The organism is Rhizobium sp. T1470, assembly GCF_042140505.1.
Classification (GTDB): Bacteria; Pseudomonadota; Alphaproteobacteria; order Rhizobiales; family Rhizobiaceae; genus Rhizobium; species Rhizobium favelukesii.
On the sequence record NZ_CP148091.1, the window covers coordinates 2,701,756 to 2,758,507 of the forward strand.

Genomic DNA, 56,752 nt, shown 5'->3' on the forward strand with positions numbered 1-56,752 from the left:
ATCGCCGTCGGCGGATCGGCCAAGGCGTTCGGCGCGACATAAGCGGACAGCATGGTGACATCGCCCAGCATGTCGACCATATGCACAAGACCCGCGGGTATCCACAGGGCATGCTGCGGCGGCACCATCCAACGCCCCTGCACGGACGACACCATGACGACGCCGGCTCGGGCATAGACGAACTGCGCGCGGCTATGGCGGTGCGGCTTCACGTGATAGCCGGCCGGATATTCCGAGGGGATGGCGTAGACCGGCTCGGAGGCAGCCTCGATGGCGGCAAGACGCTCCACATGAAGCTTGGCCAGCTCGCTCACCGCCAACCGCTGTCCGGATTTTGTCATCTTTGGCCCACTCGCGAAACAACAAGACCAAAACACGAAAGCGGGACAACGGCAAGTCGGCTATCTCCGGATCGTCAATTGACGGAGTGGAATCGTGACAAACAGCGCAATGACGGCAGAGAGGCACTCTGCGGAACAGACGGTTTTCGGCATCATCATGGCGGTGAGCTTCTGCCACCTGCTCAACGACACCATGCAGTCGCTGATTCCCGCTCTTTATCCGATGATCAAGGAAGGCTACGGCCTCGATTTTACGCAGATCGGCTTCCTTGGCCTGGTGTTCCAGGTCACGGCATCGCTTCTACAGCCGCTGATCGGCTTCTACACAGACAAACGCCCGTTACCATATTCGCTGGCAGTCGGCATGGGCTTCACGCTGATCGGCCTGGTGCTCCTGGCCTATGCACATGCCTATTGGGTGTTGCTCGTCGGCGCCGGCGTCGTCGGCCTCGGCTCGGCCGTGTTCCATCCGGAATCCTCACGGGTTGCCCGCCTGGCATCAGGCGGTCGCCACGGCCTTGCCCAGTCTCTGTTCCAGGTTGGCGGTAATTTCGGCTCGGCGATCGGTCCGTTGCTGGCGGCATTCATCGTGCTGCCGCGCGGCCAGCATAGCGTAGCATGGTTCTCGCTCGCGGCGCTGACTGGGATGATCATCCTGTGGCGCGTCGGCGCCTGGTATGCCGACCACCGCAAAAGCAACGCCGGCCGCAAGGTCGCCGTGCCCGCCGTACACCTGCCACGCAAGAAAGTCATCGCAGCGATCGGTGTGCTGGCACTTCTGGTGTTCTCGAAGTACGTCTACATGACAAGCCTGTCGAGCTACTACACCTTCTATATGATCGAGCGCTTCGGGGTATCTGTGCAGCACGCGCAGATTCTGCTGTTCGTATTCCTCGGCGCCGTCGCCATCGGCACCGTCGCCGGCGGCCCTGTCGTCGACTGGTTCGGCACCAAGTTCGTGATCTGGTTCTCGATCCTCGGCGCCCTGCCCTTCACGCTTGCCCTGCCTTACGCCGACTACAACTGGACGGTCTTCCTGACGTTCCTGATCGGCGTGATCCTCGCCTCCGCCTTCTCGGCCATTGTCGTCTTCGCGCAGGAGTTGGTTCCGGGTCGCGTCGGCATGATCGCCGGCCTGTTCTTCGGCTTTGCCTTCGGCATTGGCGGCATCGGCGCTGCCGGCCTCGGTATGGTGGCAGACCACATGGGCATCGAGTTTGTCTATCGTATCTGCTCATATCTGCCACTGCTTGGCCTGCTGACCGTCTTCCTGCCCGATATCGGCAAGGGCCGCCGCCACACCGCGAAAGCGGGCAGGTAAGAGAGTACCCGCAGGATACGAAACGACAAGGGCCGAGATCATAATCTCGGCCCTTTCGATTTTACCCTCGATGAGCTGACCGGACCTAGATGGCGGTGAAGCCGTTGTCGACGAAGAGATGCGCGCCATTGACGAACATCGATTCGTCGCTGGCAAGGTAGAGCGCAGCACGCGCCACGTCGTCGGGCTCGCCGATACGGCCCTGTTGAGCGGCGATGGCGGCATCTGAGACATCCACGCCAAGCGCCTGCAATTCGCTGACCTCGCGCAACCCATGCGGTGTGCGGATGAAACCGGGGCAGACAGCATTGCAGCGAATATTGCGATCTCTGAACTCAACCCCGATCGCCCGCGCAAACATATGCACTGCGCCCTTCGTCGTGTCGTACAGCACCTCCATCGGCGTTGCCGCGACAGCGGAGATCGACGACGTGCAGACGATGGAACCGCCGCCTGCAGCGATCATCCCAGGCAGCACGGCTCGGGTCATCAAGAACATGGATCGAACGTTGACCGCATGCAGCCATTCCCACTCGTCGAGTGTCGTTTCCAGGAACGGCTTTATCACGATGGTCCCCGCGTGGTTGAAGAGCACGGTGACGGCACCGAACTTGCCTTCCACACCCTTGACGGCCTGGATGACCGCCGTCTCTTCGGACACATCGGCGACCCAGTACTCCGCCACATGACCGGCAGCGCGGATCTCCTCCGCCGTTTGGCGAGCCGCCGTTTCATTTCGGTCAATGATCGCTACCTTGGCGCCCTCGGCAGCAAAGAGACGCGAGGCTGCCCCGCCCATGCCCGTCGCGCCACCTGAAACGATTGCAACTTTTCCCTTCAGCCGGTCCACCATGACACAGTCCCCTTTGTTCCGCCGTCGCGCACTCTCGTTCAAGAGAACGCTGCCGATACCAGTGTTGAAGAGAATCCCGTCCGATGTCCAGACGCACGGCGCGCCGGCCGGTAACCTTACCAAATAACCAACAAAACAGCTTTCGGTTGTCTCAACGCGCGACAACGGCCATTTGTATTTCCAGCGGCTCACCATCAGCCGCGGTCCGGAAGGGGTCCGGATCGATAGAGCCCGCCCCGAGGGGCCCGGGGCGGGCTTCCAATATCAGAACAAAGACATACGCGCCGGTGGCAATGCCATCCGGCGTCTTGCGGCACGCTGAACCTGACGCTCCGGCGACTGCTGGGAACAATTCGGGTCGATGCACGCGAAAGCTGATCAGACTCTCGTCGTCACACTACAAAAAAAGCTCGGAAATCATTGACATTCGTACCAGTGGGCCCCGGCACGAAGAGATCGCCCGTGAGGTTGAAGGCCGACCACGCGTCGTGGCCTGCGAGGAACGTGCGCGCATCGCCGCCTGCGCTCCTGATGCGCGCCACCGTCCCGCCGTCACAGAACGCGCCCGCATTGTCTTCCGAGCCGTCGATTCCGTCGGTGTCCGCGGCCATTGCCACGACGCCGTCGACACCTTGAAGATCGATCGCTGCCGAGAGAAGAAACTCGGAGTTTCGGCCCCCCTTGCCGTACGTTCCAGCTCCGATACTGACTGTGGTCTCTCCGCCGGAAAGCAGCACGAGAGGCTTTGGAGCCGGGGGGCTCGCTTCGAACTCACGAGCGAGCGCCGCATGCATCCGGCCGATATCCTTCGCCTCCCCTTCGATCGAATCCGAAAGAATGAGGGGTTGCACACCAAGAGATCTCGCCCGATCGGCAGCTGCCTCCAGGGACACCCGCGCGGAGGCAATCACATGAATTTCGTTGTTCGCGAACACGCTGTCGCCGGCGGTTGGTGCTCTGGCATTGCGGATACAGTCGATCATGCGCGCCGGGAGATCTATCCGGTAGTCCCGGATCACCCGTAGCGCCTCCTCCGCATCGCTGCCGTCGGGAACCGTTGGTCCGGAGGCAACGAAGGCCGGATTGTCCCCCGGAACATCCGACACGACCAGGCTGACAACCCTTGCCGGGTGGGCAAGGGCGGCAAGTCGTCCTCCTTTGATGCGAGAGAAATGCTTCCTCACAACATTCATTCCGGAAATCGGAGCGCCCGACGCCAGCAATGCCTCGTTCAGGGCGCTCTCGTCAGCGAGAGTAAAGCCGGTCGGGGGCGCCGGCAAGAGCGCCGACCCGCCACCGGATATCAGCGCGATGACCAGATCGTCGGAGGTCAACCCATGCAGATGGTTCATCAGCGCCTCCGCTGCGACGAGACCCGCTCTGTCGGGGACGGGATGGGCCGCCTGGAGAACTTTGGTCGATCGGCAATCGGCAATCGGCCCATGCCTGGCAACAACGAGCCCTTCGAAGGGATGAGACCACGCGCGTTCGAACGCGGCAGCCATTTGGCTCGCTGCTTTGCCGGCCCCGACAACGATTGTCCTTCCCTTCGGCGGATCTGGCAGATGGCGGACCAACGCCTCGTACGGGTCCGCCGCCCTGACTGCCTCGTGAAATAGGGTTTGCAGGAAAGCTCGTGGATCAGAAATCAAACCCTTCTCCATTCTAAAAGTTCGCAGTCCGGACACTCGGTCTAGCTGACGATTGCCCTCGCCCTTGGTCGCGTTTCGTTGCGCTCGTGAGCAAAGATCGCTGCGGGCAACGGCGGCAGTCCCCGGATCAGGTCGGAGCCTCGTTCGCCAACCATAATGGTCGGTGCGTTGGTATTGCAGGATGGAACTCGCGGCATGACCGACGAATCGCACACGCGAAGCCCCTCGAGACCATGGACCTTGAGATCGAGACCGACAACAGCTTCTGGCCCCGTCCCCATCTTGCACGTGCCGACAGGGTGGTGGTCGGTCTTGGCATTCGCGCAGCCGTAGTCGAAGAGCTGCTCGTCGGTCATTGCCTTCGGGCCCGGCAAACGCTCGGCCAGAACGTAGGGCTTGAGCGCTGCCTGCTGCATGATCTCGCGTGCGATCTTCAATCCTTCGAGTGACATGACCTTGTCATGCGGGTCGGACCAATAGTTCGGATCGATCAGAGGCGCGGCACTCGGGTCAGCCGAGGAAAGCCGCACCGTTCCTCGTGAGCGTGGATGCAGGTAGGCCGAGTTCAGCGTCACGCCGGCGTTCTTCAGACGCTCGACCCCTGCCTCGATCCCCGATCCCAAGCCGAGATGGAACTGAATATCCGGCGACCGCGCCTCCGGGTCGGCATACCAGAAACCGCCGGTCTCAAAGAGAGAGGAGGCAACCGGGCCTGTTTTGAACAGGACATACTGAACGCCTGCCCAGATCGTCCTGTGGAGCTTCGCGACGCCGTCGTAGGTGTGGTCGCCGGTGCATTCGGAGATGACGAAGAGATCGAGATGATCCTGAAGGTTCCCTCCGACGCCGGGGAGATCGTGGCGCACCTTGACCCCTACCGATCGGAGATGGTCAGCGGGACCGATCCCTGACTGAAGGAGAAGCTTGGGGGATCCGATCGCGCCGGACGAAACAAGCACCTCGCGTTCGGCGTGAACGATCTCGGCGCCACGTTCGGTTGCGATCTCGACGCCGGCGGCGCGGTTGCCCTCCAGGACAATGCGAGCAACCCGCGCGCCCGTGCGGACCTCTAGGTTCTTCCGCGCCTTGATCGGAGAGAGATATGCCAGCGACGCCGACGACCGGCGGCGGTCGCGCTGCGTCAGCTGATAGAAACCGACACCCGCCTGTTGTCGGCCATTGAAGTCATGATTGTAGGGAATGCCAAGTTCCTGGCCCGCCCGGATATAGGCATCGCAGATCGGCAAGGGCGACACGGGCATCGATACGCCCAAGGGGCCGCCGTAGGAGTGATAGTCGTCGGCAAAGCGCTGATTGTCCTCTGCGCGCTTGAAGTACGGCAATATGGAGCGATAGTCCCAGCCTTCGCATCCATCCTCGCTTGCCCAGAGGTCATAGTCTGCCGCGTTCCCACGGGTATAAAGCTGGGCGTTGATCGACGAGCCGCCGCCGATCACCTTGGCTTGCGTATAGCGCAGCACCCTGCCCTTCATGTGCTTCTGCGGGACTGTTTCCCAGCCCCAACTCGCAACACCCTTTGTCATCTTCGCGAAACCCGCCGGCATATGGAAGAGTGGGTTCCAGTCGCCCCCACCAGCCTCCAGCAGCAGCACATTGATGTCGGGATCTTCGCTCAGTCGGTTGGCCAACACGCATCCCGCTGGGCCTGCGCCGGTGATGATGTAGTCAAAACGCATTTTTCTATCCTGTTACAAGCGAGGAATGGACAGGCCGCCATCGGCGTCGATCACCGTTCCGGTCGCAAAACCGAAATCACCGGAAGCAAGCGCGGCGCAGATTTTCCCAAGGTCTTCGGCTTCGCCCCATCGTCTCATCGGCACCAAGCCGTTTTCGATGAGGGCGTCATATTTTGATGTCACGCCTGCGGTCATGTCGGTTCGGATGATGCCGGGCCGCACTTCAAAAACCGCGATTCCGGAATCCGCCAGCCGCAGCGCAAGCCCCTGCGAAAAGGCGGCAAGGCCGGCCTTGCTGATGCAGTAATCCAGTCGCTCCGGCGAACTTGCCTCGGCGGAGACCGATGTGATGTTGATGATCGATCTTGGATGGGGAGCCGCGCCGGTGACAAGCATGGCCTTCACGACAGCCTGCGTGAAGAACACCGTGCCCTTGAGGTTCGTCGCCATGACGGTGTCGAAATTCTCGGCAAGCAGTCCCAGGAAATCTCCCCGGACCACCGCCGCCATGCCGGCATTGTTAACGAGGCAATCAATGCGACCGAAGTTCGAGAGAACGGCGCGCACGGTCTCGTCATGCCTCGAAACATCGGAAACATCAGCCTGCAGATAGACTGCATCCACCCCGAAGGACCGAAGTTCGTCAACGGCGTCCTGGCTACCTTCCTGAGCACCCACGCCAGTGATGGCGATGTTGTAACCGGCTTTCGCCAGCGCGGTCGCGATCCCGAGACCGATGCCGCGACGTCCGCCGGTCACGATGCCGACTGGCCTTTCAACGTGGTCTGTCATACGTGCAGATCCTTCAATGCGATGTGGTCGGCGACCCGCAGCGCCTGACTGGCGATCGTCAGAGCTGGATTCACCGCCGCCGAGGTCGGCAGGAAGCTGGCATCCACCACGAAAAGGTTCGCGTGGTCGTAGGAGCGGCAGTATGGGTCGAGAGGAGCACTTGCCGGATCGTTTCCGATTCGAACGGTGCCGCATTGGTGAGATGGCGTGCGCTTGTCGAAGGGCCTAGCGAGGACGATCGGGAATCCGATCGACTTGAGTATTGATTTCAGCTTCGCCACCAGTGCGAGATGCGCATTCCAATTCGTCCGCTGCCATTGCAGAACGATGCGGTCTCCATCCACCCTCACGCGGCTTTCGGGGTTGGGCACGTCCTCGCTCATGGCATAGAAGTCGATCGCGTGAGCGGTGATGTTCTGCAGCAGCCATTCCGGCGCCCAAGGCAGCGATCCCTTCAGCACCTTCGCCGAGATCCGACCCAGCAACTGAACGTTCCCGAGTGGCGGACCGCCGTTTCCGTCGGACAGATAGAAATCGTTGAAGCCGAACGTCTTCTGATAGATCGAGCTGTTTCGATAGGTTGGCGATACCGCAATCACCGCCGAAGAGTTGTGGTTCATGAAATTGCGCCCGACCTGATCGGAAGAATTCGCCAGTCCAGTTGGATGGCGCGTGTCCGCCGAACGCAGCAACAGAACAGCGGATTGAACCGCACCTGCCGACAGGATGACAAGCTTTGGAGTGACAACAATGTCCTCACCGTTCTTGCGGTAGCGGAGACGCTCGATCGTGCCGCCCGGGCCTGACTCCAGCTTCGTGGCCTTGGCGTTCGTTTCGAGACGGACATTCGGATATTCCAAGGCCTTAAGGAGAGCAGCAGTTTCCGCATCCATCTTTCCATCGCGAGAATTCGGGTGCGCGTCCCAAGGCGTCTTGGCCTTCGAAAGCCATGCCTCAACGTTCACGCCCAATGGCAGCGAGAACGGGTGCAGACCTTTCGCCTTCAGCCGCGCTCTGACATCGGCGATCGGCGGCTCGTCGGGAACAGCGGGGTATTCGTAGTTGCCGGAGTGGGTTGGTTCAGTGGGGTCTTCGTTCAGGCTTCCCCGGACCTGATACATCTGTTCCGCCCGGTTGTACCAAGGTTCTAGGGCCTCATAGGGAAACGGCCATGCGGGCGAGATCCCTTCCGCGTGGCGGATCTCCTCGAAATCCTCCCTGCGATAGCGCGACAGCACCGCGCCATAGAATTTCGAGTTGCCGCCGACATTGTAGTAGTTGCCCGGGTTAAAGCCGGTCCCGTCAGCCTCGTACCAGGTTTCCTTCGGTCGAAAATGCCCGCGCTGGAAAATGGCCCGTTGGTCACGGTTTTCGGGGCGATCGGCAATGAAGTCGCCAGCCTCGAGGATTAGGATCTCGGCGCCGGTCGCCGCCAGTCCGGCGGCAACGGTGGAACCGCCCACGCCCGACCCTATGATGACGATATCAGGAGTGCTGCTCATTTCGAAAATCCAGCGCTAGACTAAGCGATGCGCATCTGGCTTTGCGGATCGAAGAACACCGCCTTGTCGAGATTGAATGCCAGGCGAGCGCTCTGTCCCGGCTGAATCCGGGCGTCTGCGCGCAGACGTGCCACGACTTCCTTCCCGCCGAGCTTCGTCACCGCGAACGTATCCGATCCCGCAGGCTCCACCACCTCGATCAGGCAATCGCTCTCTGCCAGGGCCTTGGCGTTGCGGTCTGCACCGTCAGGATCGGTCAGCGCCTCCGGCCGAATGCCGAAGACGATCTCTCGGCCTGTATGCGCTTCAAGGGCGCCGTTGCCCGATGTCACGGGAAGTCGGATTGGCTCCCCATGCGGACGCGCCAGCGATACGGTCAGTCCCGCAGCACCCTTCTCTATCGTACCCGAGAGAAGATTCATGGCTGGCGATCCCATGAAATCGGCGACGAACATGTTGGCGGGGTTGTTATAGATTTCCGCAGGCGTTCCGAATTGCTGAACCTCTCCGTCCCGCATGACGGCGATTTTGGTGGCGAGCGTCATCGCCTCGATCTGGTCGTGGGTCACGTAGACGATCGTCGTGCCGGTTGCTTGATGAAGCCGCTTGATCTCGATGCGCATGTCGACGCGCAGCTTGGCGTCGAGGTTTGACAGCGGCTCGTCGAACAGGAACAGTTTGGGATCGCGCACAAGTGCACGGCCCATGGCAACACGCTGCCGCTGACCACCCGACAGCTGACTCGGCTTGCGATCGAGCAGATGACCGATCTGCAGCACCTTGGCGACCTTGTCGATCGCCTTGTTGCGCTCCTTAACCGGCACGCCGCGCATCTCCATGCCAAAGGATATATTTCCGGCGACTGTCATGTTCGGATAAAGCGCGTAGCTCTGGAACACCATCGCGATATCACGCTTCGACGGATGCAGGTCGGCGATGCTCCGACCATCGACGCGAATATCGCCCGCGGTGATCGACTCAAGGCCGGCAATCGTGTTTAGCAATGTCGACTTGCCGCAACCGGAGGGGCCGACCAGCACGAGGAAGCCGCCCTTCTCCAGTTCAAGGTCGATGCCCTTGAGGATTTCCAATGCACCGAAGCGCTTCTTGAGACCTGAAATTTCGAGGAAAGCCATTGGATTATCCTTTGACAGCGCCCGCCATCAGACCACGCACGAAGTAGCGGCCGGCGAGAATGTAGACGAGGAGTGTGGGCAGGGCTGCGATCATCGCCGCCGCCATGTTGACGTTGTATTCAACGACACCGGTGGAGGTGTTCACGACGTTGTTGAGCGCCACGGTCATCGGCATGGAATCACCGGTTCCCGCATAGGCTGACGCGAACAGGAAGTCGTTCCAGATGTTGGTGAACTGATAGATCACGGTGACGACGATGATCGGCAGCGAATTGGGAAGCATGATGCGGCGGAAAATCTGGAAGAAGCTCGCACCGTCCACCTGCGCCGCCTTCACCAACTCGGTCGGGAAGGCCTCGTAGTAGTTGCGGAAGAAAAGCGTCGTGAAGCCGAGACCGTAGATGACGTGAACCGTGACGAGATTGACGGTCGGATTGCCGAAGCCCAGCGATACGCCAATCTCGTTGCGCAACATCGCTCCGAACCGGCCGAGGCTGCCAAGGATGGTCGCCATGGGCAGGAGGACTGACTGGAACGGAATGAAGCAGGCAAACAGCATCAAGCCGAAAACCAGCGTGTGCCCCGGAAAGCGCCACTTCGTCAGCACGTAGCCGTTCAGCGCACCCATGATCGTGGAGATCGCCACGGCCGGAACGACCATCTTGATCGAGTTCCAGAAGTAACCCTTGATGCCGGCGCAGGTCAGACCGACGCAGGCCTCGCCCCATGCCTTGAACCAGGGATCGGTGGTCGGCGACTTCGGCAAGGCCAGCATATTGCCATTCTGGATCTCGTCCATGGTCTTGAACGAGGTGACGAGCATGACGAACAGCGGCATCAGGTAGATGATCGCGAATATGACCAGCAGGCCGTAGATGAAGATCCGGCTGAACATTCTTGAGCGTGCCGCATTGGCCGCGTCGGAAAGGGTAGTGGAGGTTACGGCGCTCATCGCGATTTCTCCCGAAGTTCGGAATAAAGATACGGAACGATGATTGCCGAGATCGTCATCAGCATGATCACCGCGCTGGCCGAACCGACCGCCATCTCATTTCGCTTGAAGGTGTATTCGTACATGAAGTTGGACGGCAGCCAGGCCGAGCCGCCAGGTCCGCCCGATGTCAGCGCCACGACGAGGTCGTAAGACTTGATCGCCATGTGCGCGAGCACGATGAACGCCGACAGAAAGATCGGCCGCAGCAGCGGAATAATGATGCGTCGATAGAGCTGCACCGTCGTTGCGCCGTCAATCTGTGCCGCCTTCATGATCTCGCTGTCAATGCCGCGAAGGCCTGCGAGGAACATCGCCATCACAAAGCCGGAAGCTTGCCAAACGCCGGCGATCACCACGGTATAGATCACGAAATCCTTGTTCTTGATCCAGTCGAAATGGAAACTCGTCCAGCCGAACTGATGCAGTGTCTGCTCAAGGCCAAGCCCCGGATCGAGGAACCATTTCCAGGCAACGCCCGTGACGATGAAGGAAAGTGCCATCGGGTACAGGAAGATGGGTCGCAGCAAGCCTTCCCCGCGGATCTTCTGATCCAGCAAGATCGCCAGAAACAGGCCGAGGGCGAGGCAGATACCGATGTAGAGAAAACCGAAAATGCCCATGTTGGTGATCGAGGTGTACCAACTGGACGGCGGATCGCTTTCAAACGTCCAGCGCCACAGCCGTTGATAGGCGCGTGGCCCCGTCAGGGCATAGGACGGAAAGGTCTTGGAATTGGTGAAGGACAGATAGACCGTCCAGATGATGAAGCCGTACACGAAGACGAGCGTGATGACGAAACTCGGCGCGAGCACGATCTTCGGCAGCGCGTCCTGCAGGCGCGCGCGGATTGAAATGGGCGTTCCCCGATGTGGTGCGAGAACAGATTTATCTGTAGCGATGGTGCTCATGGGTTCATCCCCTCCGACGATGTCGTCCATTACGAAATCTTCCCCGCCACAAAGGCGGGGAAGACCGTAGGAGGCCGTGATTACTTGGCGTCTTCAATTGCCTTGACGAGCTCTTCGACCGCCTGATCGGAGGTCTTGATCTGGCCATGCACGAACTTGGAGACGACGTCCTTGTAAGCATTGGCGACTGCTGGAGGAGCGCCATAGCCCTGTGCCAGCGAGCCGAACAGCGTGCCACCTTCGTTGGCAGCCTTCAGGTCGGCGATCCCCTTCTTGCCGCAAGCGTCGAAGTCGGTATCCGGAACGTCGGTACGAGCCGGAACCGAGCCCTTGACGACGTTGAATGCAGACTGGAAGCTCTTGGAAAGAGTTGCCGTTGCAAGCGCGACCTGGGCCGCCTTGCGATCGTCCGGCACATTGAACATGCCGAACATGTCGGAGTTGTAGATGACGCTGCCGTCAGTGCCCGGGAAGCGGTAGCACAGGAAATCCGTATTCGGCGTCTTCTTGGCCGCTACGAATTCGCCCTTTGCCCAATCGCCCATAACCTGAACGAGGGCATCGCCCTTGATGACCATGGCCGTTGCAAGGTTCCAATCACGTCCGGAGAAGTTCGGATCGACGTAGGTAACGATCTTCTGGAGGTTGTCGAACGACTTCTTCATCGTGTCCGACTTGAGCGACTCCTCGTCGAGATCGTTCATGGCCTTCTTGTAGAACTCGGGGCCGCCTGTCGACAGAACGATCGAGTCGAACATCGTCGCTTCCTGCCAGTTCTGGCCGCCGAGCGCGAGCGGAGTGACACCTGCCGCCTTGGCCTTGTCGAGCAGCGCGATCAGATCGTCGAAGGTCTTCGGCTCGGTGCCGCCGATCTTCTCCATGACAGCCTTGTTGATCCACAGCCAGTTGACGGAGTGAACGTTGACCGGAGCAGCAACCCACTTGCCGTCATAAACGGAGAACTTCTGCAGCGCTGCCGGAACGGATTTGTCCCAGCCTTCCTTCTTTGCCGTCTCGGTGAGGTCGCCCATGACGCCCGCCTGCGCGTAGTCGAGGACGGTGTAGCCGAGCATCTGGGATGCCGTCGGATAGGTGCCCGCTGCGACCATGGCCTTCAGCGCGGTCATTGCCGCATCACCGCCACCGCCGGCAACCGGCACGTCCTTCCAGGCAAACCCTTCCTTGGAAAGGTCCTCCTTGAGGACGTTGAGAGCCGCAGCTTCGCCGCCCGACGTCCACCAATGCAGCATCTGGACTTCTTTCACGTCGGCAGCGCGCGCCAAGCCGCCCGCCGGGCCCATTGCCAATGCGACCGCTGCGGTCGCCGTAAGAAACCTGCGCATGTTAAACCTCCCAGTTTAAAGTGTGGAACGGAACCCATTCCCGCTCCAATTACCCGCCCTCCTCGAGCGTGGTCTCCCTCAAGCCAGCTACGCCAGCTTTTCCCTCTGCGGCATCCACCAGTTGGTCCGGCTGCCAATATGCATGTTGAGCGTCTTCGTCTCGGTATAGTCCTCCACCGCATGGCGGCCGAGTTCGCGGCCCAGGCCAGACTGCTTGTAGCCACCGAACGGGAGCTCGGAAGCCCCGTCCATGAAAGTGTTCATCCAGACCGTACCGGCGCGCACCCTGCGCCCGACGGTCAGGCAGGTATCGAAGTCTCGGCTCCAGACGCCCGCCGAAAGGCCGTAGTCGATCGCGTTTGCGATCTCGATCGCTTCCGCAGTGGTTTCGAACGTGAGTACGGACAAGACAGGACCGAAGACCTCCTCGCGCGCAACCGCCATGCTAGGCGTAACAGCTTCGAGGATGGTTGGTGCCATGTATTGCCCCATGCCCAAGTCGAGTTTTTCACCGCCATGCGCGACCTGTGCACCGCTGCTTGTCGCGCCAGCCACGTAACCAGCAATCTTCTCCAGATGCTGCGGTGTGATGATAGCACCAACTTGCGTTGTTGGATCAAGTGGATCGCCGACCTTGACGTCCTTGGCGAGTTCCGCCACGCGCCTGACAACCTCGGACGCGATGCTCTTGTGGAGGATCAAGCGGGAGCCTGCATTGCAGCATTCGCCGGCATTGAAATAGGCGCCGAAGACGGCCGCATCGATGAACGCATCGAGATCCGCATCCGGGAACACGATCTGTGGGTTCTTGCCACCCAGTTCCAGCGAGACCTTTTTGAGCGTCTGCGCGGCATTCGTCATGGTGAGTTTGCCGACACCGGTCGAGCCGGTGAATGAAACCATGTCGACCGCAGGATGGGACGTCATCATTGCGCCGACCTCGGGTCCCGTACCGGTGACAATGTTGACGACGCCGTCCGGAACGCCCGCCTCCTGAAGGATTTCACCCAACACGAGCGTCGACCCTGAGGTCAGTTCCGATGGCTTGACGACCGTGGTGCAACCCGCCGCCAATGCAAAGGGAAGCTTCTGGCCGACGATCAGGAAGGGGAAGTTCCAGGGTGTAATGATCGATACTACGCCGATCGCTTCACGCAGGACGACACCCAGCGTACCGTCTCCAAGGGTGTTGTAACTTTCACCGTGCAGATCGCGGGCAAGTGCTGCGGCATATCGCCAGATGTCAACCGAGCCGGCGATCTCACCCCGCACCTGGGAAATCGGCTTGCCGGCTTCGATCGCGTCCAGAAACGCGAGTTCTTCCGCACGGGCCGTAATCAGGCCAGCCGCCTTGAGCAGAATGGCGGACCGCTCGGAAGCGGTCATCCGCGGCCACGGTCCATGATCGAAAGCCTTGCGAGCAGCGAGGATCGCCCGCTCGGCATCTGCTTTGCTGCCAGCCGGAAATCGGCTCACCACGACACCATGGCTCGGAGCAACGCGCTCGATCGGTTGGAAGGACCCGGCTTCCCACTTGCCGTCGACCAGCATCTTGAATTCGCGGGCCCTGTGGTCGCTAAGCGCCTTCGGATTCACCAGAACCGTCATTACCATTCTCCCTTGAACTTTGCCGGGCGCTTCTCGCTGAAGGAAGCAATGCCCTCCTTGAGATCGGCGGTCTTCGCAACGAGGATCGAACCCAACGCTTCGACGGCGGTGCCGTTGTCCTCGCCGTTTGCTGAAGCGATCATCAGCTTCACGATCTCGAGCGCGGCAGGCCCTCTTGCCGAGACCCTCTGCGCATAATCCTTCGCGGCATCGACCGCGTTTCCGCTCGATGTGACCGCATCCACGATGCCGAGCACGTGGGCTTCCTCCGCAGTGAAAATTTCGCCACCCAGCGCCATGCGACGAACGACCTGCGCGCCGAAGCGCTTGACCAGGCGTTGCGTGCCAGACCAGCCGGGAACCATGCCTAGACCGGTCTCGGGAAGTCCGATCTTGATGTGCTCTTCAGCAATGCGAATGTCAGCGACGCCAGCGAGCTCCAGCCCACCGCCGAGGGCATGCCCATTGAGGGCGGCGATCAGCGGTATCCTGAGGGTCGCAAGTCTTTCGAAAACGCGATGTCCGTGGCGCACCCAGGCATGACCGAATTCCTGCGGCTGCATGCCGCCCCAGGCCTTGATGTCGCCGCCGGCAGAAAAGCCCTTGCCCTCGCCCGTCAGGATTGCCGCGCGCACGTCGGCGTTTGCCTCGACTTTGTCGGCTGCATCTGAAAGCGCTTTCAGCATGTCCAGATCAAGCGCATTGAGCTTTTCTGGACGCGATACCGTCATGATCGCGACGTGATCCTCGACTTGGATTCTTACGGTGCCGCTAGCCATTGAAGGCACCCTCCAGAACGCGGGCGCTCTTCGTCGGCAGAGACAGGCCTATGTTTGCTTCGTCAAAGAGGCGTGCATCCATAACCTTGAGGTCCTTTGCTATGATCAGCGGGAACTCGGATTGAGCGAGGATATGGCTCAGGTCGATCCCCGGTGCGATCTCCGTGAGAACAACGCCTTCCGGCGTCAGCTTCATCACGCACCGCTCGGTGACATAAGTGATGTCCTGGCCCTGCTCGATCGCGCGCTTGCCGGAGAAGGTGACATGCTCGACCTCATTGACGAGCTTCTTCAACTTGCCTTCCTTCTCGATGACCAGCTTGCCGTCGGCGATGCCAAGCTTCGCTCCCGCATTGAACATTCCCGAGAACACGATCTTCTTCGCCCGCGCGGTTATATCAACGAAGCCGCCGGCCCCCGCTGTCACATGGGGTCTGAATGAAAGCTTCGAGACGTTGACAGAACCGTCCTTGCCGATCTCGAGGAAAGACAGGAGCGAAGCATCGAAGCCGGCGCCCTGGAAGTAGGTGAACTGGTATGGCGACGGCATATAGGCGTCGGCGTTCGAAGCGCAGCCGAATGCGAAGTCCAGCAAAGGAACCCCTCCGACGGCCCCCTGCTCGATGACCCAGGTGACCGCGCCGTGCAGCCCCTCCTCAAGCAGGATGCGCGGCACGTTGGCGGAAATGCCGAAGCCCAGATTGACGCAACTCCCCGCCTGCAACTCTTGTGCAACGCGGCGCGCGATGACCTTCTGGATGTTGAATTCCGGAACGCGGAAGCTCTCCAGCGGACGGAGGATCTCGCCTGAGATGGCCGGATCATAGAGCGTCTGAGTGGTTTGCTTCTGATCCGGATCGACGATGACATAGTCGACCAACATGCCAGGTACGCGCACGTCGTGCGGCTTCAGCGAACCTTCCTTGGTGATGCGCTTGACCTGGGCGATGACGATGCCGCCATTGTTGCGGGCGGCGAGCGCCTGATCCAGACCACCGAGATAAGCGCCTTCGTGCTCATAAGTCAGATTGCCGCGCTCGTCTGCAGTTGTCGCTCGGATGATCGCGACCTGCGGCACGATCGATGGGAAGAACAGCCAGTCCTCTCCTTCGAACGAGACACGCTTGACGACGGGCTCCTTGGCCCCGAGGTCGTTCATCGCGCAACCCTGTCTTCTCGGGTCGACGAAAGTGTCGATACCGACCTTCGTCAGGACACCGGGTCGTTTCGCGGCAGCCTCCCGGTGAATATCGAACATGATGCCCGAAGGAATATTGTAGGCCGCAATCTCGTTGTTCGTGATCATCTGCCAGATCAGCGGCGGCTCTGCGCTGGATGGACCCGACGGATAGGAGCCGCCGATGATACGCTTGATCAGGCCCTTCTTGGCGATGTAGTCGACACCCTTGATACCACTCATGTCGCCCGCGGCGATCGGATGCAGGGTCGTGATCTCCCGCGGATGGCCGGTGCTGTCGAAGCGCTCGCCAATCGCCTTCAGCATAAGGTCAGGGCAACCAAGACCGCTGGACGACGACACCGACACCATGGCTCCGTCGGGGATCAGTGCGGCAGCTTCGGCCGGGGTGATATGCTTGCTCATTGGAATTGCTCAAAGTCCTGTTTGGATTTTCACGGCCGTCCCGCTCTTGGTGGCTTCGACGACCGCCAGACCTGTCGCCAGCGACCAGATGCCATCCTCCGCCGTCGCCGAAGGACGACCCTTTCCGGCGACAGAACCGTGAAAGGCTTGCAGTGCCGTCTCATAAAGGTTGCTCGCGTCGGTCGGCAGTTGCTGCTCGCCATCCGCATTTCTAAGCGTCACCGTTCCGTCAGGACGTTGCGTCATCACGTTACGGCCGATGATCGAACCTTCAGTGCCATGCACCTCGAACCCGGTCTCCGCATATTTGGTCGTGAAGGCATCGTGGAATTGGGCAAGGATCCCGTCCTGGAAACGCATGACACCCATCACGCCGTCTTCGACGCCTGGCTTGCCCATCCCCGCCGCCTGCGAAAACGCAATGACCTCGACCGGATCGCGGCCGAGCACAAAACGCAGCGTGTCGGTGTCATGAACGGTGATGTCGAGAATAACACCGGCTCCGGCTTCGGGCCGATCCAGCCGCCAGCCTTGCAGGTGAGCCGGGAGGTACACCGCATGAAAAACGCGAGCGGCCAACGGCTTGCCGATCTTGCCGGAGGCGATGGCGTCTCTCATGGCGATGTGAGTGGAGGCGTTGCGGAGATGGTGGTTGGTGGCGAGAACGACACCGGCGTTCTTCGCCGCCTTGACCATGGCGTGCGCATCGTGCAGCGACATCGCCAACGGCTTCTCGCAAAGAATATGCTTGCCGGCGCGCGCCGCAGCGATCGCCTGGTCGCGATGAAGTTCGTTCGTCGTCGAAATGTAAACCGCATCGACATCCGGATCGTTCACAAGGACATCGACATCAGCGACATGCCTCGGGATCCCGTTTTCCTTCGCATAGGACCGGCCGCGCTCGACGCTCGAGCTCATGACGGACACGATATCGCCGCCAGTAGCGCGGATAGCGTCAATCACCCATTCACGCGCAATGGTACTTGCCCCAATCAGTCCCCAACGAACGGTCATGCCATCTTTCTCCCTGTCTTCTGCGCGGCTCCGCAGCTCTCGCGAATGACGAGCCGGACAGCCGTGGTCACGCTTTCGGGCTCCGCCTTGCCTGCGTTGATCTGCTTGAGGAGAAGCTGTGCTGCGCGTCTGCCCATGCTTTGCGGATCGACGGAGATCGTCGTGAGAGCAGGGACCGCCGTTTGTGCCTCGATCACGTCGTCGAAGCCGACGACAGCGAAGTCACGACCGGGTTCCATATGACGCGCGCGCAGGCCATCGCACACGCCGAAGGCGACGGCATCATTGAAGCAAACCGCCGCCGTTGGCCGGTTGCTCATTGCCATCGCCCGCCCGATCGCATCGGCTCCGCCTGCTCTCGAGGGCGCCGATGAGACCACCAGCTCTTCATGAAAACTGAAACCGGCGGCGTTCATGCCATCCATATAACCCGCAAGACGCTCCTCGAAGACCGCCGTGTCTGGAAATCCGCCGAGAAATGCGATTCGTGCGTGGCCGAGGGACGCCAGGTGCTCGACTGCCGCTGAAGTCCCGTCCTGATTGTCGGAAACAATCGACGAGACCTTTGCACCAGGCAGGCTGCGAACAACAACGACAACCGGAATATCGGCTGCAACAAGCGGCTTGAAATCGGCCGCCTCGGTAGCACGCGCCGGAGAGACGATGAGCCCCGAGATACCATGCTCCCTCATCGAGGCGATGACTTCCCGCTGCCTGTCAATGCTCTCGCTCGTGTTCGAGAGGAACTGCACGAAGCCGGCAGACTGCACGACCATATCGACGCCAACAGCAAGTTCGGCAAAGAAGCTGTTGGTGAGGTCGTTCACCACGACGCCGATGATCTTCGACTTTGCACTCGTTTGGCGAAGGTTCGCGGCCCCGCGGTTATAGACATAACCAAGCTCACGCATCGCTGCATTCACCTTGGATCGCGTCCCTTCATTCACCAGAGGGGACCCTTGCAATACCAGCGAGACGGTCGACTTCGAGACGCCGGCGGCCTTCGCGATGTCAATGACCGTCACCCTCCCTTTCGACATGAATTCCTCCCGGCTCGCGCCAACTTGGGCAGTAAATAATTGGAACGTTCCAAACTTGTCAAGCACATTCTTTGGAAAACCTTCACCCCTGTAACGCGGTAAAACACACAACAATCGCGTTGCTTCTCATTGTTTCTATTATATTTTGTCCCCAGTTCGCGCCGAGGTTCCCGCTTCCCCGCCCCCGTTCCCTAGATTTAAAAAAAGGCTATTGCAATTTGGAACGATCCAAACTATTGCGTCATTCACCTATCGAGGAGGATCGCAATGAGCTTGTCTTTAAATCTGCCGAACACTGACGGTTCCGCCAGCGAGTACCGGCTTCTCGGCACACCGATCGGGCGCCCTTCCACACCGCCAAAATTCAACCGGATCGCCTATGCGGCCGCCCATGTCGTATCGGAGCCTCGAAAGGACGTTGACCCTTGGGGCCGTCCGGCAATCGATTGGGACGCGACGATCGCCTTCCGCCGGCACCTGTGGAGCCTCGGCTTCAAGATCGCCGAAGCGATGGATACCTCCCAGCGTGGCATGGGGCTCGACTGGGCTGGCGCGCAGGAACTGATCCGGCGATCGCTGCAGGAGGCTCGCACGGTTCCGGGCGCTGACCTTGCATGTGGTGCCGGCACTGATCATCTCGCGGCAGCCGATGCGAGATCGATTGACGATGTCATCCAGGCGTACGAGACGCAGATCGAATTCGTGGAAAAGAATGGCGGCCGCACCATCATGATGGCCAGCCGCGCCCTCGCCCGCGTGGCGTCCTCCCCCGACGACTACGCCAAGGTCTATGGCAGAATTCTCTCGCAGGCCAAGGACAAGGTCGTCCTGCATTGGCTGGGAGAAATGTTCGACCCGAACCTAGCCGGCTACTGGGGCAGCGCGCAATTCGAACCGTCGCTCGAGTGCGTCCTCAGAATCATCAACGAGAACAAGGACAAGGTCGAGGGGATCAAAATCTCGCTGCTCGACAATGCCAGGGAGGTGCAACTTCGCAATCGGCTTCCGGAAGGCGTGCTCTGCTTTACCGGTGACGATTTCAACTATGCGGAACTGATCGAGGGGGATGGCAAGCGCTATAGTCATGCGCTGCTTGGCATCTTCGACGCCGTCGCCCCTTCGGCATCAAAGGCGTTGGCATCGCTCGCTGCGGGTGACGCCGCTACCTTCCGATCCATCATCGAGCCGACCGTTCCGCTCTCCCGCAAGATTTTCGAACCCCCGACGCAATACTACAAGGCCGGCGTCGTCTTCCTGGCGTGGTTGAACGGTCACCAGAGCCATTTCAGCCTTCCGGCAGGGCTGCAGTCGGCGCGCGGCGTCAATCACTATGCCGATATTTTCCGGCTCGCAGACAAAGCAAACGTCCTGGACAAACCCGACCTTGCCGTCGCACGCATGAGGCATTTCGTAGGCGTGTTTGGCATAGAATGAGCCGCCGACGAGAGGCGCTAAAGGGGGCTCGAACAAGGGAACCAGAGCGAACGTTCGGCGTTCAAGGCGCAGATCGCGTCGAGATTGTCTTTCTCCGGCGCGACCTTTCCGGCATACCTTGCTCTCGCCTCACCAACACCGAGGTTTTTTTGTTCGGCTGTTCTACCTAGTAGCTACAAGGCCGGTCGTTATCGAATCCAAGTGCGCAGGCTGAGTTTAGGGGGCGATTTCGATCCTGTTGGCCGGTTGTCGAAGTACAGGCCGATGTGATCGCCGCAAGGCTGATCAACGCCCCCGCCACTACAAATCTGTGAAATCGGTTCATCTGACCTTCTCCTTCGTAGGATCAAGCATCATAACCCGCTCCGAAGCAACAGGCGACGACCGCCTGCCGATAAAGTTCGAAGGAACCTCACAGCGTGGGGAAGCAGCAAAGTTCCCTCGTCTCGTTCGAACCGACGCCAGCCCCTTTTGTCCTCGGTTCATAGCCACCAGGAGATTGTGGCAATCCCGAATATAGATGACCCAAGAGGACTGCACATTGGACCTGGGCCCCGCAACCTTTGGGGCGGTTGGTTCACGCTCCATTCAATACGAAAAGAACAACGACGAAAGCGGCGATATGAACACGGATACATCGATGGGGTTGAAGCCCGCGCGGCCCTCCCGGGTCAAGAGCACCCGGTCGGCGCTTAAGACGCTTCCGGCGGATGCTTTTAAGCCGACGGCCTACTGAAGCTCAGACTTCTCTTCAGAAGCGATAACCGTTCCGTGTCGCAGTGCCTCCTCTTGAGCTGCCTGGATGGCCTGCTGGATAAAATACACGACGAGATCGTAGTCCGGAGTCTCCCGCGAGGCGATTTCCCACGCAACGTTCAGAGTGAATATCAGCTGTGGGACAATCGTATCGGTCACGGCGGCGTACCCTGAAAGCACGGGAATCTTACGGGCCGTTCACGGCCACAGCAATGTCAACGATTGAACGTACGGCACGAGAATGTCACCAGCGACTTAGTAGCTTGTACTATAGCGCTCATCAGGATGCCTACCAGCGCTCGCGCGGCGAGTCCGACTTGCCAATGATACCCTCACCGGCTCGCAAAGTCCTGAATGCCTCGTCCTTGATTTGAAGGAAGGCGTGAGTTCCATGTTCAAATCCCTGCCGTTTGTCAATGATTGAGCAGCGGCGTCACCGAAGGGTTCTGCTTGTCTTCCTCTTCCATTGCGGGCTCGCGATCCCCACTTTTGGAGAGGCGGAGCAACACCCGTCGATGACAGGACACCCCCACGATTGGAGCGCAGCCATGTTGGTACACCGATGGAAAAAACCCCTCGTGCTGGGAGATAGCCGCATCCGCATCGTTGTCGGTTCCCCGGAGGAGGCCTTGACCTGGCTCATTCATGAGCCGAACCAGAGCACGGCGAAATGGCAGCGAGCATGGGAAGCTTGCCGAGCGGTCATTGAGGGTCGGATGAGGGCCGAAGATGCCAAACCCGCCGTTCAGTTCGCGGCTGCACGCTAAGTCGTTCGGACTGGTGCTGTTTGGAGATTGGTTCAACGCTCACCTCGCGCGGCTTGCTCAGTCAGGTACGCAGCCGGTCGATGCGCTTCATGTCAGAGGCAGCGCCGAAGGTCCCGAGCTTGTAATCGCGAAACTTCCGATCGCCGGCAGGATGAACTTTGCCGCTGCGACATTCCGAACCCAGCCGGGCGCCTTGGCAGCATCTGCATTCATGCGGCTTATCCCGATTCTTGGCCTCCCCTGGCAGGAACACGATTAGAGGTTATCTAAGAGGTTGAAATGATTGGCGACCCCTGCAGGAATCGAACCTGCGACAACCTGCTTAGAAGGCAGGTGCTCTATCCAGCTGAGCTAAGGGGCCGCGTGACCGGGAAACATGTCCCGGTCAAATCCGTCTTGTTGAACGCGGATCAGTGCGTCCAGGGTTGCGTCCGCGTATAGCGGAAATTGTCGGGATAGGCCACGATCTGGCGCTGCGGATCTTTCGGGGCAATGACCCGGTACTCGATGCCGTTGCGCTTTGCGTAAGCCTCGGCGAGTTCCTGCGTTTCGAAGGTCAGCTTTAGCTGCTGGCGCATATCCGAAGACGACGTGTAGCCCATGATCGGATCGATGGTGCGCGGCGTCTCCTGATCGAACTCAAGAACCCAAATATTTGTCTTTGCCTTGCCGGACTGCATCGCGGTCTTGGCTGGACGATAGATCTTGGCAGACATTGCTGCAGCGCCTCCGAATTAGCGGCTTTCGCACTTGAAACTTCAATCGATCCCACGGTCGGGGCTCTTCATCCAAACCGTCGCACGAAGAGATGAATTTTGCTTAGCGGCGAATCCCTTTCTTTTCAAGAAAAAAGCCGCGGCGGCGGGAGCTGGATGTTCGGCCATTTCCGGCAGCCGTGCCTTCCCACAATTCGCGCTGACGTCAAACATTCCTCACGCCGACCTGAACGAAAAGAGCGCCTACACCAAGCTGGGGGTTAGGCGATTTAGATATTGCGGACGCGAGGCGAACCGTGTATTGCCCTCCCTCGTCGGCACGGAGTGTAGCGCAGTCTGGTAGCGCATCTGGTTTGGGACCAGAGGGTCGGGAGTTCGAATCTCTCCACTCCGACCACTTCCCCTTAGTTAACGGCATGACTAACGATTGTGGCTTGGCCCCGCAGCCGCGCGAAAATAGCCGCGCCATCCGACCCCCTCCCGCAAAAGGTCTTGTCCTTCGGCTAGCCGCGGAGCAAGCAACGACACTAACGCGCGAACGAGCCAAGAAACCCGTTGTTAAGGTTGTGTCTGATATTATTCACTATATTCGATCCCATTTTCTTAGCCCCACGGGAGAAGTCGCATGATGTCGTGCCGGGCGGAATATCGCTACAGCGATTATGGCGACGAAGAAATTCAGGGAACCGGCGTCGATCTTGATCAACATGCCGTCTCGGCGGGTATCGGCGTGAAATTCTAACTAGCGTCACGGCCGATAGTCTCCGACGCGCCAGACCGGGTTGAAGCGAGCGCGCCCACTTTTCTTCGCGGTTGTCGCACTCATCCACCTTGTCGCCAGGCTTGATGCCGAGCTTGGCGGTGATCCCGGCATTGAGTTCCGTCACGTACCTCACCTCCGTCATCGAATCGATGATGTCCCGGGAGTACGGCACCGCGTTCTGCTTGGCGGAACCTTTGTATGGCTGCGATTACTGGAAGCGCACCAGGCTCAACTTTCGCCGGTCAGGTGCGACGGATCCTACTTGCCCTCCATCGACTCCCATCGCCGTTCCTTCCGCGTCTTCGGCTTTAGCCTCTTGTACGTTCTATCAACGAAACGAAGGAACCTCGTCACATGCATCAACTTGTCAACGAATGAGCTCAAATTCACAAGACGCTCCGCCAGTACTTCGTTTGCCGTCAAAGCGATCTCGGCTGGAGAATATTCCGGAAAGTGCGTGGAAAGCTCGGCATAAGGATTGGTCCGCTCGCGACCAATAATGTCGATCTTCCCGTTGCGGTACAGGAGCCGCAAAAGGACCTGCTCGAACGTCCAGTCATGGACGTCGAGGACCTGATAGCGCTCGCTTCGCTTTGACGAGAAGCCCGCCAGAGTGATCTTGACGCCCAGTTGGAGGTTGGTGAGCCAAAGGCACAGTGCAAACCCGGTGGTCGGCAGACTTGCAGGTGGATAAAACGGAGCGAACACGTCCGTCAGATCCAGATGCCTGACTTTCACATCACCAAATGCAGAAGCTGGGCTGAATTTTTCGCGGTTGCCGATGGTCAGATTGACGATCCCGAGGAAGCTGCTTCTGTCGAAATACTGCAGAACCTTGGACACTTTGCCGCTTTTGACGAGGTTGGCACCCAACGTTCCGCTTCGCGATACCAGCAGGGCCTTGCGCGTGAACGGTTCGCTCAGAACCTTGTAAACCTTGTTGAAAAAGATGAAGAGCGTTGTCTCAGGAAAGCGGGACATAAGCTCGTCGATGTCGACCTCATCGCTATTTGCGACCAGGACGATATCGCTGTAGCCGAGAAAGAACGACCTCCAGTCCTCCGTGTGGATTTCCTCAGTTGCGTCCATTGTATCGGGATCGCTAGTGTCAGATCTGCTCATCGTTGGAACCATGTTGATGTTATCTTGCTGATGGAGCGCTTCCACAATACGCGATCATTGCTCTCCATTCTCAACCGCCTTTGCCGTCCGTGTTTTCACCAGACGCGCTGGTGCCCCCACGTAGACGCCAAACGGCACCGTTGCCCCCTTCACCACGCTGTTCGCCCCGATGACGCAACCTTGAGCGATGTGGCAGCCTGCCAGCACCTTTGCTCCGGCACCGATCCAAACGTCGTCTCCGATAACGATGCCATCCTTCTTCACGGGTTGCAGCCGTATTGGTACCGCGGGATCATTGTACCTGTGTTCGAATGCGACCACGACCACATGAGCGGCGATACGAACATTATCGCCGATTTGGATGCCTCCATGCCCCAGCAGGATGGAATAGTCGTTTATGGAGACATCATTTCCTATTGTGATCACTCCGCTCTGAGCATCGATAATCACCCCACAGCGGGTAAAAAGCCGGTCGCCGATCTCGATCTTGCCGCGCCGGTACCGGAATCGTGGCCAATAGCGCATGTTCGGTTCTTTTCCGATCCTCAAAGACCCGCCTGAGAGAAACGAACGGAGCTTGACCAGAAAGCCGAGGTTCAAGCGTCACACAGGCATGAACTGAGGATCGATCGCCAGGGCCTTGTCACGCCAGATCTGCGCGTATTCGACATCCTGCCAATTGTGAAACCAGGGGCCGCCATTCGTGTAATGCACGCCCTTTGGGAAGCCGACTGAAGGCTTGGTATTCCAACCCTCGAGCCAGTTCCATTCTTCAGGTATCTGCCCGATCTCGCTGTCTGCGGCCCATTGCAGCCGATGCAGATAGGCACCGGTTTCCCTGTTCACGAGTTCAGGGGTCAGCGCCCGGGTGGACGGATGCGCGCAGTTGAAGAGCATGAATGAGGACCAGTTTTTTCTCGGATAGGTGGTTTGCACCTTGCCATCCATCTTCACCCCTTCTTTCGGGACGTAATCATGGGGGACGCAGCACACCGCTTTCGTTTCGTCTTTAAACTGAATGAGTTCAGCGATATCGCCAAAGAACAGGAAATCGCAATCGCAAAACAAAGCCCAGCCTTTGTAGTCAGCGAGCCAGGGAGTGAAAAATCGCGAGTATGTGAACTCCGTTGATGCTAGCGGATCCACCTCACGGGTGTAGACACCACGGTCGATCAGATCCTGCAGCTTGATTGGGTGTACATCGACGTCGATAGAGGCATTTTCCAGCAAAGTTTCTTTCGCCACTTCGTAGGCGATATTTTCACGAGAATCCCATCCGATATAGACTGATAGCTCCGCCATACACACTCCTCCTGTTCTTCGCTAACCAGAGGCCAATGGATGACACTCGGCGCTGTATGCGTTTTATCAGCACCGATCATTGCTACCTCGCGCACCGAAATGCGGATGCCTAGGAGCGCACTGAATGACCTCTACTGCTCGCTGACGTCAGAGCGTCAGCCGCGTTCCTCGAACGCTCAAGGTTGACTTGAACAAATGTAAACAACGAATGTAAACAGTAAATCTCACCATAGATGACGAAAAATGTGGACATTCCGCGACCAGTAAGCGCGCGAGGCTCGATGGTGACAAATGATCGGAAGATTGATTGCCAGTCCAAAGCGAACGGATGAGGGCTTCTATGTCGAGACGAGCAAGCCAAGGTCCCGTGCCTTTCCAATCCCGCCGCCTGCCTGGGTGTACGCAGCTTGGGAGGCTTCGAGAACTGTTAGCAAAAACAAGGCGGCGCTTCACGAAGACTGCCCCTCGCCGGGCTCCTTGCGAGGATTTCGAAACCCTTTTTTTTCGAAAAGCTCTGATCCGTGCAGTCGAACACCTTCTCCCGGCAATTCACACAGCGCGGCGCGGGCGCTACCTCTTCTTCGTGGTCGTCGCGCTCATCACCTTGTCGCCAGGCTGAATGCCGAGCTTGGCAATCACGCCGGCATTGAGTTCGATCACGTATTTCACCTCCGTCATCGAATCGATGATGTCCTGGGAGTACGGCACAGCGTTCTGCTTGATGCTGCGGATGGTGCCGGTCGAATCGACGAACAGCATGTCGAGCGGCAGGATGGTGTTTTCCATCCACATCTGCACCCGCCGCGAAACGCCGAAGTCGAAGATCATGCCGGCATCATCGGCCATTTCCTTGCGATACATGAGGCCGAGCTGGCGCTGCTCGTTCGTGTCGGCGATCTCGACGGTGAAATTCAGCCGCTTGCCGGACGCCGTCTGAATGATCAGCGGTTCCTTGTCGAACGTCATCGGCTGTTGGGAAAGAGCCGGAAGGGTGACGATGAAAAAAAGCGCCGCAAGGGCGCTTCTGATCCAATGGGCTGCGGACCTACGCATCAGTGTGCGCGGCTCACCGGGCTCGGCACGTCGGGATGGATCTCGGCAGCCATCAAGCCCTTGTCACCATCGCCGTAGCGCACGAGCACGACCTGGCCGGGGCGCAACTCGGTGAGACCGAACCGACGCAGCGTTTCCATGTGGACGAAAATATCTTCCGTGCCTTCGCCACGCGTCAGGAAGCCGAAGCCCTTCGTGCGGTTAAACCACTTGACCAGTGCGCGCTCAAGCCCGCTCGTTGCCGTCACTTGCACATGCGTGCGAACCGGCGGCAGCATCGAAGGATGTACGGCCGTCGACTGATCCATGGAGAGAATCTTGAATGCCTGATAGCCGCGTTCACGGCGCTGGATCAGCGCGACGATCCGCGTGCCTTCGAGAATTGTCTGATAACCGTCGCGACGCAGGCAGGTCACATGCAGAAGAACGTCCTGCATGCCGTTGTCAGGGACGATGAAACCGAAGCCCTTGGCCACGTCGAACCACTTGACGACGCCGGTGATTTCAATGAGGTCGACCGCTTCCCCCGCGAGTTGATCGAGGTCAGTGAATTCCTTTGATGAAATCCTGTCAGCCATATCGCCAGCCCCTCAATACGCGTCACACTGTTACGGTTAACTGATTCTTGAGATCAAGATTAACATGTTGGTAACGGATTAGCGCAAGTCCTACTTTTCGATTATTCCCAGTTGCCAATCATACCCCCCTGTCTTGCCCGAAACTGGTGTTCCACCACATAAGAATCCATCGCCCTGCATTAGAGAGGAAATAGAATGCGTTATCTCCACACCATGGTCCGCGTGAAAGATCTGGACGCCTCCCTGCATTTTTACACCACGCTCTTCGGCCTCGAGGAAATAAGGCGCACGGAGAACGAGAAGGGCCGTTTCACGCTCGTCTTCCTTGCAGCGCCCGGCGACAAGACCGAGGCCAGCGCCAAGGGCGCGCCCTGCCTGGAATTGACCTACAATTGGGACGCCGAGGACTACACCGGCGGGCGGAATTTCGGTCATCTCGCCTACGAGGTCGACGACATCTATGCCATCTGCCGGAAGCTGATGGATAGCGGCATCACGATCAACCGTCCGCCGCGTGACGGCCACATGGCTTTTGTTCGTTCGCCGGACGGAATCTCGATCGAGATTCTGCAGAAGGGCGGCAGCCTCCCGACGGCCGAACCCTGGGCTTCAATGGGAAATACCGGCGCCTGGTAGGCCGAGGCTTTTGCGAGGCTTGCGGCTTTTGCGATTTCGGATCTGCGGGTCCGCATCGCGCTTGCCGCAGCCTTGCGGCGCAGGCACTCTCCGGCCGACTCAAGGCGAACGATGCGATTTTGGCGCAGCTTTCGCCGTCCCTTGGAGAATGCTCGCGTGCTCGCTGTTGAAAAGCGGATTCCTTTCGGACCTGCCCTGCTGATCGCCACATCGGCGCTGCTGCTCACCGGCTGCGTGTCGGACAAGAAGACTGCCGATGCCGCAGCCGTCGTTGCCCCTGTCGAACCAGCAGCAGTAGCGCAGCAGGCCGCCGCAGCCACGCCTGCCCAACCCGGCTATCGCGACCCCATGGTGGCGAATGTATCGGGCGCTCAGCCGGCGCAGGCTCCGAACGCGCAGCCGATGGCAGTTGGATCAACCGCTTCGGCTCCCGCCAATATCGGCGGCCTTGCAATGCAATCAACCGGTATTAACGCCCAGGCGATGAGCATCTTCTCGGTGCGCGCGACGCCGCAGAACAATCCGACGTCGACCCAACTGCATCCGGCCGGTGGCGACGCCCACGCGCCGGTCGGTGTCAGCCCCATGCGCTCGAGTGTCTACAGCAGCCAGGTCCCGGTCGATCAACCGCAGCAAACGCAGCAGGGTCAACCCTTGCTGCCGCAGCAGTCCTCACAAAATACGGGCACCCAAATAGCGCCGGTTCAGACTGCCTCATCCTCGACGGGAGCCCTTGCTGGCCAGACGATGAATGCGCTCTACAGCGCGCCCAGGCAAAACCTGCTCGGCAGTCTTTCCGGATTGCTGCAAAAGGTCTCCTTGCCCGGTATGACGCGGATCGCCCCCAACGGCCTGCATCTTCAGAACGACAAGGTGGACGTCGGCTGTTTCAAGCCGAACCTGCTGAACGTGATCAAGGCCGTCGAAACGCATTTCGGCAAGTCGGTCGTGGTCACGTCAGGCTATCGCGACCCGGACCATAACCGCATGGTCGGCGGCGCCGAGGAATCCATGCACAAGACGTGCGACGCTGCCGACATTCAGATCGACGGCGTGTCGAAATGGGATATTGCAAGCTATATACGCTCACTGCCGGATCGCGGCGGTGTCGGTACCTATTGCCATACGGACTCCGTCCACCTCGATACCGGCAAAAGCCGGGACTGGAACTGGGGTTGCGGCGGCAGGACGGCTCCGGCGACCATCGCGCGCGCCCTGTGACGTCTCATTCAGGCTTTCATAACGCACCGTAAGCTTGCCCGATGAATTGCGAGCACCGACCAGTAGTGTTTTGATTCGGCTGCAATAAACGGCGTTTCGCGCTCGCAAAAAAATCCTGTCATTATTTTGAGAAAAATCGAATTTGCCGCTTGCGGGATTCAAAGTGCCTGACTATAAGGGCGCCACCACGAAGGAAGCGCCCTTCGTCTATCGGTTAGGACACCAGATTTTCATTCTGGGAAGAGGGGTTCGACTCCCCTAGGGCGTGCCACTTCATTCTCCTCCTTAAATGTTTTCAGTATCTTACGGGCAGCTGCTAAAGCCGCTACCCTCTTAGCAGATTTTCGTTTTCGCCTGGTTGCAAAAAATGCAGGAGGGGAAAATGAGGACTATCGGTTGTTTGGCTATATCTATGACCCTTCCCTGTGCCGCTCCATCGGCACAAGCTGATTGGCAATATACCAAATGAGGCATGCCCCCGAGCAAGTCATCGCTGCTGCGCCTCCCAAATCGGCCACCGACGGGCCCTATCTAACCGGCAATTAAGTGCTGAAAAATATAGGTTCGAAAGCAGGTTTTGGTTCAGCGAGAAGGACCTTTACGAGGTCGAACTAGAGCTTGATACGGATGCGGCTTTCTGTATCGAACTCAAGGCATCCATTCTTGTGACCTACTCCAGGATCGAGCCCAACCGGAAAGCTACGCTACACGGGCACTCTCTTCGGACCTACCCATAGCTCCACGGAATGGACTGATCTCGCCAAATCGAATGTTGTGCATATGAACCAAGATCTGTTCGCCTGTTCCCTCGTTTATCACCCAATGCCACCAAAATCGAAAAGGAAGACGGCCTCTAGCGCCGTCCCGCGAAGATAGGCGCCCGCACATCGACTCCCGTTTAGGGGGCGCGACAGCAAAGGTTCTGCGTAATCCACGCAGCGGATAGCCCAGCCTTGCGTCGGTCAGCGTTCGTCGAATAAGATGGCGCCATGGCTAAGCAGGTCCTCTTCGTTCAAGGAGCCGGCGAAGGCGTCCACGATCGCTGGGACAACAAGCTCGTGGCGAGCCTCGCGCGAGAACTCGGCGAAAGCTATGCTGTGCGCTACCCCCGAATGCCCGGCGAGGACGATCCTAGCTACTCGGCCTGGAAGGCAGCGCTGATGGGAGAATTCGTCTCACTGGAGGCCGGGGCGATTCTCGTCGGCCACTCAGTCGGTGGCACCATTTTGATCCATGCGCTTGCCGAGCAGTCGCCGGAACTAAGGCTCGGCGGCCTATTTATCATCGCGGCGCCCTTCATCGGTGAAGGCGGATGGGCGAGCGATGACATCCACGATTGCAAGGACTTCTCAGAACGCCTTCCGCCCGGCGTTCCCGTCTATCTCTATCATGGCGCTGACGACGCCATCGTGCCCCCTGCCCATGTTCATCTCTATGCGAAAGCGATTCCGCACGCCGTGGTCCGCACGTTTGAACGTAGGGATCATCAGCTCAACAATGATATGAGCGACGTCGCGCAAGACATCCGTTCAGTGGGCTAAGCTGAGGGCGCCGATTCGCGCCCGGCCGAGGAAGACCAAGAAGCCGCCGGTCTCTGCGTGCAGCGGTGAGACTTTCTCAAACAAGATTCTTATTCCGCCGACTCGCACCTAGCTAAGAACTGTCATGAACGCGCACCGTCGCAACCGTAGTCTACGAAAACGGCACGAGCAGACCTCCATAAGAGTTCTGAACATGCCCCTGCCCTTGCACCCGCATTAAATACTGGGCGCAAATGGGCACGCGGCCCCATGTGCACCCGAAAAAAGCGTCGTCTTTTCACCCTGGCGCGTGCCATTTCTCTTTTTCTACAAAGCTTGAGCATCTTGCCGAGAGGCTTGTCTGTTCCTATTTCCTTGCCTGATGCGCCCTTCGTCTATCGGTTAGGACAACAGATTCTCATTCTGTAAAGAGGGGTTCGATTCCCCTAGGGCGTACCAGACCTCTCAATTGCAGATTGCGCGCCTGATGGCACATGCGCGACACTCCATATTCACATGCGTGATCACACGCTCGTCACGTTTGCGATCCAGGCGCCGTGGCCGTGGCGGGCGCATTCGAGGTGGCGGCAACGCTGGTATAAACAGCGCGGAAGAAGCACTAGCGCAGCGCAATCAGAAGCCGCTGATGAGCTCTACCTTCGAGCCGTCGGTAAAGCGCGAGAATCGGAACGCGCTCAGGTCGACGGCAGGCGCCCGGCTCGTCACGATATCAGCCATCAATCGTCCCGCTGCCGGCCCAATGCCGAAGCCATGCCCGGAAAATCCGGTTGCGATATGAAAGCCGGGAATGGCGTCGACAGCCGAGATGACAGGCACGGCATCCGGCGTGACATCGATGTAGCCGCCCCAACGCTGCGCGATTTCCGCCCTCTCGAACACGGGAAACGCCCTCTTCAGGCCGCCGAGCGCATCCTGCGTCAATCTCTTCGAGGGCACAGGATCGAGAACCCGATGATATTCGAAGGGACTTGCATCATCCATCGACCAGCGTCTCGGAATGCGCAACTCGTCGACGAAGCGACCGGCGAGGCGGAAGGAAAGCGACTTCCACTCCGACCGTAATGCCGGCAGGAAGGCAGCAGCATAGCGAAACGAGGCCGGCACGATGTCGACGATGTTGTGGTGCCCGCAGGCCACGGTATAGCCACCGTCCTGTCGCTTGCGGATCGCGAAATCCTTTGCCCAGATCGTCTGCTCCGGCCCGCCTTCCAGCGGCTTCGTGCGCATCACGCTGTTCAGCACCTTGAGCTGCGGCAGGTCGATCCCGAAGCGTCCGGCAAACAGGCTGGACCATGCCCCGCCCGCCAAAACCACAGCCTTGCAGGCGATTGCCCCGCGCTCCGTTACCACGCCGCTGACGGCTCCCGCCGAGGTTTCGACGCCGCGTACGGCGCATTCCGTCAGAATCGTCGCCCCCTTGTCGCGTGCAGCCTCAGCGATCGCCGGTGCCGCCTTTTGCGGCTCCGCCCGGCCATCGGCTGGTGTGTAGAGCGCTCCCGACATATCTAGCCTGGAGCCGGGAACCACGTCGCCGAATTCACGCGCCGTCAGGATGCGCGATTCGATCTGGTAGCCGTCCAGATTGGTGCGCCAGCGCTCGTGGTCGGCCAGTTCCTTCTCGTTGGCGCAGATGAAGACGATGCCGGCCCGCTTGAACCCGGTTTCGCGCCCCGTGCGCTTGTCGAGCCCCTCCCATATCCTGAGCGCCTCGGCCATCAGCGGCACCTCGCGCGGATCACGCATCGAAATCCGCACCCAGCCCCAGTTCCGGCTGGACTGTTCCTTGCCGATCCCGCCCTTTTCGCAGAGTGTCACGCGCAGGCCGCGTTCGGCGAGCTCCAGCGCCGTGGAGCAACCGATGATGCCGCCGCCGATCACGACGACGTCGCACTCTTTCGGAAGTTCCTCGTCGCCATGGACGGGAACGACATACGGACCGGGCATGAAGGATGGTCTCCTGGCAGGGACTCAAAGATCGTTTGACTCCGGTAGCCTACGACCCCGCTACGCGTTTAGAAACCCTGCTCGCGCTTTGTCGGTATACCTGCCGCTCTCACGATTGCTTGAAGGCAAAGACATCGACGGGCTCGCCCAATCCCCGAAGGGGGAATGAGCCGAGGCTTTCCATGCCTTCCTTGCAAGACGCCATCTCGACGAACGCCCTGGAGAAGAGCACCGGACGCTTGATTTCCTTCGTCAGGCTTTCCAGGCGCGAGGCCACGTTGACCGCAGGCCCGATCACCGTGAAATCGAGCCGCCGTCGCGAGCCGATGTTCCCATACATGACGTCGCCGACATGTACGCCAATCCCGTAGCGCAGCACCTCACGGCCATCGCGCCCGTTCTGCTCGTTCAGGGTGGCGACAGCGCCCTCTGCCTCCTTGATTGCCACCAGCAGGTTCCTGCAGGCCATCGGATCGGCCAGCGGGAAGATCGCCAACATGCCGTCGCCCATGAACTTGAGGATCTCGCCGCCATGTTTCTCGATCGGCTCCGACATCGCGTCGAAATAGCCGTTCAGCAGGTCGATCACGTCGTCGCGCGGCCACTGATCCGAGATCGTCGTGAAATCGCGCAGGTCACAGATCAGGATCGCCGCACCGACGGTCGCACCGCTGCCGCGTGTCGTTGCCCCGGCAAGGATCTGTCCGCTGGCATGGGGACCAACGTAGGTTTCCAGCAAAGTCCGCGCGAGAATGTTCTTGATGCGAATCTCGGTGACAAGCGTCAAGGCAGGAAGAACGTCTTTGAGGAAAGCGATATGTTCCTCTGCGAAGCCGCCGGACCGATCGCTGGAGAAGGTCGCAATGTGCCGCTTGCCAAGCGTGTGTTCCATTGGCCAGGCGATATACTCCGTGAGCCCGTCACGTATCAGTTCGTCATAGAACTGATGGTGGCCGTCGCCGTCGCGCATCGTCTCGAGGTTTTTGCGGACCTCGGTCGCGCCGCTGAAAATCTCGTTCACCGGCCTGTTGCGGAACTGCGGTGTGTTCTCGACACCATAGCCAAATGTATCAATCTTGGCCTCTCCCAACCCGGCTTTCCAGAGAATGCGAGCACCGAGCCATTGCGGATGGAGCGTTCTGAAATGCAACGATGCCCGCGCGACAGGCACGCCCTCGTCACGCAGTCGCTGGCACATCTGCACGAATATGTTGTCGATGAAGCGCTCGTCACGCGTTTCATTGACCAGCCAATCGATAATCTTTCGCCGATGCGAGGGCCACGCACCTTCGCTCTGGTCCACGAAATACAAAGGTACGTCCGAAAGGGATTGCATGGTTACGCTCCACAAACACAGTCGCCTCACGATTGAGGGAAGACATTACTCATCCACTACATGGTGCACGACGCGTCAGATTGAAATGGCTGAGACCATCCGAGTATGAATCACGCTGCTCTTAACCGAGCATACGCCGGGTCTCTACAATTGTCGCGGCGCTCGCCGCCAACGGCCGATATTCCAGCCCGATCGCACCGTGGTATCCATGTTCGACGAGCCAATCGATGCGCCGTCTAAGGTCGATATCGCCGCTGCCCGGCTCGTTCCGGCCCGGATGATCGGCGATATGGACGTGGAAAACCCGGTCGATGTCCCCGCCAATCACCTCGGCCGTGGCCTCGCCCATCACGGCGGAATGATAGATATCATAGATGATGCCGATCTCCGGACGCCCCGTCGCCTTTACGATCTCGATGCCTTCAACCGTGGAATGAAGGAAATAGCCAACATGGTCGATCAACGTGTTGAGTGGCTCGAGACCAAGACGCACCCCGCTGCCCTCAAGAATCTCACCAGCGGCGGTCAGGGTTTCGATCAGCGCCGCCTTCTGCTCTTCGCGAGACTTGCCGGGAAGGTCATCGCCCGCCTGCGCAATCAATGTGTGAGCACCGAGGCGTCTGGCCGTTTCAATGGAACTTTTCAGGCCTTTCAGGAACGCGTCCTTATTGGCACGATCGGTGAGGGCAATCATCGGTTCGGCAACAAAACTACTGAGTTCCATGCCGGTTTCCGTCAGCGCCCATTCGATGCTGCCGATATCCTTGTTCGTCCACTTCCAGAATTCGACGGCCTCCGCGCCATGCGTGTGCGCAAGCCGGATCCTGTCCGCAAAATTGTCGGCTTCGGCTGCGAACAGCCATTCGATGCAAGCGGAAAGTCTCATGGCGGCCTCGCTGAATCGGGAGCTCTTTTGCCGACAATAGTCGAGCGGCGGCAACAGGCATATGGCAAAAGCCTTCTATGCTCCGTTTCTGTCTTGACGTCATATTCAGCGTTGCTAACGTGCAGATGCGTATTAATCTCCCAACTCCGCCCGTCATCATTGACGGGCGTATCTTTTCCGGCTCGGCACAGAAGTCCACGAATTGCGACAGAGAGACGATGGCTGCAGTGGGCGTATCGTTTAGCAAAGCAGGCTTCGTTACTCTTGTTGCCGGCTTTCTGTCGGCACATCCCGCGATGGCTGTTTCCCAGCCGCCCGCCGCGACATCCCATCGCGTCTGCGTCTATTCGCTCGCGGTACCGAACTCCGGCGAGCGCCTTTGCATCACACGCGAGACATACGGCCGCGATCTCTGCGTCGCGATCGATCACTTCGCACGGGAAAACCACCTACCGGCGGAGTATTTCGCCCGCCTGATCTGGCGGGAAAGCCGCTTCCGGGCGGGCGCCATCAGTCCCAAGGGCGCGCAGGGTATTGCACAGTTCATGCCCGATACGGCCAGGCTGCGCGGGTTGAGGGATAGTTTCGATGTCCTCGAATCCCTCAAGGAATCAGCACGATATCTCGACGAGCTGCGGACACGTTTTGGCAATCTCGGCCTTGCCGCCGCAGCCTACAATGCCGGCGAGCAGGGACTGGCGGTCTATCTCGATACAGGTCTCCTGCCCTTCGAGACGCGCAGCTACGTCCTCGCCATAACCGCGAGTACGATCGAGCAATGGAAGAACGATCCTCCGGGCGATGCCGCGCAGTTTCTGAGCCCGGACAAGCCCTTCATCGATAGCTGCATCGAACTTGCCAGCAAACGCCGGCTGACCGAAACCGCCTCGGTTCAACAGGGCCCGTGGGCACCCTGGGGCGCGCAGCTTGCAGCGCATAGCAACGATGCAGCGGCCCTTCGCCTGTTTTCGGCGGTCGCGCGCCAGCTTCCGACGTCACTTGCGAGCGAAGAGCCGGTCGTCGTACGCGTCCGCGATCGCAGCTTCGGCTTCAGGCCGCGCTATGCGGCCCGTATCGGCAGGCAGACCCGCGCGGAAGCCGACAAGGTCTGCCTGAGCGTCCGCGCCGCCGGAGCGGCCTGCACCGTTTTCAGAAACTGAGGCACGGGTTGCGAACCTGTCGATGGACGGCAACGACAGGCCACTTTTCTCATGCGACGATGAACCTCGGCGCGAGTTTTGCGTTTCTCTTGCGGGAGGAACGCGCCATGCACAGCACGCCAAACAGACAGATCAGAAATCCGGGACCGCGGGGTCGGAGTGTCGCCAATCAAGGCAGACGAAACGGCGCCGATACTGCAGAAGAGCGCAAGCTACACAAACTCCAGGGACGCCATGCCACTGAACACGAAATTCAGCCCAATTCCACCGCTGGGCCGCCAAAACTTCGATAGCGGCAGCCAACCGAGCGCACAACAGAGTATCAGTCCGTCAGGAAGTCCGGAGCGGTCTGCTGATAGGTCAACTTGAGTGTTCCATCAGGCTGGACCACGTATTTCTAAAATGTGCGATAGCCCCATTTTCCCAAGAACGTGTTCTTGACGACCGTTCCTGGAGGATGAGTGTGCGACGCGCCCATAGGTCAGGCTTCCGGCATGGGCTCAAGCGGCGGCGCAGTCGCGTTGCAGCCGGAAAGCACCATTGCAGCGAATTGCGGCATATCTCACGGTTCCCTCCACTGCCGAACCCCAAAAAGCTGGCCGCGCGAGAATGCGGCCAGACTTATGCACGATCGCCAAACGATTGCCGGCGAGACATCCTTAGCCCTGCGGCGTCAACGTCATGGACGTCCCGGTTGCAGCAACGTTGAGGCCGAGCTGGCCGGTCACGCTCAGCGTCTGCAAGTGGACCGAGCCACTGGTGCCGCCAACGAGGATGTTGGCACCGACACCGGCAACGAGCGTCGCTTCAGCCGATGCGCCTTGGTAGAGGCCGCCCAGCGAGCCATGATGGTATCCCGTGGTCGGTGCAAACACCGCCCACACAATCCGGCCGCGCGTGGTAAACCCGACATCGACGCCCAACTTACGGATCGCACCTGTGTACCGATCCTGCGCCTCGCTGCCCGAGGTCGGGCTAAACACGCAATCGACCGATTTTGCCGAACCGAGGACGTAACCAACACCGCCACCGATATCGCAAGTCAGGATCCCGATCTTGACACCGTCACGCGCGTCGGCCTCAGGCGCTTGGTAGGTGGTCACCAAATCGGCCGCGATAACACTCGAGGCCAGGGCTTGCACCAGGGATGCGGCAGCAACAACGGTCGCGATCTTCTTCATCATTTTCTCCTTGTATTGGCCGGAGATAGATAGCGTATCGCTGCGGTTTACCAATGCCGTTGATGCATGGCTGCCCTTCGTATCTTGCAGCATGACGCTGTCTGAAAGCAATTCGTGCCGCCGCGACTGGCACCAGGCGCCTGTCCGGGCTGCCGAAACAGCGCGATCACGGCGAAGCCCAAGGCGCCGCCGTGATCCGTGAGCCCGATCGTGAGGCGACCCGAGCTAGTTGAGGTTTTCGAACTGAGCCATGTTCCGCTGGGTAACGAGCTGGAACGGGATCCAGACCTCACGATCCAGTTTCTCGCCCCTCGCCGCCTTGACTGCTGCGTCAATCGATCCCTTGCCCTGCCCTTTCGCGTCCTGGAACACGGTGACCTTGAGGTCTCCGGCCTTCATTGCCTGCAGGGCCTCGGGCGTGGCGTCGATGCCGGCGACGAGGATCTTGTCGGTCGATGCACCTGAATTCTTGAGTGCGGCAATCGCGCCCAGCGCCATTTCGTCGTTGTTGGCGATGACCGCATCGAATTCCAAACCCGACGTCAGCCAATTCGAGACCAGGTCGGCACCGTTCACTCGGCTCCAGCTTCCGACTTGCTCCTGAACCACTTTGAGGCCGCTGCATTCGGGTGTCTTGATGACGTCGTGCACATCCTGCGTCCGCTGACGGGCTGCCTGGCTGGTCAAGTCACCGATCATGATAACGACATTTCCCTTGCCGCCGAGCATCCGACAGACTTCCTTGGTCTGCAGGGTCCCGGATTCGATTTCGTTGGAGCCGACAAAGGCCTGCTGCTTGCCGAGCGTCGACAGATCGGTGGGCTGCACGTTCACGTAGATGAGGGGAATGCCGGCCTCTTCGGCAACCTTGCTGAGCGCGGGTGTGCCATCTGAATCGACGGGATCGACGATGATCGCGGATACGCCGCTGGTCGCAAAGTTGCGGACCTGATCGAGCTGCTTGTTGACGTCAGTCGTCGCGTCCTCGATCTGCAATTCCACCCCGATCGACTTGGCATAGGCGTCCATGCCGTTGACGATCAGCGTTTGGAAGTTATTCGACAGCGTGCCCATTGAAACGCCAATGCGTTCAGCAGCATGAGTTTGAGTTGAAAGCACCAGTGCGAGTGCGCTGGCGCTCAAGAATTTAAGCATGTTCTCCTCCCAGAGATGGTGCGGCACCCGATGTCCGCATCAAGACGGTAGCCGCGCTCAAACTCCTCGTCCGCGAAAATAATGATGAAAAAACCTCATCTTGGGAGCCGCGCCGGTCCTCCGGCCAGCAAAAAGCCAGGCTGTATTTGGACATGCAAAACCCCCGAAGGTTGATGTCCAACTTTCGGGGGTCAGTTCATATAGCCGGGCTTTTTGCTCAGGAGGAGGATCGAACTTTCAACTTGCCTGCTGCCGTCCGCGCGCCTTCTTTTCCTGGCGCCGGCGTGCCTGTTCCATAAACCGCTTGTCCATCCGCTCCTGCGCCTCGGCCGAGCCGTCGTGGAAAGTGCCGAACCACTTGTCGAGCGGGATCACGCCGTCAGCGTAGTTGCATTCGAAGTACTTGTGATGGAGGTAGTGGTCGTAAGCGTGGGTGTCGATCGCGCTGTCCTCGCCAAAGACGATCTTGTCGAAGCCGGCATGTCCGGGGGCCGGAGCAAGGCCGGCATGCGCAAGATGAAAGATCGCATGGACGGGGTTGGACGGCACGACCCAGTGGATCAGCACACCCGAAAAATAAAGCAGGTGTTCGACAGGATGCATTGCCAGACCGGACCAGGGGCCAGGATTGACGTTGTTGTGATGCAGCTTGTGGATGGCATGGTAGAGCGGCGGCCAGTGGATCAGACGATGAACCAGGTAGAAATGCAGGTCCCGAAACGTCGGGATCGAAAACATCACGATGGCACAGTAGACCGGATGGTCCGCGAACGAGACATAGGGAATGATACCGTTGGCGAAAGCCCAGAGCGTCAGCACTTCGAAAGCCGTCCAGATCGGCACGGCGCTGGCGAAGGTCCAGATGACGTTGTCGATGGTTTGATTTCCGAACAGAAACGCGTCGTTGCCGACCGACGGCCATTTCGCGTTGTATTTGAAGCTCGTCCCCTGCTTGCGTTGCATGTAAAGCCGCAGATGGAACATCCCGAAGAAGACGAGCACGAGGGCGGCGTTGCGGATCACAAGGTAGGCGATCCAGCCGACCGAAAAGCTCTTCATCGTCTCGAGCGACGGCGTCGCATACAGCCAGAGCAATGTCCCGATGACCGCATAGAGCACGTTCCAGGGCATCAGATATCCCGGATAGCCAAAGACCCACTTCAAAAATCGGATCGGCTGCACCGGCCACACAAATACAGGCGGGTAGGAAAGCAGTTTGAACGGCGCCCAGTCGCCACGCTTGTTGCGCTTGCCGAAAAGTGTATCGTCCATTGCCACGCCTCCGTATCGAATATTCCTTAAAATACCGAAGCAGCTCATGTCAGCCCACACATTGCTTGAGGTGTTTTCATCATTTTGCAACTATACTCATGTGCTGCCGCCGACCGATAGTTCGGCGGGAGGAGCCAAACATGTCCAAAGTGACTTTGAAGGACGTCGCCAGAGAGGCGAAGCTCGGATTAGCAACCGTCGAACGTGTCATCAATGGCCGAGGCGGGGTTACGGAGAAGACCATCGAAAAGGTCATTCGAGCGGCCAAGAAGCTGGAGTACGGGACGCGCCAGTCGCATTTCAACCGCGGCGCAATCCGCATAGAGGTCATCCTGGTCCGCCCCGAAACGAGCTTCTTTGCACGGCTGAACCAAGCCTTCGAACGGATCGCCGCATCACTGGACAAGAACGTCATACTGCACCGGACCTTCGTCAAGGAGAGTGATCCTGTCGGGATGGCTCGACACGTTGCCAATCCGGCTTTCCGGCGTTCCGGACTGATCATCTGTGCGCCTGATGACGCAAGGGTCAGCGCCAGTCTTCGCAAGGTGAGCGCCGCTGGCGTAAAAGTGGTTCAAATCGTTGCCTGTTGCGATCCGGATATTCCGTTCGTCGGAATTGACGACTACGCCGCCGGTCGTTGTGCGGCCTATTACATGACCGGCATGCTCGGCGCGCGACATGGCAGACTCGTTGCGCTCTGTCATAGCGGAGCCTACGCAAACCACCGCCAGCGCATCAAAGGATTTTCCGACTATATCGCCGAGAAAGGTTCTACCCAGCATTCCTTCACGCTGGTAATGTTTGGTCATGACGACGATCTTCAATCGGCTGAACTGTTGAACGAGGCGCTTCGCTGCAACCAAGATATTATCGGTGTCTATTCGGCAGGCGGCGGCGACGAAGGCGTGGCCATCGTCTTGCAACAATGGGCAAAGCAGAAAGATGTCTTCTGGGTCGGCCACGAGCTAACGGACAAGAAGAAGCGCCATCTGCAATCTGGCCTCATGGACATATGCATCGACCAGACGCCCGAAGTTCAGGCGCGCCGTTCCGTCGACATGATCCTGCGTAAGCTCGACATTGTCAGCACCGAGATCATTACCGATCCCGTGCGCTTCATGACGATCAACGCCCAGAACGTCTAGCCGTCATCGTGTTTGATCAGAACACCTCAAGGAACACACTCGCCAAGACCGCAATTTCGTGCTGTCTAGCCCCCAACCGAACCTGTGGAGGCGCCGATGCAGTCCCTGTCCGTCTTCCAGTCTCTCTGGGCAATGGAGCGCCGCAGCGCCATCCAGCCGGAACTCTCGCTTGAAGAGAGCATCGAGCGGATTGCGGAGACAAGTTTCGACGGTGTGAGCGCCCATTGGTTCGACCGCGGCTACGTCAGGCGCTTGCACTCGCTGCTAAGGTCACATGGACTGAAGGCTGAGGGTCAATGCTTCCCGAAGAGCGTGGACGATCTCAAGCCCGTGCTGGAGAACGCTGCCGAATACGATGTTGCCCACATATGTCTGCAACCCGACGTCCGGCTTCGCCGCATCGAGGACTGTCTTCCGTTGCTCGAGGGCTGGCAGCGACTGAGTGATGAGGCGAAGATTCCGGCCTATATCGAGACGCATCGCGACCGGATGACGACCGACCTCTTCTTCACGCTCGATCTCTTGGATCAACGTCCCGGTCTCCGGCTGCTCGGCGATCTTTCACACTTTCTTGTCGGGCGCGAATTTGCCTGGCCGGTATCGGCCGAGCACCATGCCATGATCCAGCGCATCCTCGACAGCTCGTGGTCCTTCCATGGACGTGTCGCCTCGCGCGAACAGGTGCAGATAGAAATCTCGTTCCCTCACCATCAGCCATGGGTCGATCTCTTCATGGACTGGTGGGACTATGGCTTTCGGAGCTGGCGCCGCCGGGCCGGGCCCGATGATACACTCGCCTTTACCTGTGAACTCGGCCCAAAGCCCTACGCCATCACCGGCCGTGACGGCGAAGACACCACCGACCGGTGGGAGGAAGCACTGCTGCTGAAGGAGCGGGTGACAGAACTCTGGGCACACACCGCTGACAATTGACCGTAAGTAACGATCTGGGAGGAATACAAATGGACGTTCGCGCCGCCGTTGCCGTACAAGCTGGCAAACCGCTCGAAGTGATGACCGTGCAGCTGGAGGGACCGCGGGCCGGCGAAGTGCTGGTCGAGGTCAAGGCGACCGGCATCTGCCACACCGACGACTTCACGTTGTCGGGCGCCGATCCGGAAGGTCTGTTTCCGGCAATCCTCGGCCATGAGGGCGCCGGCATCGTCGTCGATGTCGGTCCCGGCGTCACGTCGGTGAAGAAGGGCGACCATGTCATTCCGCTCTATACGCCGGAATGCCGCGAATGCCCGTCCTGCCTGTCGCGCAAGACCAATCTGTGCACCGCGATCCGCGCCACCCAGGGCCAGGGCCTGATGCCGGATGGCACCTCGCGCTTCTCGATCGGCAAGGACAAGATCCATCACTACATGGGCTGCTCGACCTTCGCCAACTACACGGTGCTGCCGGAGATTGCCGTTGCCAAGGTCAATCCCGACGCCCCCTTCGACAAGATCTGCTACATCGGCTGCGGCGTGACGACCGGCATCGGCGCGGTGATCAACACCGCCAAGGTCGAGATCGGCGCGACCGCCATCGTCTTCGGCCTCGGCGGCATCGGCCTCAACGTCATCCAGGGACTTCGCCTTGCCGGTGCCGACATGATCATCGGCGTCGATCTCAACAACGACAAGAAGGAATGGGGCGAGCGCTTCGGCATGACGCATTTCGTCAATCCCAAGGAGGTCGGCGACGACATCGTGCCCTACCTCGTCAACATGACAAAGCGCGGTGCCGACCAGATCGGCGGCGCCGACTACACCTTCGACTGCACCGGCAACACCAAGGTCATGCGCCAGGCGCTGGAAGCCAGCCACCGCGGCTGGGGCAAGTCGGTCGTCATCGGCGTTGCCGGCGCTGGCCAGGAGATCTCCACCCGGCCGTTCCAGCTGGTCACCGGCCGCAGCTGGATGGGCACGGCCTTCGGTGGCGCCCGCGGCCGCACCGACGTGCCCAAGATCGTCGATTGGTACATGCAGGGCAAGATCGAGATCGATCCGATGATCACCCACACGATGCCGCTCGAAGACATCAACAAGGGCTTCGAGCTCATGCATTCCGGCGAAAGCATCCGAAGCGTGGTACTTTATTGAGGACCGACCTGGGTTCGGTATCGTTTGTACGGGGCTGAATCACACCCGAGAAGACCTGCCCATACCCGGCATGAACGCGCCGGCCACAAGGGCGCGCGCCCGCGATAACAGGCACGATCCACGTATGTGGGCGGCCGTTTGGCTGGAGACAGTCTCTGGCGGGCGGTCGCTCCCGTGGCAACGGCGGCGCGCCGTCCTCTGGATTATCGGCTGTAGGCTGGCTCGCCATGAGAGAGGACGTTTTTTCATCACGAGCCGATCCCTTTCCGCGCTCGTCCTGAAGCCGCCCTCCGATGCCCCGCGGTGGTCCAACCTCTCGGGCGTTCTATCGGGCCCGCTCAGATGCTCACCACTGACAGCTTTGCGGATTGCCTTCGGGATATGTACCGAGGCACGCTGCCAGCGTCTGAGGTTTTTTGATCATTTTTTCTGCCGCGCCGGCCTGCGTTTTGGCCTAGCCTCAATCAAGCAATAAAAGCTTGGGAGGATCGGATGAGCGCGTGGATTAAGGCCTGTGGAATCGATGACATCGACAATGAGGACGTGATCCGTTTCGATCACGAAGACAAGTCCTTCGCCATATACAGGAGCCCCGATGACAGCTTCTACGCGACCGATGGGATGTGCTCCCACGAAAAGGTTCATCTCGCCGACGGGTTGGTGACAGAGAACATCATCGAGTGTCCAAAGCACAACGGCAGGTTTGACTACCGCACCGGCGAGGCACGCGGAGCACCCGTGTGCGTCAATCTCAGGACCTACCGAACGAAGGTGGAAGACGGCAGCGTCTATCTTGGCTTGGAGTGACGCGCGATGGAGGAATTTGTCATCGTCGGAGGGGGCCAGTGTGGCGCCAGAGCAGCGCTCGCACTGCGCGATCAGGGATTTGATGGTCGCGTCACCTTGATCGGAGAGGAACGGCACCTTCCCTACGAGCGTCCGCCCTTGTCAAAAGAGCATCTGATGTCTTCGGCGGGTATCGAGCCTCCTTTCATCGTCAGCAGTACCGTCCTCGCAGAGCGATCGATCGCGATGCTGACCGGCGATGCGGCTGTCAGACTGGACCGTGAAAGCCACTCCGTGCAATTGGCGAGCGGACGCCGCGTTTCCTATGACAAATTGCTGCTCGCGACAGGTTCGTCCCCTCGACGGCTCTCCTCCGTGGAAGGCATGGACCATGTTTTCTATTTGCGCACGCATGACGACGCGCAGCGCCTGTCGCAACGTCTTGTCGCCGGAGGGCACCTGGCGATCATCGGCGCCGGCTTCATTGGTTTGGAGCTGGCGGCAGCGGCCAGGAAAAGGGGCCTCGAGGTCACGGTCATCGAAGCGCTGCCGCGCATCTTGATGCGGGCGGTACCGGAGGAAATCGCAGCCAACGTTCATGCGCTCCACGAGGCGCATGGCGTACGCATCCTTTGCGGTACAAGCGTCGGACAAGTCGCAGCGCATGCGGCGGGCGTCACCCTCTACGTGAACGGCGGCGAAATTCTCGACGCGACGAGCCTGGTCGTCGGGATCGGCGCCGAACCCCGGTGCGAACTCGCACGTCAGGCAGGGCTCTCGGTCGAGAACGGCATTGCCGTCGACGTCGCACTCCAAACCAACGATCCGGCAATCTTCGCCGCCGGGGATTGCTGCTCGTTTCCCTACGAAGGCAAGAGGATCCGTCTGGAAGCATGGCGCAACGCGCAGGATCAGGGTGTGCACGCGTCGGCCAATATGCTGGGCGCGAAAAAGCCCTACGAGATCATTCCCTGGTTCTGGTCGGACCAATACGATTTCTCGCTGCAAATCGAAGGCTTAGCCAATGAAGCGACAAGCACGATCATTCGGCAGATCGACGAGGAGACGGTGATCCTGTTCCATCTCGCCGACGATCATCGGCTGCTGGCGGCGAGCGGTTGGGGACGCGGCAATCGGATTGCCCGGGACATCAAGATTGCCGAGATGTTGATCACACAGCGCGCCAAACCCGCGCCAGACGCGTTGTCATCGCCTGCAGTGAGCTTGAAATCTCTCCTGTCGCGGTCATAGACTTGCCCGGGAGGCAGGGTGGCGATTTTCGAATGGGAGGGTCAATGAAAGAGATCAGGATCGGTATCATCGGAACCGGCGTTATGGGTGCCGATCACGCGGCTATTCTTGCCGAGGGCGTTGCGAATGCCAGGCTGGTTGCCGTTCAGGATTTCGATCGCAGTCGAGCCGAAACGATTGCCGCATCCCTTGGTGTACGGGCCATTGCGGACGCGGACACACTGATCGGCGATCCCGACATCGATGCCGTGATGGTCTGCTCACCAGACGGCACCCATGGGTCGCTAGCGTTGAAGGCAATTGCCGCCCGAAAGCCCGTCCTCGTCGAAAAACCGCTGGCAGGAAGCCTGGAGGATGCCGAGGCAATCGTTCGAGCCGAAGTCGCAGCTGGCCGTCGTCTCGTGCAGGTTGGTTTCATGCGGCGTTTCGATGCAGGCTACAGGGAGATGAAACAGGCGCTTGCCTCCGGCGAACTCGGGCGACCGCTGTTCTTGCACTGTGTTCACCGAAACGCCGTCGGGCCGGATTACCTCACATCCGAATTGGTGATTGCCAATTCCGCCGGCCACGAGTTCGACATCGCGCGGTACCTTCTTGACGACGAGATCACCTCGGCGATCGTCGCCAGCCCTCCGGCAACTCGAAACGCCCCGAACAGGCAGCCGCAGTTCATTCTGCTGCAGACCGGATCGGGTGTGGTGGTCGACATCGAGGTCTTCACCGACGCGCAGTACGGATACGACGTGCGGGCTGAACTTGTCTGCGAGGATGGAACCGTTGCTCTCGACCCAAGCCCGGCGACGACGCTGCGCGCCAAAGGCCACGACGGATTCCGAACGCCTGCCGATTGGCGGCCACGGTTCCGGCAGGCCTATCGTGCGCAGTTGGAAGCCTGGACGGCAGGCATTCTCACACAGAAGCCATCAGGCTCAAGCGCATGGGACGGCCATATGGCGATGCTGGTGACAAAGGCCTGCCTTCAGGCCTGGAAGACGGGCACCCGCGCCGCCGTTGAAATCCCCCAAAAGCCGCCCCTGTATCGGTGAGACGGAAACCTGGCGGAGAAATCAGCTGGCCGCCAGGGCTCAAGGACGGAATGGCGTGCCAGCCATGAAGGAACGAGAAGAGCCCGCTTCACACGCGAGGCTGGTCTCTATCGGCAAACCGTTCTGTACCGAGTGATGTAGTGATTATGGCTTCGATGCTGGTAAGGCACCGTCCAGCACACGTCGCGGTAGGCGTAGCGTTGGCGGTCATAGTTACGGTACCTTGGGCCGTATCGGTAATAGCGCGGTGGTGGCGGATCGTCATAGTACCTCGGGCCGCCGGAACCGAACTCGAAATATACACCTTGCGCGTCGGCAGGAGCACTCATCAGTACTGCTGCGAGGCCGGCCACTGCGAGAATCAACCGTTTCATGGTCAGTCTCCTTTCTCTGGAGATTCAACGCCCCAGGCCCGTGTATGGTTCACGCGTTTGGGGTCCTATAGGACCTAAGTCCTACAAGTGACACCCCTCCCGATGGAACAACCGCAGAAGAAAAAGCCCCGCGGTGTTGACGGGGCTCAATATCGTGACATCTCAACAACGTGCCTAGCGAAGGCGACACGACCTGGATAAAACCGCCGCTGGTTCGCTTCTGTTCCTGACCGTTGTTCGTATTGTCTACGCAGGTCGATGTGTGAGCCCGCGCGCCACGTCGATCAGCGCGCGCAACTGCTTCTCGTCCTGGACTCCCTGCCGATAGAACTCGATGATGATTGAGGCAATCCGCTCGGACTCATCCGAGGAGGCTTCGATCCCCTGTTCGTTGCGGATGTGATCAAGCACGCGGTGGCAGACCGACAGATCCTTGGAATGCAACGGTTCGTCGCGGCGGCTGTAGCGCTTTTGAGACATGGTGGATCCTCCCTCCGGAGGCAGAAAGGAGCCCCGCAGGACGCGGGGCAAATGACAGGGACATTTGGAAAGGCCAAGGCGCAGTGTGAGAATCGCCTTGGAACTGTGTCTAGAACGCGGCTACAGGCTGTTGGTTCCCATAGTAGCGTCTCCCTGCAGGGAAATGTCCCTCGCTCAAGCTCCACGGAATAGTCTCATCGGCTAGCAGTCTCGGCACTCGCGTCCCCGGGAAATGGCGAGATGCATTCGCGCCTCGGACCGCTATATGGCTGGTATGTATTATCGTCCACCCGATAAGAGGCATAACGCGCAGAACACCACGCGGCGTGGCCCGCGCTCCCACTCACCGACCCCGTGACTTCCATGGATGGAGCGGCGAATGGAGACACGCAGGTGCGAATTTGGCCGCTGTAGGCGCGATAGGTGTCACCGGCCGGATCGCAGGACCGGTACCGAGACACGCACCATTCTCCGTGCTCACGCCGTAGCGACGCCTCGGCGGCATCTGACGATACGCCATCGGACGCGGAATTGGCCGCAAGGTTCGCCCTGGACTTGGGCGCTGTCGGTTTAATGGGATAGGCTGCCGAGACAAGGGCCTCGACCCGTTCGAATTTCTGGCTCCTGGGATCCACCGGCTCGGGAACCGAGGTCCAAAGGTCCGGTGCATCCAGGTTTGCAAAGTGCTGCCCTTCAGGCATGGCGAGAATGTAGGTAGCGGCCGCGGCTCCGATGAAACAGGCCCCAACCACCGTGACGGCACCAAACAGCATCGTCGCAATCGTTTTCAGAACAGCCTCCATGCGCTCATCGCTACCTCCCGCCCGACTTACAAGGCACTGGGTCACCGGAGGCAGTCACCCGCCCCCGGTTCCCACAGAACGTAGCGTGCGGATTTCCCGCACTACGCTCTTCGGCAGCTTCACAGCACCGCGAGTGCTTGCAGCTTCCCGTAAGGAAGCCGCAGCTTGGGTCGCAGCAGCGGGTTCCGTTCTTTGATCTGGTTGAAAGTGTCCCATGTGAGGCGGCCACCATCTCGGCTGCGGCTGCGTAACATTCGGCACCAGTACCGTTCCGTGGCCCGATACACCTTGAGCAGCGACCGAAGGTTTCCGGCGATGCCATAATAGGCGTAGTGGCCACGAAGAGCAGCGTTGATTTCGCTGACCTGGTCCCTGATGACGTAATGTCGAACTTGCCGCATCAGCTCCTGCAGAGACGAGAGACTACGTCGAAGCCGAGACTTCTCCGTGCGCATCCCGACCTTGAAGTTACCCTTTTGGTTCCGCGAGCAGTACAGCGTCATGCCCAGAAAGTAGATCGTCTCCGGGCGATTTCTGCCGCGTTTGCTCGCATCTCTCTGAGCAAACCGACCAAACTCGACCAACTTGGTCTTGCTCGGCTCAAGAGTGAGGCCAAACTTCCCCAAACGATGACGGAGAGCGTCCTCGACGCGGAGCGCATCCGATTGATGTTGGAAACAGATCACGAAGTCGTCGATATAACGCACCAGCCGGGCTTCGCCCTTGAGCTGGACCTTCACCACGCGCTCGAACCAGAGGTCGAGCACATAATGGAGATAAACGTTGCTCAGCAAAACGCTGATCGACCCTCCTTGAGGAGTTCCTTCATCACTCGGGTGGACAGCCCCGTCCTCAAGGACGCCTGCTTTCAGCCAGCGCCTGATCAAGCTGATCACGCGCGGATCCCCGACTCGATGCTCGACAAACCGGAGCAGCCACTCATGCGACAGACTCCCAAAATAGTCCTTCAAGTCCGCCTCCAGCACCCAGCTCGTCCGGCCGCCGCAGATTGCCTCGTTGAGGGTCGACAGGGCATGATGAGCGCTAAGATGCGGCCTGCCGCCGAACGAGCAGGGCAAGAAGTCCTGCTCGTAGATCGCCGACAGCACCGCAGCTGTGCTGCGCTGAAGCGCCCGGTCCGAAACAGTTGGCACCCCGAGCGGGCGCTTCTCCGTCTTGCCGGGCTTGGGGATGTAAACGCGCAGCACTGCCGGCGCGCGATATCCCTGGCGGTGAATGGATTGGAGCATCGGCTCTATCCATTCTCCAAAGCTCTCCTTCGCCGCCTTCACCGTCTGACCATCCACCCCGGCGGCCGAGCGCTGCGGAATCCTCAACAGATTCCTCTGCACCCGTTCGCGCGTGATGTGATGGGCAAGCGACGTAAAGCGGAGTTTCGGCTCACACCGAGCTTTCGCTGCTATATGTTCAAGTCCCGTTTCCATGGTCAGCTGATCTTCCCTTTGCATGAAAGGCCGTGTCTCCCGTTGAATGGAGCCCATGTTGCCCAAAAACATTTCAACTACCGCTGACCGCTTCCCCATGTGGCCGGCTCTCCCGACCTCGGAGTACTATCAGTCAGTCTGACTTCCACCCGGTCATCAGCCCCTTCTCGCCTCATCGGCTTGGCAGGTCCTACAAGCTTGCGCTTGAACCGGTTGGATCTCCCTTGTTCACGTCAAATCCTTCGATTGCATGCTGGCGGTACGAACCCCGGGAGCACCTTGGACCACTCGCAAAGACGCGGCCTGCGATTCCGCCTTCCCCTTTGAGAGACAGGGTCGGCTACTCCGATCACGTTCGATTTCGGGGCTATCTATCCGTTCACGTATGTTCCGGCCTACAATCTCCTTGTCTACGCTTCGCAGCGGCCGTTACCGGACACCACGCAAGACTCAGTACACGGCTGCTCGCTAGGCTTTGCCGTGGCCGTCATCTCAGACGGCTGAATTCAACGCGCTTGCAAGGCGCAACTCTCAACCGAACTCGTCGTGATGCATTGTGGCGAGGAGCCCCCGATATGCCCACACGTATAGCGCGACGATCAGGATGAGACGCCGCATTGCCTCGCCAAAAATGCTCCTTGATTATTGGCCGTTGCCTCATCTGATTTGCTCCCAGCATTTGTGGGTGCGGAGCAAATCAGATGAGGCACATCAGCGTGACGACCAAGAAAGAATTGATTGCAGCTTTAGCAAAGCGCTACCTCCAAGGCAGCCGAGAGGAAAAATCGCGCATTCTCGATCAGTTCGTTGCGATCAGCGGCATGCACCGGAAACATGCGATGCGGTTACTCCGCGGCACACATAATCAAGTCGCGTCTCGACCACGTCCTCGGATCTATGACGAAGCCGCCCGCCAAGCGCTTATCGTGTTGTGGGAGTCGTCCGACCGTGTTTGTGGAAAGCGGCTAAAGGCGCTGCTCCCGACGCTGGTCATCTCCATGGAGCGGCACGGACACCTCAACCTGGATGACCGGGTTCGGGCTCTGTTATTGCAGATGAGCGCCGCGACGATTGATCGCGTGTTGGTTTCCACGCGGAACTGAGCCGGTTTTTCCACCAAGAAGTGAGCCACCTCTAAGTATGGTTTTCTGATCAGGATTTGGTCAAGGGATTGGCTTTTTCTCCTTTCTTCTGTGCTGCGGCAGCCGAGCTGGCTTTGAAGCGGAAGCTGTCGTTACCGGTTTCCAGGATATGGCAACGGTGGGTCAAACGATCGAGCAGAGCGGTCGTCATCTTGGCGTCGCCGAAGACGGTTGCCCACTCGCTGAAGCTGAGGTTGGTGGTAATCACGACGCTGGTCCGCTCGTAGAGCTTGCTTAACAGGTGGAAGAGTAGTGCTCCGCCTGAGGCGCTGAACGGCAGGTATCCCAACTCGTCCAGGATGAGCAGATCGAGGCGGACCAAGGTCTCCGCGATCTGGCCCGCCTTGCCTTTAGCCTTCTCCTGCTCGAGAGCATTGACCAGTTCGATGGTCGAGAAGAAGCGGACCTTTCGGCGATGATGCTCGATGGCTTGGATTCCAAGAGCGGTCGCGACATGCGTTTTTCCAGTGCCAGGGCCACCGATAAGGACAACGTTCTGCGCCCCATCCATGAACTCGCATCGGTGCAGTTGGCGCACGGTGGCCTCGTTGATCTCGCTGGCGGCGAAGTCGTATCCGGAGATGTCTTTGTAGGCTGGGAAGCGAGCAGCCTTCATGTGATAGGCAATCGAGCGGACCTCACGCTCGGCCATCTCGGCTTTCAGCAACTGGGACAAGATTGGCACGGCCGCATCGAAGGCGGGAGCACCTTGCTCGATCAGGTCCGTGACGGCCTGGGCCATGCCATACATCTTCAGGCTACGCAGCATGATGACGACGGCAGCACTTGCGGGGTCATGACGCATGACGACCTCCTACGATCCGGACCCGCAAGCCATCGTAGCGTTCTACATTGGCCTTGGGTTCGCGCAGCAGGGTCAGTGCCTGTGGCGTATCGATGTCGGGACCGTCGGTCGTCTTGCCATCAATCAGCCGATGCAGCAGGTTCAACACATGCGTTTTGGTCGCCACGCCTTGATCCAGAGCCAGTTCCACGGCCCTGACGACGACCTGTTCGTCGTGATGAAGCACCAGAGCGAGGATGTCGGCCATCTCACGATCACCGCCGGGGCGGCGAAGCATCTGATCTTGCAACTGTCTGAAGGCCAGCGGCAATTCCAGGAAGGGCGCACCATTGCGCAAGGCACCGGGTTTGCGCTGGATGACGGCAAGGTAATGTCGCCAGTCGTAAATCGTTCGTGGCGGCTTATCGTGGCTCCGCTCAATGACCCGCTCATGCTCGCATAGGATATTGCCCTCGGCCGCAACGACCAGTCTCTCGGGATAAATGCGCAGGCTGACAGGCCGGTTCGCAAACGATGCTGGCACACTGTAACGATTGCGCTCGAAGGTGATCAGGCATGTCGGTGAGACGCGCTTGCTCTGCTCAACGAAGCCGTCAAATGCGGGTGGCAGTGCCATTAATGCTGCCCGCTCATCAGCCCAAACATCTGCGATTGTGCCGGGCAAGGTGCCATGCGCCGTCTCCCGCCACAGGTCCTGGCAATGCTGTTCCAGCCAAGCATTCAATACCGCCAAATCCGGGAAGTCAGGCATCTGTTGCCACAGTCGTGGGCGAGCATCCTGGACGTTCTTCTCGACCTGCCCCTTCTCCCAGCCGGCAGAGGGATTGCAGAACTCTGGCGCAAAGACGTAGTGGTTCGTCATCGCGAGGAAACGGATGTTGACCTGCCGCTCTTTGCCGCGACCGACACGATCGACCGCCGTCTTCATGTTATCGTAGATGCCGCGACCAGGTACGCCGCCGAACACACGGAAGCCGTGCCAGTGGGCGTCGAAGAGCATCTCGTGCGTTTGCAGCAGGTAGGCCCTGACCAGAAAGGCCCGACTGTGCGACAACTTGATATGTGCGACCTGAAGCTTCGTGCGCTCGCCGCCGATCACGGCATAGTCCTCACTCCAATCGAACTGGAATGCCTCGCCTGGGCGGAAAGACAGCGGAACGAATATGCCGCGGCCCGCTGTCAGCTGCTCAGCCCGCCAGTCGCGGGCGAACGCGGCGACCCGACCATAGGAGCCGGTAAAGCCGAGAACCACCAGATCCGCATGAAGCTGCTTCAGCGTTCGGCGCTGCTTGCGCGACCTCCCGGCCTCGGTCTTCAGCCAGCCAGCAAGTTTGTCGGCAAAAGGATCGAGCTTGCTCGGACGTTCCGGTACCGTGAACGTCGGCTCGATCGTACCAGCGCTCAAATACTTCGCGATCGTGTTGCGTGACAGCCCAGTGCGCCGGCTGATCTCGCGGATCGACTGCTTCTCGCGCAGCGCCATCCGACGGATGATGTTTAAAAGTCCCATGTGGATCACTCCGTGGCCCCCGTCGCTCACCGCGTTGGGGGGAAGGTTCACATGGCTCAATTCTCAATGGAAATTATGCGCCTAACCGGCTCAGTTCTGCGTGGAAACCAACATCAGGCGTCTCTGCGTAGAGGTCGAGAACATCCTCCATGCGCGCGACGTATTCCCCATCGAGCTTTGGGATGCACCACATGTCTTTGCGCCAAGGTTTGAGATGATTCTCAGCCAGCCGGCGACGTACGGTCTCCGAGGACAACTCGTCATGATCGGTGAGTCGGACCATCTCATCGGCCAGAAGCTCCAGGGTCCAGCGGGCTCGCCCGGGCGGCGGCTTTGAGCAGGCGGTCGCCACCAACAGCGCCTCCTCCTTGCTCGATAGCTTGCGCTCAACACCCGGGCGCGGTTCTTCACTGAGCGCGCCTTCCAGATTGGCTTCCACAAACCGGCGCTTGGTCCGGTAAATCGTCGATCCGCTGACGTTCAAGGTTGCCGCGATCACCTCGTCGCTGAAGCCTTCGTCCGCCGCCACCAGGATCTGGGCGCGCTTGATCTTGCGCGACGCATGGCGTCCCCCGCTCAACAAAACGGCCAGTTGATCACGTTCCGATTGGCTAAGCTCTACGTGAAACTTTATATTCATCGACACCTCCTTCAGCGCGGAGACGCAGATGAATCCGAAAATGAGTCCCTCACTTGACCCGCAAGCCGCAACGGCAAGACATGGCCTTACGCAAGTCCAAGGCCAGTACCTGGCCTTCATCTACGCCTACAGCCGCATCTTCAAACAGCCTCCGGCCGAAGCCGACATGCGTCGCCACTTCGCCGTTACGGCTCCGTCTGTTCACCAGATGGTGCTGACCCTCGAGAAGGCAGGATTTATATCCCGCGTGCCAGGCGCAGCACGCAGCATCCAACTTCTCATCCCACCAGAAGACTTGCCCATTCTACGATAACCCAACCCGTCATAATCTCTGTGGCGCGGTACTAGTTCAGTCTTGAGGCGTTGCCTCGAATTGTTGCCGGGCTACCCTCCCGGCTCGACCGCTGTCCCAAGGCCCAAAGCCGTGGTCTCTCAGATCGGCGGGCAGCCGCGGGCGATATTGCATTTACCTCGGATCTTAAAAGCTGCATGAGCCGTCGCCTCTGGCCTTGAAGCCATCTGCGCAGGCGATGTTCAAAGGTTCGTTCAGCGAGCGGGCCCCCGGCCCACCGGGGGTACATGACGAACTGATTGCGGCGAGCAAGAGAAAAGCGAAAGCGGCTATTGGCTTGTGCAAGCGGATCATGGGAACTCTCCAAATTGAGCATCCTAAAAGGCCTGACCGCCGAAACCTTCCGATCCCAAATAAATCGGTGTCAGTTCCGGGTTCGGACCTGCTGAAACAGCTAAGCGGCGGTAGCATCCCATGTCCCCAAAAGGTCACGTTGTTCAAGCGCTGCGCAGAAAGGTCAAGGGACAGCCCATGACAGGATGAAACTATACTCGCCTGTTGGAAAGAGAAGAGGCGAGAATCCATGTTTTTGAAGGATATGTACGACGAACCGCTTGAGCGAACTTGGTCTTGCCTCGAACTTTGAGCTCGTCGATCACTGTAGGGCGAACCACTCGGAGAGACCTAGCCAGATGTTATCAGACCTTTATGCCGTCTGATTTCGGCGAGCTTGTCTCTGCTTGCGACGTTCGTTCTGCTCTGCGGCCCAGGAGAAGTCATGAGCCTCGATGTCAGCGGCCGAAATGAAAGCCCCGGGAGCCATCCCCCTTTCGGAACCAGGCGACGAAGCCGCCGGGAACGGGGTGAGCGCCGATCGAGAACTCGTTCATTCGGCTGCCTCCTGGTACTGGACGAGGTGCTGGCAATTTGCTCCGACGATTGCGGCGGCGACCGGCGGACATACCGAGTTGCCCACGCACGACACCTGAACGTTCTTCGGGAATGGCCGGCCGTTGAGGTCGCTGTCGATCCTGTAGTCTGTCGGGAAGCCTTGAGCGTTGTAGAGCTCGCGCGGGGTGAGCATCCGCATACCGATGTCGACGATGACGAACTCCGAGCTACCGATGGTGAGCGTCACGAACTCTCGTTCATCCCAGAAGCCGTATGAGCGCATGAAGTCAGCGAGACGACGGGCGCTATCAACCTGATCCTCAGTGAAAGAAGGAGCATCGGCAGTTGGCCGCCGCGTATGACAGCAGAGCTCGCCGCTGGGTATTGCGGGGAAAAACACGTCGAAGACTTCCTCGATCGCGTCGGGACCACCTACGCTGCGCGGCGACAAACAAGGTGAGACTCAGCGTCAATCAGGATGAGACTCGGCGGCGGGGGTGTGACGAAGGGAGGGCGTAGCCCGACTGGAGTTACACCCCCGCCGCGGCGCAATTTTTCGGCGTCTCATGATCGCGGTTGGCCCGGTAGCGTCGGTGATTTTCTGAGAATGGAGAATCACCTTTGTGCCGGGTCGCCATGTAACCGATCATCAGACGAGGCTTTTTATGAAGTACCGACAAAACAACCCCATTGAGGTCGCTGCCGCCAAGGCGTCGATCAGCCGGGCGACGGCTTACCGCATCGAGAAGGATGCGCGTCTTCCATCGCAGACCAAGCCGCCGCGCGACCGGCGTCGCCCCGATCCCCTTGAGCACATCTTCGACGCCGAGGTTGTTCCGCTCCTCAAGGCCGCGCCCGGCATCCGAGCGGTCGCCGTTTACAACGAGATGCTGCGGCGTCATCCAGAGCTGTCAGAAGGTGTTCGCCGTACGATTGAGCGTCGTATCCGATCATGGCGGGCTGTTCACGGTCAGGAGCAGGAAGTGATCTTCCGTCAGATGCACGAACCCGGTCGGTTAGGACTGTCGGATTTTACCGACATGGGCAGCCTCGGCGTGACGATCGCCGGCCAATCGCTCGATCATCTGCTTTATCACTTCCGGCTGGTCTGGTCGGGCTTCGAGCATGCCCATGTCATCCTGGGTGGAGAGAGCTTCGTCGCTCTGGCCGAGGGGCTGCAGAACGCCCTGTGGTCGGTTGGCGGTTCGCCGCTCTATCATCGCAGCGACAGCTTATCGGCCGCCTTCCGCAACCTCGATGCCGACGCCAAGGTCGATCTGACGCATCGCTACGACGAACTGTGCGCCCATTATCGCATGACGCCGACGCGCAACAACAAGGGCGTCGCGCACGAGAACGGCTCGATCGAAAGTTCCCACGGCCATCTCAAGAATGCGATCCGCGATGCTCTGCTGATGCGCGGAACCAGGGACTTTGGCGACCTCGGATCCTATCGCGCCTTCATCGATGAGATCGTCAGCCGCCGCAATGCCGCACATGGCAAGCGCATCGATGCCGAGCGCACGCATCTGCAAGCTCTTCCCGATCGTCGCACCACCGACTTCGAAGAGGTCATCGTCACCGTATCGAGCACCGGCGGCTTCGCCTTGCGCAAGGTCTTCTACACCGTGCCTTCCCGTCTGATTGGCCACCGGCTGCGGGTGCGTCTGTTCGACGATCGCCTCGACGTCTTCATCGGCGGCACGCATCTGCTGACATTACCCCGAGGCCGCGCCCATGCGAGTGGCAAGCACGATCAAGTCGTCAACTATCATCACGTCATTCATTCCCTGCGCAAAAAGCCGATGGCGCTTTTGGGGCTCGTCTATCGCGACAAGCTCTTCCCCAGGCCGGAATATCGCAGGACTTTCGACGCGCTCATCGAGCAACTGCCCGAGCGGCAGGCTTGCAAGATCACCGTGGAACTGCTTGCCTTGGCTCACGATCGCAGTTGCGAGCGTGAACTGGCCGAGGAGCTTGCCAAAACGCTCGACGCCCACAAACTGCCTGATCTGGCGGCTTTGAGAGCGGTCTTCAGCCCGGACCCGGATCAGTTGCCGATCGTTCATGTGCAACTCGCGTCGCTCAATGGTTATGAAGCCCTGATCGGCACGGCCTATGCGGGAGAGGTCGCATGAAGAGCAACATCCACACAGTCGATGAAGCCCGCCTCGGCATCATGCTCAACGAACTGAGGCTGCCGACGATCAAGACGTTCTGGCACCAATTTGCCGAGCAGGCCGATCGGGAAGGATGGCCTGCTGCCCGTTTCCTCTCGGCCATCGCCGAGCATGAATTGGCCGAACGCGCCCATCGCAGGATCGAAAGACACCTCGCCGAGGCCCACCTGCCACCCGGAAAGACGCTCGACAGCTTCGCCTTCGACGCTGTTCCCATGGTCTCCAAGGCCCAGGTCATGGCGATTGCAGCCGGCGATAGCTGGCTCGCCAAAGGCGCCAATATCCTGATGTTCGGTCCGCCCGGCGGCGGAAAGAGCCATCTCGCCGCAGCCGTCGGCCTCGCGCTAATCGAGAACGGCTGGCGCGTGCTCTTCACCCGCACGACCGATCTCGTCCAGAAGCTTCAGGTCGCGCGGAGGGAGCTTCAGCTCGAAGCCGCCATCGCAAAGCTCGACAAGTTCGA

The 56,752-nt window shown here is 59.5% G+C and carries 52 protein-coding genes, 4 tRNA genes and 4 pseudogenes (2 of these 60 running past the window's edge); 22 read left to right on the forward strand and 38 right to left on the reverse strand.

Translation table 11 applies throughout. From position 1 onward, the window contains the following. On the reverse strand, positions 1-341 hold the 5' portion of the coding sequence (locus tag WGT02_RS13620) for a helix-turn-helix domain-containing protein (protein WP_024314059.1). 484 nt of this gene lie to the left of the window's left edge; only the first 341 of its 825 coding nucleotides appear in the window; its start codon is at positions 339-341; its stop codon lies beyond the left edge, outside the window. A 109-nt stretch (positions 342-450) separates the two neighbouring features. Between WGT02_RS13620 and WGT02_RS13625 the strand changes: the two genes are divergently transcribed. Continuing rightward, positions 451-1,662, forward strand: a complete 1,212-nt coding sequence (locus WGT02_RS13625) for an MFS transporter (RefSeq protein WP_029709945.1) — start codon at positions 451-453, stop codon at positions 1,660-1,662. Between the two features lie 85 nt (positions 1,663-1,747). On the opposite strand, the gene WGT02_RS13630 is transcribed toward WGT02_RS13625, so the two are convergent. The 14 genes from WGT02_RS13630 to WGT02_RS13695 form a co-directional block, all read right to left on the reverse strand. Continuing rightward, the gene (locus WGT02_RS13630) at positions 1,748-2,515 is read right to left on the reverse strand and encodes an SDR family NAD(P)-dependent oxidoreductase (RefSeq protein WP_024314057.1); all 768 of its coding nucleotides are present in this window, start codon (positions 2,513-2,515) and stop codon (positions 1,748-1,750) included. A gap of 392 nt (positions 2,516-2,907) precedes the next feature. Next, positions 2,908-4,167, reverse strand: a complete 1,260-nt coding sequence (locus WGT02_RS13635; protein ID WP_024314056.1) for a glycerate kinase — start codon at positions 4,165-4,167, stop codon at positions 2,908-2,910. Between the two features lie 41 nt (positions 4,168-4,208). Continuing rightward, positions 4,209-5,864, reverse strand: a complete 1,656-nt coding sequence (locus WGT02_RS13640) for a GMC family oxidoreductase (protein WP_208250216.1) — start codon at positions 5,862-5,864, stop codon at positions 4,209-4,211. 12 nt (positions 5,865-5,876) lie between these two features. Next, entirely contained in the window at positions 5,877-6,656 is a 780-nt protein-coding gene (locus tag WGT02_RS13645; protein ID WP_024314054.1) for a 3-ketoacyl-ACP reductase, read from the reverse strand. Continuing rightward, positions 6,653-8,158: an FAD-dependent oxidoreductase gene (locus WGT02_RS13650; RefSeq protein ID WP_024314053.1), complete on the reverse strand. Its 1,506-nt coding sequence runs from the start codon at positions 8,156-8,158 to the stop codon at positions 6,653-6,655. The genes WGT02_RS13645 and WGT02_RS13650 overlap by 4 nt, the downstream gene beginning before the upstream one ends. A 20-nt stretch (positions 8,159-8,178) precedes the next feature. Further along, positions 8,179-9,294 (reverse strand): ABC transporter ATP-binding protein, encoded by a 1,116-nt coding sequence (locus WGT02_RS13655; RefSeq protein ID WP_208250215.1) that lies wholly within the window; start codon positions 9,292-9,294, stop codon positions 8,179-8,181. Between the two features lie 4 nt (positions 9,295-9,298). Beyond that, positions 9,299-10,246, reverse strand: coding sequence for a carbohydrate ABC transporter permease (locus tag WGT02_RS13660; protein WP_024314051.1), 948 nt, complete (start codon positions 10,244-10,246; stop codon positions 9,299-9,301). Further along, complete coding sequence (locus tag WGT02_RS13665) at positions 10,243-11,196, reverse strand: carbohydrate ABC transporter permease (RefSeq protein WP_024314050.1); 954 nt, start codon at positions 11,194-11,196, stop codon at positions 10,243-10,245. Before WGT02_RS13665 ends, WGT02_RS13660 begins: the two co-directional genes overlap by 4 nt. 80 nt (positions 11,197-11,276) lie before the next feature. Next, entirely contained in the window at positions 11,277-12,539 is a 1,263-nt protein-coding gene (locus WGT02_RS13670) for an ABC transporter substrate-binding protein (RefSeq protein WP_208250214.1), read from the reverse strand. Positions 12,540-12,626: 87 nt separating this feature from the next. Beyond that, the gene (locus WGT02_RS13675) at positions 12,627-14,147 is read right to left on the reverse strand and encodes an aldehyde dehydrogenase family protein (RefSeq protein ID WP_024314048.1); all 1,521 of its coding nucleotides are present in this window, start codon (positions 14,145-14,147) and stop codon (positions 12,627-12,629) included. Continuing rightward, positions 14,147-14,926: an enoyl-CoA hydratase/isomerase family protein gene (locus tag WGT02_RS13680; protein ID WP_024314047.1), complete on the reverse strand. Its 780-nt coding sequence runs from the start codon at positions 14,924-14,926 to the stop codon at positions 14,147-14,149. Before WGT02_RS13680 ends, WGT02_RS13675 begins: the two co-directional genes overlap by 1 nt. Beyond that, a complete protein-coding gene (locus WGT02_RS13685; protein ID WP_024314046.1) occupies positions 14,919-16,529 on the reverse strand; it encodes an acyl CoA:acetate/3-ketoacid CoA transferase in 1,611 nt (536 codons plus the stop codon). Before WGT02_RS13685 ends, WGT02_RS13680 begins: the two co-directional genes overlap by 8 nt. Positions 16,530-16,538: 9 nt before the next feature. Next, entirely contained in the window at positions 16,539-17,543 is a 1,005-nt protein-coding gene (locus WGT02_RS13690) for a Gfo/Idh/MocA family protein (protein ID WP_024314045.1), read from the reverse strand. Then, the gene (locus WGT02_RS13695; RefSeq protein WP_024314044.1) at positions 17,540-18,583 is read right to left on the reverse strand and encodes a LacI family DNA-binding transcriptional regulator; all 1,044 of its coding nucleotides are present in this window, start codon (positions 18,581-18,583) and stop codon (positions 17,540-17,542) included. Before WGT02_RS13695 ends, WGT02_RS13690 begins: the two co-directional genes overlap by 4 nt. A gap of 267 nt (positions 18,584-18,850) precedes the next feature. Here WGT02_RS13695 and WGT02_RS13700 point away from each other — a divergent pair, with 267 nt between their 5' ends. Further along, a complete protein-coding gene (locus WGT02_RS13700; protein ID WP_208250213.1) occupies positions 18,851-20,017 on the forward strand; it encodes a dihydrodipicolinate synthase family protein in 1,167 nt (388 codons plus the stop codon). Positions 20,018-20,746: 729 nt separating this feature from the next. On the opposite strand, the gene WGT02_RS13705 is transcribed toward WGT02_RS13700, so the two are convergent. Then, positions 20,747-20,932, reverse strand: a complete 186-nt coding sequence (locus WGT02_RS13705) for a hypothetical protein (RefSeq protein WP_024314041.1) — start codon at positions 20,930-20,932, stop codon at positions 20,747-20,749. A gap of 389 nt (positions 20,933-21,321) precedes the next feature. Here WGT02_RS13705 and WGT02_RS13710 point away from each other — a divergent pair, with 389 nt between their 5' ends. Both WGT02_RS13710 and WGT02_RS13715 read left to right on the forward strand, forming a co-directional pair. Then, the gene (locus WGT02_RS13710) at positions 21,322-21,540 is read left to right on the forward strand and encodes a DUF982 domain-containing protein (RefSeq protein ID WP_208250212.1); all 219 of its coding nucleotides are present in this window, start codon (positions 21,322-21,324) and stop codon (positions 21,538-21,540) included. After that, positions 21,503-21,799 carry a hypothetical protein gene (locus WGT02_RS13715; RefSeq protein ID WP_208250613.1) on the forward strand — a complete coding sequence of 99 codons (297 nt, stop codon included), beginning with the start codon at positions 21,503-21,505 and terminating at the stop codon, positions 21,797-21,799. Before WGT02_RS13710 ends, WGT02_RS13715 begins: the two co-directional genes overlap by 38 nt. Before the next feature lie 25 nt (positions 21,800-21,824). On the opposite strand, the gene WGT02_RS13720 is transcribed toward WGT02_RS13715, so the two are convergent. Together WGT02_RS13720 and WGT02_RS13725 are read right to left on the reverse strand one after the other, a co-directional pair. Then, positions 21,825-21,901, reverse strand: a tRNA-Arg gene (locus tag WGT02_RS13720). 49 nt (positions 21,902-21,950) lie between these two features. Next, on the reverse strand, positions 21,951-22,256 hold the full coding sequence (locus tag WGT02_RS13725; RefSeq protein WP_024314039.1) for an ETC complex I subunit: 306 nt from the start codon (positions 22,254-22,256) through the stop codon (positions 21,951-21,953). Between the two features lie 320 nt (positions 22,257-22,576). Here WGT02_RS13725 and WGT02_RS13730 point away from each other — a divergent pair. Beyond that, positions 22,577-22,653: transfer RNA gene (locus WGT02_RS13730), tRNA-Pro, on the forward strand. Between the two features lie 228 nt (positions 22,654-22,881). Next, positions 22,882-22,998 (forward strand): outer membrane protein, encoded by a 117-nt coding sequence (locus tag WGT02_RS13735; protein WP_374046192.1) that lies wholly within the window; start codon positions 22,882-22,884, stop codon positions 22,996-22,998. A gap of 6 nt (positions 22,999-23,004) precedes the next feature. Here the strand turns inward: WGT02_RS13735 and WGT02_RS13740 are convergent. The 6 genes and pseudogenes from WGT02_RS13740 to WGT02_RS13765 all read right to left on the reverse strand — a co-directional run. Beyond that, positions 23,005-23,203: pseudogene (locus WGT02_RS13740) on the reverse strand (DUF192 domain-containing protein); the annotation flags it as partial. Between the two features lie 74 nt (positions 23,204-23,277). Continuing rightward, entirely contained in the window at positions 23,278-24,141 is an 864-nt protein-coding gene (locus WGT02_RS13745) for a hypothetical protein (protein ID WP_024314015.1), read from the reverse strand. Positions 24,142-24,195: 54 nt separating this feature from the next. Then, complete coding sequence (locus WGT02_RS13750; protein WP_024314014.1) at positions 24,196-24,741, reverse strand: acyltransferase; 546 nt, start codon at positions 24,739-24,741, stop codon at positions 24,196-24,198. A 3-nt stretch (positions 24,742-24,744) separates the two neighbouring features. Next, a complete protein-coding gene (locus WGT02_RS13755; RefSeq protein ID WP_024314013.1) occupies positions 24,745-25,443 on the reverse strand; it encodes a hypothetical protein in 699 nt (232 codons plus the stop codon). A gap of 570 nt (positions 25,444-26,013) precedes the next feature. Then, positions 26,014-26,496 (reverse strand): DUF192 domain-containing protein, encoded by a 483-nt coding sequence (locus WGT02_RS13760; protein ID WP_208250210.1) that lies wholly within the window; start codon positions 26,494-26,496, stop codon positions 26,014-26,016. After that, positions 26,496-27,074, reverse strand: coding sequence for a cold-shock protein (locus tag WGT02_RS13765; RefSeq protein ID WP_007535143.1), 579 nt, complete (start codon positions 27,072-27,074; stop codon positions 26,496-26,498). Before WGT02_RS13765 ends, WGT02_RS13760 begins: the two co-directional genes overlap by 1 nt. A 195-nt stretch (positions 27,075-27,269) precedes the next feature. Between WGT02_RS13765 and WGT02_RS13770 the strand changes: the two genes are divergently transcribed. From WGT02_RS13770 to WGT02_RS13790, 5 genes are all read left to right on the forward strand, one after another. After that, positions 27,270-27,710 carry a VOC family protein gene (locus WGT02_RS13770; protein WP_024314011.1) on the forward strand — a complete coding sequence of 147 codons (441 nt, stop codon included), beginning with the start codon at positions 27,270-27,272 and terminating at the stop codon, positions 27,708-27,710. 156 nt (positions 27,711-27,866) lie between these two features. Then, entirely contained in the window at positions 27,867-28,931 is a 1,065-nt protein-coding gene (locus tag WGT02_RS13775; protein WP_208250209.1) for a YcbK family protein, read from the forward strand. Positions 28,932-29,127: 196 nt separating this feature from the next. After that, positions 29,128-29,202: transfer RNA gene (locus tag WGT02_RS13780), tRNA-Glu, on the forward strand. A 718-nt stretch (positions 29,203-29,920) separates the two neighbouring features. After that, complete coding sequence (locus tag WGT02_RS13785; RefSeq protein ID WP_208250207.1) at positions 29,921-30,472, forward strand: alpha/beta fold hydrolase; 552 nt, start codon at positions 29,921-29,923, stop codon at positions 30,470-30,472. A gap of 363 nt (positions 30,473-30,835) precedes the next feature. Continuing rightward, a tRNA-Glu gene (locus WGT02_RS13790) sits at positions 30,836-30,910 on the forward strand. Positions 30,911-31,084: 174 nt separating this feature from the next. Here the strand turns inward: WGT02_RS13790 and WGT02_RS13795 are convergent. From WGT02_RS13795 to WGT02_RS13805, 3 genes are all read right to left on the reverse strand, one after another. Next, complete coding sequence (locus WGT02_RS13795) at positions 31,085-32,416, reverse strand: FAD-binding oxidoreductase (protein ID WP_208250205.1); 1,332 nt, start codon at positions 32,414-32,416, stop codon at positions 31,085-31,087. Positions 32,417-32,525: 109 nt separating this feature from the next. Continuing rightward, entirely contained in the window at positions 32,526-33,752 is a 1,227-nt protein-coding gene (locus WGT02_RS13800; protein ID WP_208250203.1) for an adenylate/guanylate cyclase domain-containing protein, read from the reverse strand. 121 nt (positions 33,753-33,873) lie between these two features. Further along, positions 33,874-34,638, reverse strand: coding sequence for a TIM barrel protein (locus tag WGT02_RS13805; RefSeq protein ID WP_208250201.1), 765 nt, complete (start codon positions 34,636-34,638; stop codon positions 33,874-33,876). Between the two features lie 218 nt (positions 34,639-34,856). Here WGT02_RS13805 and WGT02_RS13810 point away from each other — a divergent pair, with 218 nt between their 5' ends. Further along, positions 34,857-35,798: a lytic transglycosylase domain-containing protein gene (locus WGT02_RS13810; protein WP_208250199.1), complete on the forward strand. Its 942-nt coding sequence runs from the start codon at positions 34,857-34,859 to the stop codon at positions 35,796-35,798. A gap of 322 nt (positions 35,799-36,120) precedes the next feature. Here WGT02_RS13810 and WGT02_RS13815 read toward each other — a convergent pair. The 4 genes and pseudogenes from WGT02_RS13815 to WGT02_RS13830 all read right to left on the reverse strand — a co-directional run bounded on the left by WGT02_RS13815 (position 36,121) and on the right by WGT02_RS13830 (position 39,406). Continuing rightward, positions 36,121-36,357, reverse strand: a pseudogene (locus tag WGT02_RS13815) (hypothetical protein). Positions 36,358-36,457: 100 nt separating this feature from the next. Continuing rightward, complete coding sequence (locus WGT02_RS13820; protein WP_024318017.1) at positions 36,458-36,979, reverse strand: DUF992 domain-containing protein; 522 nt, start codon at positions 36,977-36,979, stop codon at positions 36,458-36,460. A 225-nt stretch (positions 36,980-37,204) separates the two neighbouring features. After that, positions 37,205-38,134 (reverse strand): sugar ABC transporter substrate-binding protein, encoded by a 930-nt coding sequence (locus WGT02_RS13825; RefSeq protein ID WP_024318016.1) that lies wholly within the window; start codon positions 38,132-38,134, stop codon positions 37,205-37,207. A 237-nt stretch (positions 38,135-38,371) separates the two neighbouring features. Continuing rightward, a complete protein-coding gene (locus tag WGT02_RS13830) occupies positions 38,372-39,406 on the reverse strand; it encodes a sterol desaturase family protein (RefSeq protein ID WP_024318015.1) in 1,035 nt (344 codons plus the stop codon). 140 nt (positions 39,407-39,546) lie between these two features. Here WGT02_RS13830 and WGT02_RS13835 point away from each other — a divergent pair, with 140 nt between their 5' ends. The 6 genes from WGT02_RS13835 to WGT02_RS13860 all read left to right on the forward strand — a co-directional run bounded on the left by WGT02_RS13835 (position 39,547) and on the right by WGT02_RS13860 (position 45,727). Then, positions 39,547-40,554 (forward strand): LacI family DNA-binding transcriptional regulator, encoded by a 1,008-nt coding sequence (locus WGT02_RS13835; protein ID WP_208250197.1) that lies wholly within the window; start codon positions 39,547-39,549, stop codon positions 40,552-40,554. A 96-nt stretch (positions 40,555-40,650) separates the two neighbouring features. Continuing rightward, entirely contained in the window at positions 40,651-41,487 is an 837-nt protein-coding gene (locus WGT02_RS13840) for a sugar phosphate isomerase/epimerase (RefSeq protein ID WP_208250195.1), read from the forward strand. Between the two features lie 29 nt (positions 41,488-41,516). Next, positions 41,517-42,644: an S-(hydroxymethyl)glutathione dehydrogenase/class III alcohol dehydrogenase gene (locus WGT02_RS13845; protein WP_024312687.1), complete on the forward strand. Its 1,128-nt coding sequence runs from the start codon at positions 41,517-41,519 to the stop codon at positions 42,642-42,644. A gap of 492 nt (positions 42,645-43,136) precedes the next feature. Beyond that, a complete protein-coding gene (locus WGT02_RS13850) occupies positions 43,137-43,451 on the forward strand; it encodes a MocE family 2Fe-2S type ferredoxin (protein ID WP_024319060.1) in 315 nt (104 codons plus the stop codon). Positions 43,452-43,457: 6 nt separating this feature from the next. Continuing rightward, positions 43,458-44,681 (forward strand): NAD(P)/FAD-dependent oxidoreductase, encoded by a 1,224-nt coding sequence (locus WGT02_RS13855; RefSeq protein WP_208250193.1) that lies wholly within the window; start codon positions 43,458-43,460, stop codon positions 44,679-44,681. A 44-nt stretch (positions 44,682-44,725) separates the two neighbouring features. Further along, positions 44,726-45,727 (forward strand): Gfo/Idh/MocA family oxidoreductase, encoded by a 1,002-nt coding sequence (locus tag WGT02_RS13860; RefSeq protein ID WP_208250192.1) that lies wholly within the window; start codon positions 44,726-44,728, stop codon positions 45,725-45,727. Positions 45,728-46,347: 620 nt separating this feature from the next. Here WGT02_RS13860 and WGT02_RS13865 read toward each other — a convergent pair. From WGT02_RS13865 to ltrA, 3 genes are all read right to left on the reverse strand, one after another. Further along, on the reverse strand, positions 46,348-46,581 hold the full coding sequence (locus WGT02_RS13865) for a hypothetical protein (RefSeq protein WP_024319057.1): 234 nt from the start codon (positions 46,579-46,581) through the stop codon (positions 46,348-46,350). A gap of 194 nt (positions 46,582-46,775) precedes the next feature. Continuing rightward, positions 46,776-47,384, reverse strand: coding sequence for a BA14K family protein (locus tag WGT02_RS13870; RefSeq protein WP_318246550.1), 609 nt, complete (start codon positions 47,382-47,384; stop codon positions 46,776-46,778). Positions 47,385-47,503: 119 nt separating this feature from the next. Beyond that, entirely contained in the window at positions 47,504-48,853 is a 1,350-nt protein-coding gene (ltrA, locus tag WGT02_RS13875; RefSeq protein WP_375678400.1) for a group II intron reverse transcriptase/maturase, read from the reverse strand. A gap of 677 nt (positions 48,854-49,530) precedes the next feature. Between ltrA and WGT02_RS13880 the strand changes: the two genes are divergently transcribed. Beyond that, positions 49,531-49,932, forward strand: a complete 402-nt coding sequence (locus tag WGT02_RS13880) for a hypothetical protein (protein WP_208250190.1) — start codon at positions 49,531-49,533, stop codon at positions 49,930-49,932. A gap of 49 nt (positions 49,933-49,981) precedes the next feature. Here WGT02_RS13880 and istB (WGT02_RS13885) read toward each other — a convergent pair whose 3' ends face one another. The 3 genes and pseudogenes from istB (WGT02_RS13885) to WGT02_RS13895 all read right to left on the reverse strand — a co-directional run. Next, positions 49,982-50,776 carry an IS21-like element helper ATPase IstB gene (istB, locus tag WGT02_RS13885; RefSeq protein WP_208245060.1) on the reverse strand — a complete coding sequence of 265 codons (795 nt, stop codon included), beginning with the start codon at positions 50,774-50,776 and terminating at the stop codon, positions 49,982-49,984. After that, positions 50,766-52,286, reverse strand: coding sequence for an IS21 family transposase (gene istA, locus WGT02_RS13890; RefSeq protein WP_208180357.1), 1,521 nt, complete (start codon positions 52,284-52,286; stop codon positions 50,766-50,768). The genes istB (WGT02_RS13885) and istA (WGT02_RS13890) overlap by 11 nt, the downstream gene beginning before the upstream one ends. Before the next feature lie 112 nt (positions 52,287-52,398). Then, positions 52,399-52,926: pseudogene (locus tag WGT02_RS13895) on the reverse strand (IS630 family transposase); the annotation flags it as partial. A 28-nt stretch (positions 52,927-52,954) separates the two neighbouring features. Between WGT02_RS13895 and WGT02_RS13900 the strand changes: the two are divergent. Beyond that, a complete protein-coding gene (locus tag WGT02_RS13900; RefSeq protein ID WP_225039569.1) occupies positions 52,955-53,239 on the forward strand; it encodes a LexA family transcriptional regulator in 285 nt (94 codons plus the stop codon). 865 nt (positions 53,240-54,104) lie between these two features. Here the strand turns inward: WGT02_RS13900 and WGT02_RS13905 are convergent. After that, positions 54,105-54,446, reverse strand: a pseudogene (locus WGT02_RS13905) (DNA cytosine methyltransferase); the annotation flags it as partial. A 328-nt stretch (positions 54,447-54,774) separates the two neighbouring features. Between WGT02_RS13905 and istA (WGT02_RS13910) the strand changes: the two are divergent. Together istA (WGT02_RS13910) and istB (WGT02_RS13915) are read left to right on the forward strand one after the other, a co-directional pair. After that, positions 54,775-56,247: an IS21 family transposase gene (istA, locus tag WGT02_RS13910; RefSeq protein ID WP_208245170.1), complete on the forward strand. Its 1,473-nt coding sequence runs from the start codon at positions 54,775-54,777 to the stop codon at positions 56,245-56,247. Beyond that, on the forward strand, positions 56,244-56,752 hold the 5' portion of the coding sequence (istB, locus tag WGT02_RS13915) for an IS21-like element helper ATPase IstB (protein WP_208245168.1). It continues 388 nt past the right edge of the window; only the first 509 of its 897 coding nucleotides appear in the window; the start codon lies at positions 56,244-56,246; its stop codon lies beyond the right edge, outside the window. The genes istA (WGT02_RS13910) and istB (WGT02_RS13915) overlap by 4 nt, the downstream gene beginning before the upstream one ends.

Bases quoted from the DNA above. Each gene is read 5' to 3' on its own strand.
- WGT02_RS13625 (WP_029709945.1), top strand. From the start codon at position 451: ATGACGGCAGAGAGGCACTCTGCGGAACAGACGGTTTTCGGCATCATC.
- WGT02_RS13630 (WP_024314057.1), bottom strand. From the start codon at position 2,515: ATGGTGGACCGGCTGAAGGGAAAAGTTGCAATCGTTTCAGGTGGCGCG.
- WGT02_RS13640 (WP_208250216.1), bottom strand. From the start codon at position 5,864: ATGCGTTTTGACTACATCATCACCGGCGCAGGCCCAGCGGGATGCGTG.
- WGT02_RS13645 (WP_024314054.1), bottom strand. From the start codon at position 6,656: ATGACAGACCACGTTGAAAGGCCAGTCGGCATCGTGACCGGCGGACGT.
- WGT02_RS13650 (WP_024314053.1), bottom strand. From the start codon at position 8,158: ATGAGCAGCACTCCTGATATCGTCATCATAGGGTCGGGCGTGGGCGGT.
- WGT02_RS13655 (WP_208250215.1), bottom strand. From the start codon at position 9,294: ATGGCTTTCCTCGAAATTTCAGGTCTCAAGAAGCGCTTCGGTGCATTG.
- WGT02_RS13660 (WP_024314051.1), bottom strand. From the start codon at position 10,246: ATGAGCGCCGTAACCTCCACTACCCTTTCCGACGCGGCCAATGCGGCA.
- WGT02_RS13665 (WP_024314050.1), bottom strand. From the start codon at position 11,196: ATGAGCACCATCGCTACAGATAAATCTGTTCTCGCACCACATCGGGGA.
- WGT02_RS13670 (WP_208250214.1), bottom strand. From the start codon at position 12,539: ATGCGCAGGTTTCTTACGGCGACCGCAGCGGTCGCATTGGCAATGGGC.
- WGT02_RS13675 (WP_024314048.1), bottom strand. From the start codon at position 14,147: ATGACGGTTCTGGTGAATCCGAAGGCGCTTAGCGACCACAGGGCCCGC.
- WGT02_RS13680 (WP_024314047.1), bottom strand. From the start codon at position 14,926: ATGGCTAGCGGCACCGTAAGAATCCAAGTCGAGGATCACGTCGCGATC.
- WGT02_RS13685 (WP_024314046.1), bottom strand. From the start codon at position 16,529: ATGAGCAAGCATATCACCCCGGCCGAAGCTGCCGCACTGATCCCCGAC.
- WGT02_RS13690 (WP_024314045.1), bottom strand. From the start codon at position 17,543: ATGACCGTTCGTTGGGGACTGATTGGGGCAAGTACCATTGCGCGTGAA.
- WGT02_RS13695 (WP_024314044.1), bottom strand. From the start codon at position 18,583: ATGTCGAAAGGGAGGGTGACGGTCATTGACATCGCGAAGGCCGCCGGC.
- WGT02_RS13700 (WP_208250213.1), top strand. From the start codon at position 18,851: ATGAGCTTGTCTTTAAATCTGCCGAACACTGACGGTTCCGCCAGCGAG.
- WGT02_RS13710 (WP_208250212.1), top strand. From the start codon at position 21,322: ATGTTGGTACACCGATGGAAAAAACCCCTCGTGCTGGGAGATAGCCGC.
- WGT02_RS13715 (WP_208250613.1), top strand. From the start codon at position 21,503: ATGCCAAACCCGCCGTTCAGTTCGCGGCTGCACGCTAAGTCGTTCGGA.
- WGT02_RS13725 (WP_024314039.1), bottom strand. From the start codon at position 22,256: ATGTCTGCCAAGATCTATCGTCCAGCCAAGACCGCGATGCAGTCCGGC.
- WGT02_RS13735 (WP_374046192.1), top strand. From the start codon at position 22,882: ATGATGTCGTGCCGGGCGGAATATCGCTACAGCGATTATGGCGACGAA.
- WGT02_RS13745 (WP_024314015.1), bottom strand. From the start codon at position 24,141: ATGAGCAGATCTGACACTAGCGATCCCGATACAATGGACGCAACTGAG.
- WGT02_RS13755 (WP_024314013.1), bottom strand. From the start codon at position 25,443: ATGGCGGAGCTATCAGTCTATATCGGATGGGATTCTCGTGAAAATATC.
- WGT02_RS13760 (WP_208250210.1), bottom strand. From the start codon at position 26,496: ATGCGTAGGTCCGCAGCCCATTGGATCAGAAGCGCCCTTGCGGCGCTT.
- WGT02_RS13765 (WP_007535143.1), bottom strand. From the start codon at position 27,074: ATGGCTGACAGGATTTCATCAAAGGAATTCACTGACCTCGATCAACTC.
- WGT02_RS13770 (WP_024314011.1), top strand. From the start codon at position 27,270: ATGCGTTATCTCCACACCATGGTCCGCGTGAAAGATCTGGACGCCTCC.
- WGT02_RS13785 (WP_208250207.1), top strand. From the start codon at position 29,921: ATGGCTAAGCAGGTCCTCTTCGTTCAAGGAGCCGGCGAAGGCGTCCAC.
- WGT02_RS13795 (WP_208250205.1), bottom strand. From the start codon at position 32,416: ATGCCCGGTCCGTATGTCGTTCCCGTCCATGGCGACGAGGAACTTCCG.
- WGT02_RS13800 (WP_208250203.1), bottom strand. From the start codon at position 33,752: ATGCAATCCCTTTCGGACGTACCTTTGTATTTCGTGGACCAGAGCGAA.
- WGT02_RS13805 (WP_208250201.1), bottom strand. From the start codon at position 34,638: ATGAGACTTTCCGCTTGCATCGAATGGCTGTTCGCAGCCGAAGCCGAC.
- WGT02_RS13810 (WP_208250199.1), top strand. From the start codon at position 34,857: ATGGCTGCAGTGGGCGTATCGTTTAGCAAAGCAGGCTTCGTTACTCTT.
- WGT02_RS13820 (WP_024318017.1), bottom strand. From the start codon at position 36,979: ATGAAGAAGATCGCGACCGTTGTTGCTGCCGCATCCCTGGTGCAAGCC.
- WGT02_RS13825 (WP_024318016.1), bottom strand. From the start codon at position 38,134: ATGCTTAAATTCTTGAGCGCCAGCGCACTCGCACTGGTGCTTTCAACT.
- WGT02_RS13830 (WP_024318015.1), bottom strand. From the start codon at position 39,406: ATGGACGATACACTTTTCGGCAAGCGCAACAAGCGTGGCGACTGGGCG.
- WGT02_RS13835 (WP_208250197.1), top strand. From the start codon at position 39,547: ATGTCCAAAGTGACTTTGAAGGACGTCGCCAGAGAGGCGAAGCTCGGA.
- WGT02_RS13840 (WP_208250195.1), top strand. From the start codon at position 40,651: ATGCAGTCCCTGTCCGTCTTCCAGTCTCTCTGGGCAATGGAGCGCCGC.
- WGT02_RS13845 (WP_024312687.1), top strand. From the start codon at position 41,517: ATGGACGTTCGCGCCGCCGTTGCCGTACAAGCTGGCAAACCGCTCGAA.
- WGT02_RS13850 (WP_024319060.1), top strand. From the start codon at position 43,137: ATGAGCGCGTGGATTAAGGCCTGTGGAATCGATGACATCGACAATGAG.
- WGT02_RS13855 (WP_208250193.1), top strand. From the start codon at position 43,458: ATGGAGGAATTTGTCATCGTCGGAGGGGGCCAGTGTGGCGCCAGAGCA.
- WGT02_RS13860 (WP_208250192.1), top strand. From the start codon at position 44,726: ATGAAAGAGATCAGGATCGGTATCATCGGAACCGGCGTTATGGGTGCC.
- WGT02_RS13865 (WP_024319057.1), bottom strand. From the start codon at position 46,581: ATGTCTCAAAAGCGCTACAGCCGCCGCGACGAACCGTTGCATTCCAAG.
- WGT02_RS13870 (WP_318246550.1), bottom strand. From the start codon at position 47,384: ATGGAGGCTGTTCTGAAAACGATTGCGACGATGCTGTTTGGTGCCGTC.
- ltrA (WP_375678400.1), bottom strand. From the start codon at position 48,853: ATGCAAAGGGAAGATCAGCTGACCATGGAAACGGGACTTGAACATATA.
- WGT02_RS13880 (WP_208250190.1), top strand. From the start codon at position 49,531: ATGAGGCACATCAGCGTGACGACCAAGAAAGAATTGATTGCAGCTTTA.
- istB (WP_208245060.1), bottom strand. From the start codon at position 50,776: ATGCGTCATGACCCCGCAAGTGCTGCCGTCGTCATCATGCTGCGTAGC.
- istA (WP_208180357.1), bottom strand. From the start codon at position 52,286: ATGGGACTTTTAAACATCATCCGTCGGATGGCGCTGCGCGAGAAGCAG.
- WGT02_RS13900 (WP_225039569.1), top strand. From the start codon at position 52,955: ATGAATCCGAAAATGAGTCCCTCACTTGACCCGCAAGCCGCAACGGCA.
- istA (WP_208245170.1), top strand. From the start codon at position 54,775: ATGAAGTACCGACAAAACAACCCCATTGAGGTCGCTGCCGCCAAGGCG.